Here is a 57,430-nt window from a genome sequence, read left to right as displayed (position 1 = left end):
GCTCCGGGAGGTCTTCGTCCGCGTCCGAGGCGGCCGCGCCCTCGGCCTGGTCGTCGTCCTTGTGTCGACGCCAGGGAACACGAGGTGGCCACACCCTCTTCGTCTGCTCACCCGCGGGCTGCGCCTCTGCGGGCCCGGCCGGCTTAGCCGTGGCGTCCTGGCCCTCTGCGGGCATCGGCTCGTCGGCCGGGGCCTGCTGCTCGGGGATGTCCGTGAGGTCGATGGTCTGCCCGGGCACGGGCAGCCGGCCGCCGGGCGACATCGAGATCCGACGGGTGGAACCGGCGGACGTCAGTTCCTGCTCGGGGCGGGCCGTGGCCGGCTCCTCGTCGACGGGCTGCTCGGCGTGACCGAGGGGTCGGACACCGATGCGGGACAAGAGGCGGCGCAGCTGCGTCTCGTCGTCCGGGACGCCGCTCTCCGTCTCCGCGGTCTGGGGCGGTTCGCCCTGAGAGGTGTTGGAGTGCGTCCGGTTTCTCCGGCCGCGGGTGGAAGGGGTCGTGCTCACTGCTCGCTCCCCTCTCGGGAGATGGGGCGTCGCACGAGGGCGAGGCGGGGCCGGCCGCGCTGCGGGGCGCTGGCCGACCGGGCCGGTCCGGTAGCGGTGACGGGCCGGCGGGCCGGTGCGACGAGGGCGAGGGCCTCGTTGACGTGCTGGTCGAAGGTGGTGGCGGACATGTGTGGTCCTCACGGTCGTGCTCGCGGGCAGCCCTCCTGAGCGCCCTGCGGAGCGGGGCGTCAGGGTCGGCTGCCGGCGGCGGGGACGAGGAGGCCGCTGTCGTGCTGCTCGAAGTGGTCGCCCACGGTCGGGTCGAGGTGGAAGAGCTCGTCGAGGAGCGGCTGCTGGCCAGCCAGCGCCGGGTCGGGCTGGAGGTCTTGGCGGCCGGCGGCCGATTGCGGCGGCTCGTTCGCGAGGGCGAGGGCCTGGTCGAAGTGGTCCGGTTCTTCGCCGTCGGCGCCGTGCGCCGCGGGATGGGCGGCCAGCGCCTTGGGCAGCCACTCGGCCTGCGTCTTCAGGAACTTCTCGGCCCGCGGGTTGCCAATGCCGAGGGCTTCGGCGCACTTGTTGATGCCCCAGGCGAACGTGCCGTCATCCTTGCGCGGGACGATCTCGACGAAGGCGGCCATGACCTCCTCGTCGGTCTTCCGCTCCGCAGCCGTGGTCTCATCCTGCTCGGCGTCGACGTCCGGGTGCGGCGAGGCGGTGTTCTCGTCATCGCTGGCGTCCTCGGGCCCACCGCTCTCGGTCATCCTGGCCTTGACCTGTGGCTCTTCGCCGTCGGCGGGGTGGGATGAGGGCGCAGGATGAGGTTCAGTTGCCTGGGATGGGATGGTCGGGATGGTGCCGATCAGGGTGTTGAGGATGCCCTCGAACGCCGCGGGATTGCGCAGGTTCATCCCGGCGATGTCAGCCTGGCGCACACGGAGCTGGAGCCGGGCGACGACGCGTTTCAGGATGACGGGGTCGGAGCATCCCGCTCGTTCGCTGGCATCCTGGGCGCGGGCGTCGGCGTGCATCTCGGCGAGGCGGTATGCCCAGTGGGTCATCCTGCCGCTCCTCTTGACCGCGTCCTGGGCGCGGCGCAGCCGGTACCAGCGGTAGGCGGCCCGGGAGATGCGGACCTCGGTGGTGGCTTCCTCCTGAGCCAGGTCCTGGCGGGCGGCGAGGAGCAGCGCGACGCGGAAGGCCTCGACAGGGTGGAGCAGGCGCACCAGGGCGATGCGGCGGTCCGGGCGTCCGCCCTTGTTGCGGGCGGCGCGGCGCTCCTCGAGCGAGCCGATCTCCCAGAGCACGGCGGCCAAAACTGGCCACACCGCGCGGACGGTGCCGCCGAGGACGGAGTCGGCTTCGGACGCGGAGAAGACGGCGCTGATGCCGGCCAGGGTCCAGAAGAGTGCGCCGGACAGGCCCGGTCCGTCGCCGTCGCGGGCGCGGCGGCGGGCGCGGCGGCCGCAGACCATCGCCGCGACGTCGAGCGCGACGAAGGGCAGGAGGTCGAAGGGGGCATCCAGGCCCATCTGGTGGTGGCCGACCCGGCGCAGACCGGTGGCCGACAGGGCAGCCGCGGCCGCAGCGATGACGACGGTGAGGAGGTCCTCGAACCGGCGCCCGCGGCGGTCGGCGGCCGCGGCCCGCTCGTTGTCGGTGAGCGCGGCCAGGGCCAGGCGGCGCCGGCGCAGGGCGATCGCCGGCCCGAGGGTGAGGACGAGCGTGCCGAGGACGAACTGCCAGCTGCCGAGGAGCTCGGCGAGGTCCGCGCCCTGGGGGGCGAGGTCGGGTGTCACGGGGAGTCCCTCCGGGCAAGGTTGCTGGCCGCATCGGCGGCCCAGGCGCGCAGCGGGTCGCCACTGGGCTGGATCGGGTCCTGGGTGACCCAGGCCCTGAAGGCGTCACGCTCGGCGGTGACCTGACCGAGCAGGACCAGGAGCATCACGGTGAGCGGGTTGACGGGCGGCGCGTCGGTGCCGGCCGGTACGAAGACGGGGAGTAAGAGGACGTCGTCGCGGCGGGCGAGGGCGCTGACCAGGGCGCGGTTGAGGGCGTATGCGTCGTCGGCGGGGTTCATGCGGCGACCGTCCAGCCGGCGGAACGGCGGTGGGCGGCGACGAGCTCGTCGCGGCGCCGGGCGGCCTCGCGGATGTTCTCCATGTTCTCCAGGCGCTTCTCGCGCTTGCCGGAGGTGCCGAGGTACTGACCGGCCAGCCGCTGAACCTCGCGCGCCGCGGCGATGCGGGCCTGCTGCTGCTGGGCGGCGTGCTGGTCCTCGGCGAGGGCCTGGTCGAGCCGGTCGCGCTCCATGACGAGCCGGCGCTTGAGCTTCTCGGGGGTCAGCCCGCCGCGGATGCCGACGGTGTCGCCCTCGCGGAGGGCGAGTTCGGCGCACGCGGCGCGCACCGGGCACACAGAGCAGTGGTCGCGGACGGTCTGGGCACGGCGGCGGCGCCAGTCGGCGTCAGGCTCTCCGTCCTCCTGGTAGAAGTGGCCGATGTCCGGTTCGGCGGTGAGGCAGACCGAGTACTTCATCGCCTGGCGCAGTTGCGGGGTGCGCAGTTCCTGTGCGACGTAGTGGCCGTCCTGCCGATCGAGGAAGCCGCTGGCGACGAGGCTGTCGAGCGGGTCGGTCGAGGCGACGAACTGGGCGATGCTCGCCTCGGCCGAGCCCGGGTTCGGGCGGGAAGTCGGCGGGTGGGCTGCCATCATGGTGTTCACGCGATCTCATCTCCTGTGACGCTCTGGTGGGTGGATGAGGCGCGTTCACGGCCTCCGGGGGGACCAGCCCCGGGGGCCGCTTGCGTTTTCACGCCCCATCTGACTTAACTGACTGCGTCAGTTGAGTCAGATCATGCATGGCGATGCCGATCACGTCAAGGAGAGGGCGGTCGATCACGTGACGAAGCAGCTGTGGCTGGTGCGGCAAGATGTGGGCATGACGTCCCATCACCCGCACGAACGCGCCGCGGCGGCGCTGCGCGCCGACATCACGGCGGGAACGTTCGCCGCCGGCGAGGCGCTGCCCGGGCAGCGGGAGCTCGCGGAGAAGTACGGCGTCGCCCAGAACACGATGGGACAGGCGCTGCGCCTACTGGAGGCCGAGGGGCTGGTCGAGATGGCACCCCGCCGCCGGACCCGGGTGCTGCAGTCGTTCCCGCAGGTGGAGGTGCAGGTCTCCGACGCCGGCCATCTCTGGCCGGTCGACAGCGAGAGCCTCGGCCATACCGACCTTCACGCCGGCGCCAGAGTCGCCAACCAGCAGGCCGCGGAAGCACTCCTCCTCCCCCCCGGCGCGCGGCTCTTCGAGCGCCAGGCCGTCCTGCTCCACACGGGGACCCCCTGGGCCTGGCAGACGCTGTTCACCGCGACCGAGCTGAACTCGGACAGTGGCGGCCACGCCGTCACCGTCGCCCCCTTCGTCACCGGGGGCGCGCGACAGGAGAGCGGGCACAGCAGCCGTTGGTCCGCGCGGCCGGCGACTGCCGAGGAGAACCGGCTGCTCCGGGGTCACAGCCTGACGGTCCTGGAGGTCCGCAGAGTCGGATACGTCGAGGAACGCCCCAATACATACCTGTTGACGGTCGTACGGGCAGATCGAGCGACCATCCTCACGGGAAGCTCCAGTTCGTAGCCCTCTGCCCCAACTGCCCTTTTTTGTTAGTACTTTTCGACGCCAAGCGGAGAACGCGCCGAGAGCGTGTGCGCGACGGCTGTCAGGGGATAGGGTGACTTTCGCTTGATCCAATACGCCTCACCTCGGGCCCCCGGTGCACAGCGCCGAGGATGAGCCCGGTGAACCGAGAAGGCGGTTCTCCCATGAGCAGCACCGCACAGCTTCTGAGCGGCTCCGCCGCCCCGGGCGCGATGCTGCCATGGGCGCCGTCCGGCGCGATCGGGCCCAGAGATGCGAAAGCCCCCTGGAAGGGGGAGTTGAGGATGTCGTAGACCTTCCGGGCGGGCGCCTCTAGCAAAGGCTGCTCCTCGCCCCTCTCCACCGGCTTCGGAGTTAGCGGCTCCTCTGCCGGCCGTCACCGCTCAGTCCTGGGTTAGCGGCCCAGTTTTGAGCGAGGGCCAGACCGAATGGTCCGGCAATCACTGCCTCCAGCAGCAATCCCCCCGAAGGGGTTTGTCGTTTCCCGGGGCAACCCGGGAGAACGGGGTCCATCTTGCAGTACACCCATGCCCTTTGTCAGCTCGGACGCCACCGAAGCAACCCGATCGCGATGGTTTTTCGCCCGTCCGTGACGCCAACGCCACGCTCCGTTCCCACTCTCGCGGCCAGCGCTCCCGCCGGGATCCGTCGTGGCCCAGCGCGGTCCAGTGGCCGGCCCTTGACCAGCTCCAGCCGGCACCCCTTGACCAACAAGGCCGATGCCTCGCTCCCCACAGCTGGCCGATGTCCCTTCACGGGCTTGGTCAAGGGGCAGGTCAAGGGGGCCCGCCGCCACCCCGGAGACCCCCTTGACGCGCAGGTCACAGGCTTGCCAGGGATTTTCTCGGCCCGACTGTCACACCGTCGGCTTTTTCGACACCCGTAGCAGCTGAAGGGCCCTTTCCTTCAGCTTCCGCCCGAGTGCCTCTGGCCAGACCCCAGACCGCGTCCCCGCCGGACGCCGTCGAGACCCAGCGCACACGAGTCGCCGCCCCGCGGCGCCGGTGCGCCAGGAGAAGCGTGCCCCGCACAACAGCAGTACCGAGCAGCCCGCCGCCAGCGGGCGATCAGGCGCGCCCGCAGCGCCGCCAGCGGGTCAAGGTGCCCCTGCGCCTCGTCACCAACCCGCACTACGCCGACGTCGCGGTGACCACGTACGTGAAGATCGCCGCGTTGGCCTCACGTCCCGAGGGCTGCACGGCGGCGACTGCGACCATCGCGGAGTACGTCGGCCTGTCGAAGGCCTCCGTCGAACGCGGCATGACGCAGCTGATGCGCCCCGGGCCCGACGGCGTAGTCGAGCTGTCCTCGACCCGCCGTTCCCTGCCCGGCGGATGCGGCACCTCGGCGGTGCGCCGTACCCGGCCGCTGTCCGCGACCGAGCGATTCGTGTGGATCCCGGTGGCCGCGGCCGAGGACCTCACCCCGCGCCAGCTGCGCGCGTACGCGCTCATCGCCTACGCCCAGGCCCAGAAGATCCCGCTCACCGAGTCGGAAATCGCAGGGGCGCTCCACCACCACAGCGGCCAGCGGGCCGGACAGCCGCTCACCACCGCGGCAGCCGGTGCGATCGTCGACGAGCTGGAAGCAACGCGGTGGATCACCGTGGAGCGGCGGGCCGGCGTGCGCGGCCGCCACCACTTCATCGCTCACGACATCCCGTCCGCCGCCCAGGACCTGCCCTGTGGACAACCGTCCCCCACGGGCGTCGCGCCCTCCTCCACCTCTGCTCCTGGTGAGGGATCGGGTTCCTCGGCTGGTGCGGGATCACTCGCGACTAAGGAAGAACCTAGGACTGACCGACCTGATGACGAGCGCGCACTCTTCTCACCCGCCGTAGGCGAGGTACAGGTAGGTGAAGGTGTGGAAAACCGCTGTGCTCGACTGCCACACGACTCCGGCGAAGACGGCCTCGCGCTGCGCGCGGATGACCACCAGACCCCCTTGACCAACCCCAGCGGCTCCTACGACGGGCCCGGGCTGACCGTCAGCGCCCGGGTCCACGCCGTCCTCGAGCCGGTGCACTGGCTCTTCCGGCAGACCAGCGTCTACATGCAGCGGCGCATCGCCAGGGAAGTCGGCCGCCAGTTGCGCTCCGGCATCGACGACGCCCGGCTGCGGCAGCGGCTGGAGACCCGGGTCTGTCGCACCTTCACCGACGAGATCCGCGATCCCGGCCGGTGGATCCTCGGTGTCGGCCTGCCCCGCTGGGGCTGCGGCATCTTCGACTGCGAAGCCGGCGTCCTGTGGAGCAGCGGCCGCCGGTGCTCAGTGTGCGAGGAGATCGTCCGTGACCGGCGCCGCGCCACGGCTCAGCCCGAGGCGCCCACTCCCGCCATCGTCCATCCTGTCCCTGCTCCTGTTCCCGTTCAGCCGTCCGCTCTCGCGGCTCCCCGGGGCCGGTGCCCGGAGTGCGGCTGCGCCGTCCTGGTGCTGAACCGCGCCCAGCCAGCCCCCCGGTGCAAGCCCTGCCGAGAGGAGCACGAGGGTGGACGGGCAAGTGGTCCGCCCCCGTCGGCACACCCCGAAGTGTGCGCGGGATGGGACGGCAGTGGATGCACCCGCCCGGCCCTCGGCTCCACCGGCCTCTGTGTCCGATGCCGGATCCGCCGGATGGAGCGGGCCGCATCATGAGCCGCCCACTTCACCCGTCGAGACTCACCACTCCCGGGTCGCCCCGGGCCACCTCCACCGGAACGCGTCCCACTCCGCAGGCGCCGAAGGAGCAGAGCTCGGCATCAACCGCACCGCAGCGCCGTCGGCCGTTCCGGACATCGGGGCCGCGGGCATGGTCGACGTCCCAGCACCGGACCAAGGTTTCTCGTAGCGCCACGGCCCCCTTGACCGGCCTTCCCCACCCGCCGGGCTCCTCCTTGACGCGCGGTCCGGGTCAAGGGGAAACCTGACCGTCCATCGCCGGGTGCCGCAGCACCTCGAAGTCACCATCGTGGAGTGGCGCCGAGGGTCGCGGCCGCCGGATGAGTGGACGCCACCGAGGCCGATGCGTCGGCCCCATCCATCCCGGTCCACTCGCGCAACCGCCATCCATCGCCCGCCGCCGCGCACTGAGTGGGCTCCACCGTGTGCGCGGTGGAGCCCACTCAGTGGAGTGGAGTGAGGCCCGACCCCCGCCATCGGCTGTCGCTCATCGGCCACTCCCCCCGGTGGACGACACCCGATGCACCGGCCGGCCCGGTCTCCACTCAGTGGCCTCCACTCGATGCCCCCGGATCCCCTCGCACCGGTAGCACCCGCCGATGGGACCCGGCGGACAAGGCGAGAGACGACGAATGCCCGAAGCACAGAAGGGATCGTGGAGAGCGGGAGCATCCGTCCAGGACGTCCGCCGACGGCACCCTCTGTCAGAGCCCCTCTGCTGCCGTTTCCCCTTGACCTCGGCCCAGGTCAAGGGGAAACCCGACGGCCGCTCACCGTCCAGGAACCGATGCGGCTGGGGCGCAGCACCGACGCCAGCGGCAGCCGATTCGACACGGGCCAGCCGATCAGCGGACGAACGACAGTGCGGACAGGCTTCCTCCCCGGCGAGCACCGGGGCGGGCGGAACACCGTGCAGGGATGATGGGGGTCGGGGGCTTCAGAACGACCTCGCGGTGGCGTCCATCGCAATGGACCGAAGTGTGGGTGGACGGCTCAGCGCGAGGCCTGAGTGCGGAAGGAGCCGAGCACCCCGCGATGGATCCGGCCCATCCACTCGATGTACTCCATCCAAACCAGTGGACCGGAGTGGGCAACCGGCGCCGGAGTCCACCCACAGAGTGGAGGGTGGGCTCCATCCGGGATCCCGCGTACACCTTGGTGCCCACCCGATGGAGTGCCGGCCGCGCCATCGGGTGTCGTCCACCGGCCAGCCAACCCCAGTGGGCGACACCCAGCAGATCAGCCACGGCCCACCCACGCAGTGGACTCCGCCCGGTCGCGAGAGGCCACAGCGGAAGGCGGCCCGAAGTGTCGGTGGAAGGTGAAGCGGAGCGTGCCACACACCCTGCCGTTTCCCCTTGACCTCGGCCCAGGTCAAGGGGAAACCCGACGGCCGCTCACCGTCCAGGAACCGATGCGGCTGGGGCGCAGCACCGACGCCAGCCGAGCCGTGGGCCGACCTGCTGGCACCAACCTGCGGATGAGCATCGTGGCCGCAGGGCCTCATCCCCGGCACGCACCGAGCGCCCCGGCGGTGATGGCGGCAGCCCGAGCCTTCGATGGCGTATCGCGATGGGTGGGGTGGGGGAGCACCGAGCCCACTGGGTGGCCACCACGTGGACGTACGCGAGCGCCGCGACAGAGGCGCGGTCCATCCACTCGGTGGGCTCCATCCACTGCCAGTGGCCTCCACTCCTGCCCCTGGTCGGAGTGCGGCCACACCCCCATTCACCCCACCCAGTGGACGCCCCTTGCCCACTCCGCCCGCCCTTGACCATGGCCCTCCTGCTCACCCAGACACCCGGAGCGGGCCGAGCCCTAGACTCATAAACCCTTGACATCGTTTAGGGTTTACGCCAGAGTATCTCTAGACGGTGTTTAGGGATTTGGGGTAAGTTGGATGAACAGCAAGGACGTCCGGCAGCTCATCAAGAAGCTGAAGGCTCAGGGCTTCGAGGCCACCCCGACTAAGGGCGGCCATTGGCTGGTGAAGAAGGGCAGCGTTCGAGTCACCACACTGCCGGGCACGCCGTCTGACCCACGCAGCCTGAAGAACTGCATCGCCGCCCTCAAGCGGCACGGATACACCCCGTAGACCACGGGGCCCGCCCGGCAAACCGGGCGGGCCCCCCAACCGCCCCCACCGAGAACTGGAGACGATCATGACCCAGGCATGGAGCATCTACGTCGAGCTCGGCTGCTGCGATGCTCCGGACGACCTCTACGACGACCTGCACGACCGGCTTGCCACCGCCCATCCCGCCGTCGGCACCGCTCCCAACGGCAACCTGTCCGTGCGCATCTTCGTAGAGGCATCCACCGCCCGGCAGGCCGTCGACACCGGCCTGAAGACCGTCTCCGCTGCCCTGAAGGACCTCGGCGCCACCGCCCCCGTTGTGGGCGTCGAAGCCATCACCGAAGCCGAACTGGACCGCCGCAACGCCGAGAAGGATGTCCCGGCACTCGCCGGCGTCGGCGAGATCGCCGAACTCTTCGGCGTCACCCGGGGCCGCGCTGGACAGCTCACCAAGCGCGACGACTTTCCCCCTGCGGTCGCCATCCTGAAGTCCGGACCGATCTACGTGAAGGAGCAGGTACAGGCCTTCGGACAGCGCTGGGACCGCAAGGGAGGCCGTCCGGCGAAGCCCGTCGTCCTGACCGAGGCGGAGAAGGTTCTGCTTGCGGCGCTCCGGGATGCACAGGCCGCCCACTCCCGCGCGACCGTGGGCTGGGCGGAGCAGGGGGACCAGCTCGTCGTCACGAGCGGAGAGGGCCGTGCCTTCGTGGTGGAGCTGAAGGCCTCCGCGACCGGCGAGGCGCAGATCCCCGATGAGGTCATCGAGAAGCTCTCGAAGGAGAAGTTGGTCAGCGTGACCCGCCGCAGCGACGAGCTGGATGTCGAACTGACGGCGAAGGGTGAGAAGCACGCCGCCGAGATGTGAATGGCGGACAAACCGACGGAGGCCCGCCCCGGCATCGGGGCGGGCCTCCGCACGTTCCGGGGGACCACGCCGGCAACTCGCGGTCCACTCCCACCGCGGGCACTGCGTACTGAGGGGGCTCCATCCAGTGCTCCGCGGTCTGATGGAGCCCACTCGGTGGAAAGCCACCCACCCATTGCATGTCGTCCATCGGCCCGCACCACCTGGTCGACGAAACCCGATGGACCGGGTCTTGCCCACCCACACACTGGGCTCCATCCAACCCAGTGCACCGGTGGCATCCATCGATGACGCACGGTGGACGAGGCGGGGAGCGGCATGTGCCACCACCCGGAGTGGGTCTCAGGCAGGCGGCTTCTGGTGATGCCTCCTCTGTCCTTCCCACCCCCTTGACCGGCCTCCCTTCCACCCCTTGACCACGGGCCTGCGCCTCTGCTGTTTCCCCTTGACCCCGGCCCAGGTCAAGGGGCAACAGCACGGGCGTTCCCAACCCAGAACCGCGGAGGCTGGCGCACTGCACCGGCACGGGCGGGCGGCCGGTCCAATGGGGCCGGGAGTGTCTCGCCCTTCGCGCACCGGAGCGGTACGGAACGACGTCCGGATGTGACGGCGGGCCGCGGGCCTCCACCCGAGTTGGCGATGGAGTCCATCGCGATGGCGGTAGCTATGGGTGGGAGCGCCGAGCCCACTGGGTGGCCACTGCGTGGACGTGCGCAAGTTCCGCGACGAGAGGCGCGGTCCATCCACTCAGTGGGCTCCATCCGATCCGGTGGATGGAGCCGGCGCCGAAGTTTGTCCACTCCACCCCGGCCCCGGCCGGAGTGGGGCGCGCACCTCCGTCCACCCCATGCGGTGGGCGTCCACCCCCTTGACCACTCCGCCCACCCCTTGACCACGGCCCCCTTGCCCACCTGGGCCACTCAGGTGCCGTGGCCCGTTTCCCCTTGACCTCGTCGCGCCGCGAGAGCGGTCAGACCGCGGTCAAGGGGGGTGTCGGGAGTGTGAGCGCCATCGAGACCAGATGGCGCGAAAGGACGGACACGGACGTGGCCACCACCCAGCACACCCCGGCAACCGACTCCTCCGAGTCCGTGACCCGCTACACCACGATCTCCCTGATGAACCGCGACTGGGACGTGCTCTGCCGCGACCTGAGGGCCGCCGACCGGGTGGTCGCCTGGGCGGAGGAGGACGCCGAGCTCGTCGGAGTAGCAACTCCCCAGGATGTCGTGGACAAGATCTCCGACCTCCACCGCCGCGGCGAGTTCGACCAGCACGACCGCGTGATGCACCTGCTGGTCGAGCGGGCCGCCGGGGTCGGCTTCGATGCCCACCTCGCGTGGAGGATCACGGTCCGGGTCCTGCTGCCCAAGGCGATCCTGATGGCCAAGACCCAGCGCCGTACCGGCCTGCCGTGGGACGACGTGTGCGCGGCCGTGTTCGGTGCCGCCTTCGAGGTCGTCCGCACCTACCCGCTCGACCGGCGGCCGCGGCGGATCTTCAACAACCTCGCCCTCGACACCCTGCAGCTCGCCCGCCGCACCCTGGCCGCCTGTCTCGACGACATCGAGGAGCTTCAGGAGTTCGCCGCCGGTGTCGCCCCGCTGGCCGCGGCCGAGCACCACACCCGATACACGCACGTCGTCTCCAGCGAGGACCCCGACACCCCCCACCGCACGGTCGAGCTCGCCGACCTGCTGATGCGGGCCGCTCAGATGGAGCTCGTCGACGTCGACGAGCCGGCCCTGTCGCGTCACGAGACACGGACGGAGGTCCTCGACCTGCTGCTGTGGGCGGTGGAGGTCGGAGCGCTCAAGGAGCTCGAGGCGCAGCGCATCGCCCGGTACTACCTGTCCACCTCGCAGCGCCCCGACCAGCGCCACATGACCACCCGGTCCATGGGCCACGAGGGAGACCTGCTGCGGCAGCACGCCAGCCGTGCCGTACGCACGCTGCGCGCGAAGTCGGACCTCTCGCAGTACCGCGCCGCGGCCTGAGAGCTGCCGGCGCCCGTCGGACCAGGCGCCGGCGGAAGTCGCTCGAAAAAACTTCAGCCCGACTGTCACACCGCGCCCTTCCTCAACACCTGTAGCAGGCGAGAGGGCCGCCAGATCGGTCCAGCCCCACCTGAACAGCCCACCCCCACCCTTCTCGACTCCGGGAGAACCGACGTGACCACGATGTCCCCGGCCGGCACCGGCCGACAGCTGCTCGACGCCGATGAGGCCCGTGTGGCCCGTGCTTCGCGCGAGCTGACCAAGATCGCCGCTGCTCTGGTGAGCCGGCCGATGGACCGTGACCTGCACGAGCAGATGCGCGCCTTCCTCGACAGGGAGTCGGAGGCCTCTCTGGCGTCGTGGGATGTGCTGCTGCAGCGCACGCCGGACCAGCTCAAGGAGCGCATCTCGACGGTCCTGACCGTCCAGGCGCTGCGGAGGGCTTCGTGAAGCGGCCGCGCCGGCAGCGCAAGGCGGCCAAGAAGCACCTCGTCGAGGCGGAGGCCTGGGACGAGGAGGTCGACGAGCCCCAGGAGACATCGGCGGACGAGCCGGACGAGACCGGGTGGAAGACCAGCACGGCACAGATGGCCGGCCTCTCCCGGCTGGTCCGCGCCGGGGTCTGGGTGCTCGTTGTCTCCGGCCCTGTCCTCGGCGCGCTCGCGTTCCTCTCCTCGTCCGCTCCGGCCCAGGGCGCGGCCAAGCCGGTCGCCACGGCGACGCCGGCGTCGCCGGTCGGGCCGGCCGGCTTCGCCGAGTTGTTCGTCGCCGCCTACCTGCAGGCCGGCCAAGGAACCGAGCGGGACCTGGCGCCGTACTACTCCGGCTCCGTCGCGCTCGCCGTAAAGCCCGGGACCCGCACGGCCACGCAGTCCACCGTGATCGCATCCCGCGAGGTTCAGCCGGGTTACTGGTCCATCACCGTTGCCGCCGACGTCACCGCCCACGACGACAAAGGCAAGTCCACGCGGCTGGGCGTCCAGTACTTCCGCGTCGGCATCCAGGCCACCGGCCCGGCTGGCGCCGGCGGAACCGCGCAGGGCGCTGCCCCTGCCGGCTACGTGGCGACGTCGCTGCCGGCGCAGGTGGCCGCGCCTGCCGCACTCAAGCCGGGCGGCCTGGCGTACGAGACCGACCGCGGGTCGAGCAGTGCGGACCCGTCGGTCGAGACCGCGCGCGGGTTCCTGGCCGCCTACCTGACTGGTACGACCGAGCTCGACCGCTACACCTCGCCCGGCACCCGGCTGCAGCCGATCACCCCTGCGCCGTACGCCGCGGTGAAGGTGACCGGTGTCCAGGACGACTCGTCCGGCTCGGGTCAGCAGAAGGTGCCGGCCGACGGCACGGTGCTGCACCAGCTGGTCCAGGTCGATGCCACGGACCAGGCCAGCAGTCCGGTCTCGCTGAGCTACGCGCTCACCCTCAAGTCCCGCGCCGGCCGCTGGGAGGTCGCGTCCGTCGACGACGCCCCGGCAATCCGCGCGAGCAGCCCGCCGTCGGCGGCGCCGCACACCACCACGAGCCCCGACGCAGCTACGGCATCTGACTCGCCGTCGCCGTCGCACTCCTGAAGAAAGAGGAATCGTTCATGCGCACCCTGGCAGCCGCCAACCCCGACCACGTTGTCCTCGCCGGCGACGTCCTCGACTGGGCCAACACCAAGACGGGGCAGGTCCGCGCGCTGGTTCTCACCGTGGCCGCCCTCATGGCGATCATCGCCGTGCTGATGGCCTGGTGGAAGACCCGCTCCTTCGTCGGCACCCTCGTCGCCTTCGTCCTGGCCGCCCTCGTGCTCTGGGGGATCAGCAACCTCAACGTCCTGCAGACCAAGGTCGGCTCCGAGATCAACGACGCGGCCCCTGTCGTTGTCGTCCACGTCGCTGGTGACGCCCCCGCGCTGGCGGGTGAGGGTCGGCGGGTCTCGTGAGCGCCTCGGAGGAGGAACTGATCGGGCACTCGTATACGCGAGCGCGTCGGCACCCACTCGTCATCGGCAAGCTCCCGGGAGCCGGCCGGCTCCCGGGAGGGCCCTACACGATCACCCAGGTCATGACCATGGTGGTCACCTTCGGGCTCCTCGTCATGACGAAGGATCTGTGGGCCCACTTCGGCGCCATGAACTTCATCCTCATGGCGCTGATCCCCTGGGGTCTGGCCTGGGTGCTGCGGTACGCGCGGCTCGACGGCCGCGATCCGGCACGCGCCGTGCGCAGCCTGCTCATCTACTCCTCCACTCCGGCCCAGGGGCGCCTGGCCGGCAAGCCGCAGCGGGTCGCTCGACCTCGACTGGCGACCGCCACCTGCACGGTGCGCGTCCGGTCCGCCGAGCGACCCGCCCCGGCGGCGGCCGCAGCGAGCCGGCCAGAGCCGAAGACCGGGCTGCAGGCCCTCCTCGCCTCCCTCGACGAGCAGTAACCAGCCGCCCCGTCACCACCACCAGCACAGAAAGAAGAACCCCATGCGTCTCCCCGTCCGGCACATCAGCGGCCACCTGATCTGGACCACTGCCGCCACTGTGTGGGCGGTGTGGCGCGTCGATACCGAGAACTACACCCACGCCTCCAAGTCCACGAAGCGCGAGCGGCTGGACGCCCTGGAGTCCCTCTTCAAGTCCCTGCGGGGCGAGGCCCTCCTGCTCAGCCTGTGCCCGAGCGTCGACGCCGCGTCGGTCGTCACCCGCATGACCGCCGGCGTCGACCTCGACGCCTCCCCCGAGTACGTCGACCTGGCGCTGAAGGTCCTCGAGCAGCTCCAGGACCTCGAGTTGACTGGCCGCGTCGACTTCCTCGCCGTCCCGTTGCCCCACCTCGACTTCAAGCAGAGCGCCCGGGCGGTCCTTTCCTCCCTCCAGGCTGAGGTGATGGGCACGCTCGGCTTGCCGGTCGCCCCGATATCGCTCTCCGAGGAGCGCCAGCGCCTGGAGCAGGCGACCCGCCTGGCCGCCGGCTGGCCCTCCGGCATCAAGATGCGGCCCGCCACCGAGGCCGAGATCCTGTGGATTTACGGGCACAGCGCCCGCCGAGGCCTGAGCGAGCCGCTCCTGCCAGAAGACGGCGCACCGCGCGCCCTGCGCGGCCGCGGCCACACGGTGACCGCCCACACCCAGGTGATTCTCGACGAGGGCGGCCGCGGCACCCGGGCCTCCAAGGGCCCCACCAACCCCTTCAAGCGCCGCTACCTGCGCGCCACCAGCGAACACGGCGACTCCTACCAGGCGTTCTGCGTACTTTCCGAGATGCCAGAAGCCTTCCGGTTCCCCGGCAGCGAGTACCTGGCGGCGCTGGACGAGTTCAACTTCCCCGTGGACTGGGCCGTCCGGCTGCGCGTCGAGTCCGGCTCGAAGGCCGAGCCGAAGTCCCGGCGTCAGCAGCGCGAACTCGCGCACCAGCGTGGTGAGTACGACGGCGAGACCTCCGGCGTGCCTGCCTCCCTCGACAAGGCGTCCCTCGCCCTGGACGAGTACCGCGACCGGCTCACCGCCTCCTCCACCGAGGTCGAGATCCGCGCCACCGTCGCCACCTGCGTGTGGGGGACCACCCCCGAAGAGGCCGACGAGAAGGCGACGTCGCTGGCCAACCACTTCGGCGGCAACGACTACACGCTCGTGCGGCCCACCGGCGACCAGGTGGCGCTCTTCCACGGCATGCTGCCCGGCACCAAGACGCCCGGCCCGATGCTCGACTACACCCAGTACCTCCTGGCCCGCGATTTCGCGATGTCCATGCCGTTCTGCGGCGCCGGCCTGGGCGACGACTCCGGCAGCCTCTTCGGCCTCCAGCTCAACGGCGGCGGCGTCCGCCCCGTCCTCGTGGACTTCTCCCACGGCCCCCGCGTCAACGCCTCCGCGTCCGCCGCATTCGTCGGCGAACTCGGCTCCGGCAAGTCGGTGGCGATGAAGTGCGCGATGTACAGCATCCTGACCACCGGCCACCGGGCCGGGCAGCGGAACTCCCGCGGCCGTGCCCTGGTCATCGACCGGACCCCGCAGCAGGAGTGGTCGCGGTTCGCGAACGCATGCCCCGGCACCACGCAGATCATCAATGTCGACGAGAACGCCGGCGTCTCCCTCGACCCCCTGCGCGTCTTCCGCGGCCCGCGCGCCGCCCGCTACACCGAGTCCTTCCTCACCCCTCTCCTGGACATCGGCTCGATGAGCATCGAGGGCATCACCCTCGCCGAGGCGATCGAAGCCACCCGGCTCAGCTCCCGGCCGAGCATGACCGCGCTGATGGGCACGCTCGCCGACCGGGCCCGCACGCCCGACCCGGAGGAGCCGAACGACAGCGCGGTCCGTGCCGCCGCTTCCGAGCTCGTCCGCAAGCTGCGATCGCTGGCGAAGAAGGACCTCGGCCGCGTCATCTTCGACCCCACGCTGCCGGTGGTACGGATCACCGACGCCGACAGCATCGTCTTCGCCGTCGACCGCCTGGGCCTGCCCACCAAGGAGGAGCTCTCCGAGCACCGCCTGCCCTCCCTGGAGGTCGAGAAGCGGTTCGGCTGGCGGCTGATGTACCTGATGACCGCGCTCTGCCGCGAGATCGCGTTCGCCGACCCCAACGAGTTCGCCGGCGTCTTCCTCGACGAGTGCTGGTGGCTCACCTCGTCCGCCGAGGGCTCCAACCTGCTGCTCGAGCTCATCGCCGACGGCCGCAAGCACAACGCCGGCGCCTTCGCCGGCAGCCACGACCCCTACGACATCGGCCCGAAGTCCGAGATCGGAGACAAGATCCGGGCGCTGCTATCCCACATCTTCGTCTTCCGCCACCGCGGCAAGGCGCTGGCCGCGCGCTGCCTGGAGTTCCTCGACCTCGACCCCACCGACGACGAGATGCTCAAGGTCATCACCGAGAACCTCAGCCCGCTCAACGTCAGCGAGGCCGAGCGCGCCCTGCGGGCCGGCGAGGGCCTGTACCGGGACCTCCGCAAGCGCATCGCGGGCATCAAGGTACTGATCCCGGCCGACGAGAACGCGGCCGCCGCCATCACCACGACCCCCGGACAGAGCAACGAATCAGGTGACGAAGCCGTGGAGTTGTTCGCGAAGGTGGACGGAGCCCTGGCATGAGTGGCATACAGCGAAAGGGCACCAAGTGGCACCTCGGACTGATCATCGTCCTGCTTGGCCTATTCACCATAGTGCTGACTCCCGCTGCCATGGCAGATCCGTCACAACCGCCCAGCACGTCCGCACCGGCGCAGCCGGGGGCTGACCCGGACCTGAACCAGAAACCGAAGGACGGCAGTGACGGCCTCCTTCAACCGTTCAACGTTACCGACAAGGACGGCGTCCCGATCAGCTCCTACACCGTCAAGACGGACACAGGCGGCTGGAAGGACATCGACCTCAAGATCTGGAACATCGTTGCCCAACTGCTTTTCGGCGTCTCGAAATGGGTCATCGGCTTTACCTGCTGGCTGATCGAGTGGGCGCTGAACTTCGGACTAGCCAAGGTCATGGTCGGACCCGTCGACGACATCGCCAGCACCATCAAAACCCAAGTCATCGACCGCCTGGGTCTTCCAGGCCTGTTCCTGACATTCGCCGCCTTCTATTGCGGCTGGTTGATCCTTTTCAAGGAGCGCTCACGGGGCTTCGCCGAGATCGGGGTCTCCCTGGTCGTCGCCGCGCTGACCACCACAGTGCTCGTCTCGCCAGCGCAGGTGTTGCTTGGCCAGCACGACCAGCCGCAGCCGCAGGGCTCCACCATGCTGCTTTCCGAGGAAGGCCTGCTGGGGAAGTCGAAGGACTTCACCCTGGAGGTCGCCACCATCGTGATGGCCGACGATCCCGCGAGCGCCCAGAGCAGTGCCGACCCCAGCAACGTAGCAAAGCCGATCACCGACGCCTTGGTAGAGGCGTTCATCGTCAAGCCCAACCAGCTCATGGTCTACGGACAGACCTTCGACGGCGCCTGCGACAAGGCATTCCGTCAGTTCAAGCTCGCCGAGTTCAACCTCAACCAGCTGGGGACGAACTACTGGGACGCCGCAGTGATGGATTCGATGTATGACACGAACTTCATCGAGCAACTCAACGAAAGCTCACAGAAGTTCGAGGCTGCGTGCGGGGACGTAAAGCCCGAGGCCAAGCGGGCCTCCGCCGACCTCGCCTTCTCCGCGCTCTTCGTCGCCATCGCCGCCGTCATCGTGGCCATCCTCATGATCTTGGTCACTGGCGCCTTCCTCACCGCCCAGGGCTGGCTTGCCTTCGAGGCCATCCGCGGCCACTGGGCCCTGACCGCGGGCATCCTGCCGGGCGGTGGCCGCGCCGCCCTGTGGCGCTGGTGCTCCGCAATTACCAAGGCCGTTCTCGGCATCACCATCGCCATTCTCTTCTTGGCGATCTTCATCCTGATCGTCCTCGCCCTGATCGACGCGGACACCGGCGACGTCCTGGCCGTGAAGTTCATCGTCATCGACGTCACCGCCGTGGCCGGTCTCGCCGGTCACAGGCGCATCAAGCAGACCGCACAGACCGTCGCGGCCAACCTCAACCGCAAGCTCGCCAACGCCCGCACCGGCGGCGCCGGCCGCCGCTCCGTGTTCAGCAGCCCGGGCCGGTACGCCGAGACCGCCCCCGGCCTGAAGCAGATGTGGGGCGAGGCCCGCGGCGAGGCCAGGCGCGTGAGCAGGCCCGTCGGTCAGGGACTGAAGACCGCCAAGAACGCCTGGGTCGGATCGCCGCAGGCCAACCGCAAGGCCAGCCGGCTACGGACCGCGGCCCGACTCGCTACCAACGCCGCCGCGGCTGTGGGCACCGGCGGCGCCAGCGCGGCCGCGAAGGTCGCGGCGCAGCAGGCGGCCAAGCAGACCCTGAAGAACCGGCTGGCCACGGCGGCCGCAAACAAGATGTCCCAGACCCGGGGCGGCAGGGCCACTATGGCCACCAGCAAGGCGGCCGTCGGCACCGCCAAGTACGGCGCCAAGGCGACGAAGTTCGCCTTCATGGCCACGGTGGGTGCGCCGGTGGGCATTCCCCGGGGAGTCGCCGCGACGAAGCGAGGCGCTGCCGCGGCCACGGCCCGTGCCGGGCAGGTGCGCGACCAGCTCAAGGCCGTCAAGGCACGGACCGTCGACAAGAAGGTCCAGGAGGCCAAGGACTTCGGAGCCGAGTACAAGCGCAACGTCGTCACGGCCGGCAAGTTCGTCGCAAAGCAGGGAACGACGGCCCAGGTCAACCTTGGCCTGGCCCAGATTCAGCCGGATCCGAAGGCAGGGAATCCTCCTGGGCCCCGGGCCGGTGCCGTCGCACCGAAGACCCCCGGGGCTGCGCCGACGACAACCGGAACGAAGACACCCGGCAAGCCTGCGGCCAAGGCGGCCGGCACCCAGACACCGAGCTCGGTGAAGCCTACGGCCGCCGGGCCGGCCGCGGTGCCAAAGATGCCCACACCGCCCACCCCTGCGCCAGCGACGCCCCCGGCCACGAAGAAGTCGAAGCCGGCTCCGCCTCGGACCATCCGGCGTGCCACTCGGCCGCCCGGCCCGCCCAAGCCCCGGCCGTAGCCGGACAGCGGCCGGGACTCCACAGGTCCCGGCCGCCCAGATCACCGCACCAGAACCACCTGACGGGGGACCCCCATGCCTCAAACCGATGCCGCGCGTGCCCGCGCCCAGCGCGCGACGATCGCGCTGTTCGTGACTGCGGCCGTCCTGGCAACTGTCGGTGTCACCCTCCTGTTCGGCCTCCCTGAGGCCGACCGTCCTGCCACCGACTCGACTCCCGTCACGGCCGCTTCTTCCGCCCCTGCGGTCGGCAGCGGCTCTGGCGGCACGCGCCCGGCCGAGGCCTCACCCGCGGCGGACCCGTCGGCGCCTCCTGAGCACGTGGGCCCGAGGCAGGTGCCGACACCGGTCGAGGAGGCGGCCCGAGCTTTCGTGACCGCGTGGGCCAGCCACGACGCCCGACCGGGCCGGGACAACTCGTACGACGACGCATCCCGGCGGGCCGCGATCTACGCTGCCGGAGATCTCGCCGAGGACCTGCGCACCCACACCAGCGGCAGCGCTGCCACGCAGCAGTGGCTGAGCTGGAAGGACCACCAGGTCCAGGTGGCGGTGGCGGTCCTGCGGGTGTCACTGCCGGACGGAGCGCCCGCACCGAGCGAGAACTCCGCTTTCGCGCGTGTGATCTACAAGTTGACCGAAGCGCCAGCCAAGGGCCCTGCCAGCGAGTCGGAAGAGCACGTGGCGCTCAAGCTCCGCCGCGGCGCCGACGGAAGCTGGCGCGTCGTCGGACTGCCCAATGTCTGAGCAGGGCAAGTCCAAGGCCCTGCGGAACGTGCTGATCGCGGCGACCCTCTCCTGCCTGCTCGGATTCGGCCTCATCCTGAGTGCCGTACTGGCCCTGTCGTCGGCAATCGGCGAGGACAACACCAGCAGCGCACTGGAGAACGCGGGCTTCGGCGGCGGTCTGTCGGACACCAAGGAGATCCCTGACTGGCTGCGTCCCATCATCCTCGACGCTGTCGCGAGGTACGGCTGTGCGGAGGTCACCCCATCGCTGATCGCCGCCCAGCTCTACCAGGAGTCCACCTTCCGCAAGAACCCGCCCGACGGTGGAGCTGGCGCGATGGGCATCGCCCAGTTCATCCCCTCCACCTGGGCGACCGAAGGCATCGACGCCAACAACAAGGGCGGCGCGGACCCGCTGGACCCTGAGGACGCAGTTCCGTCGATGGTGGCCTACGACTGCAAGCTCGCCGACGAGATCCGCAGCGTGCCGGGCGACGTCGTCGACAACATGCTCGCCGCCTACAACGCCGGCGGGAACAAGGTGAAGAAATACGGCGGCATCCCGCCGTACGAGGAGACGCGCAAGTACGTCCGCGAAATCCGGGACCGGGCGGAGAAGTGGTCCGCGCCGATGGACGGCAAGGTCTCCGGCGGACTGTCCAAGGTCGTGGCCGCAGCCAAGGAGGCGCTCAACACCCCATACGTCCTGGGCGGCAGCTGCAAGCCTCCGTTCCGGGGAGCCAAGGGCTGCGACTGCTCCAGCCTGGTCAAGTACGCCTGGAGCAAGGTCGGCGTGAACCTTCCACGAGTCACCTACGACCAGGTCGACATCGGCACCAAAGTGAAGTCGGCGAACGACCTGCGCCCCGGTGACCTGATCTTCTCGGGCGGCAGCGCGTCCAGCCCGGAGCACGTATCCATGTACATAGGGGGCGGCGAGGTCATCGACGCGCCGCACACCGGCGCCCGTGTCCGGATCAAGCCCCTGTCCTTTTGGAAGGGCCGGATCCTGATCATGAAGCGGCCGAACTACACCGAGCCGGGGTCGGGTGGCACCTCAGGCACGTGGGTGGCCCCGGTCGCCGACGATCACGTCGGCACCGGATACCGGGTTTCCGGATCGATGTGGTCGAGCGGCTACCACACCGGCGTGGACTTCCCCGTGCGCACCGGAACTGCGACCCGCGCGGTGGGCCCGGGCACCGTGGTGACGGCCGGCTGGAACAGCGCGTATGGCTACCAGGTGGTGATCAAGCACGGCGACGGCATGTACTCGCAGTACGCCCACCACTCCTCGCTGGCGGTGGTCGTCGGCCAGAAGGTGAAGGGCGGCGACCGGATCGGGTACTCCGGCGCAACGGGCAACGTCAGCGGTGCGCACCTCCACTTCGAGATACGTACCGGCCCGGAGTACGGATCGGACATCGACCCACTGGCCTACCTCCGTAGTCACGGCGTCAAGATCTGACCTGCCGGCCGGCGGCACGCTCTCCCGCAGGGGCATGACGCCGGCCGACGCCATACCGCGAAGAAATTCGGAGCGGAGTGTCACACCGAGCCGGATCCCGACACCTGTAGCAGGTGAAAGGCCCGTTTGCTCTGGAGGTGCCGCCGTGCTCCCGACTTCCCCCGTGCCCGCTCCGGCCGCCGCGGTGCCGCCGTGCGCCTCGTCCTCGGACGGTGGGTGATGACCACGACCGACCTCATCGATGGCGCAATCGGCTTCGTCGGGGACCTCCCGGGCCACGTCGAGCACCTGGCGGACTCGGTGATGGCCAACGCCTGGTGGGTTGCGCTGGTCGCCCTGGCAGCCAGCGGGGTAGCCGCCGCGGTCCGCTGGGCCCTGTCCCGTGGCCCGATGTCCAAGCGAACGGCTCTGGAGGTGCTGCCGACCACAGGCTTCGACCCGAAGCCGGAAGAGGTCGTCCGCTTCGGGCACCAGATGGCCCGCGCGCACAAGAGCGTGTCGCGCTGGCTCGTGTCTTCGGCCCGCACCAATGCTCTGCGCATCCGGTTCACCTGCTCCAACGGGTCGCTGTCCATGAGGGTCGAGGGCCCGGATCGAGCGATGTCGGTGCTGCGCCACCAGGGCTACGCCCAGGTCGAGATGCGGCCTATCGAGGCCGACGGGCGTGCCGCGCGCGAACGTCCGCAGATCCGGCTCGGCTCCTGACGCACCGACGGACACCACAGACAGGTAGATCATGACCACCGCACCACACCCGACCGCCGCCCCGCCGGTCGATCTCGCCAAGCCGGAAGCTGATGACCACGGCAAGCCGGCCACCCAGGAAATGCACTACGCCCGCGCCGAGCTCGCCCTGGCCCTTCCTGACCACCTCGCCCTGCGCGAAGTGCCGCTCACCCCGGATCCGCTCGAGGCCCTGGCCAACGCGGTAGCCGACGTCCGCGAGGACCTCGGCGAGAGCGCCGACGTCGTCCTGGACCTCGTTCCCGTCGCCCCGAACCGTGTCAGCAGCCGCCGCCGGCGCCTGCTGGCCCAGGCCCGCCGCAACCCCGCCGACGGGCCGGCCATACCCGGCATGCCGCAGCAGCGCGGCAACCGGTTCGGCTTCGACCTCGGCCGGGTGATGTCCGAGATTGCCACCGAGATGAAGGGCAACCAGGGCGGTGGTGCCCGGCAACGGCAGCACCAGCAGCGCGCTCATCGCGTCACGGACATGAAGGCCGCCATGGGCAAGCTCGCCCCCGGCGCCGAGCCCGTCTTCTCCATGCAGTTGCTCGTCCGCACCCGCGCGCGCGACGAGTACCGTGCCCGGATGCTGCTGGACCAGGTCCTCGCCGCCCTGGAGCCGTGGTCCGGCGACAACCACCTGCGCCCCGTCGGGCTCCACCTCGGCGTCACCCGCCTCCGGGCGGACCACTGGCTCCACCGGGGCAAGTTCGACCGCCGTTTCGAGACCGGGCTCTTCATGCCCCGTCGGCACTCCTGGGTGACCGCCCAGGAGATCTCCGGGCTGCTCAAGCCGCCCACCAAGCACAACATGGCCCCGAACATCGCCCGCTCGGGCGGAGTCGTCCCGCCGCCGCCCGCAGCGCTCCCGACGTGGACGGGACAGCGAGGCCTGCTGCCCCTGGGGTGGGTGGCCAAGTCCGGCGGCGGGGAGCGCCTCGCCGGCGTCCCGCTGAAGTACCTGCTCTTCGCCCTGTTCCTCGGCAAGTCCGGCTTCGGCAAGACCGAGATGTCGCTCGTGCAGGCGATCGCGATCGCCCACGGCGGGTACGGCGTGCTCTTTCTCGACCCTCATGGTGACGGCTGGGTGCGCGCTCGCCCCTACCTGGCCCACAAGGAACTGGCCGACCGGATCTGGGAGATCGATCTCACGAGCCCCGAGCTCGACAAGATGGTCGGCTCCTGGAACCCGCTGTCCATGGAAGGCCGGCGCGAGTCCGAGATCCCCGACATCGTCCAGTACATCGTCACCGGCTTCGCCGCGGCCCTGAACTGGTCCGACTCCGCCGGGCGTGCGAAGACCATCCTCACGCGCGCGGTCGAGTCCCTGGTGTACCTCTCCTGGCACGTCTGTCGCGCCGGCCGGCCCGACCTGGCCCCCACCGTCTTCCAGATCCGCACGATCCTCACCGATGCCGTCTGGCGCACCAGCGTCTTGCCGTACCTGCCCAAGGACATCCGGGACTTCTGGGAGAACGTCTTCCCGGGCTACAGCAAGGAAGCCATCCCGGTCGTCACCAACATCATCGAACGGCTCTCGTCTAGCAACGCGATCAAGGCGTTCCTCGGGTCAAGCCGGTCGACGTACGACATCCGGCACGCCATGGACACCGGGAAGATCGTTTTCGTCTGCCCCGCCGGCACCGGCGACGTCGACCGCATCATCAGCTCCCTGCTGATCTACGACCTCTTCCGGGCCGGCCTGTCACGGCGGGACACCGCGCCCGACCAGCGCCGTGACTTCTATACCTTCATCGATGAGCTGACCAGCGTGGACGGCGCCTCCAAGGGCACGCTCGCCCAGATCACCGAGCAGCTGCGCAAGTACAACGTGAAGCTGCTCGCCATGACGCAGATGGCGCAGCGGCTGAGCGCCACCACCCGGCAGGGACTGCTGCAGAACCTGTCCATTCTGTCGACGACCGCGTCCGACGTCGACGAGGCGACGCTGGTCACCCGCCGCTGGGGCAAGAAGGTTGCCCCCGACACAATCGTCCAGCTCAACCGGTACAGCTACGTGATGTCTGTGACCCTCGAAGGCGGCACGACCGACCCGTTCCGCGTCCGCGGCGCCTCGGTGGAGGACCTTTACGGCGACTACTACCGGCCGCAGAACGAGAAACTCCTGACGCAGGCCATCGACGAGAACCTCCAGCGCCGCTCAGTCCGCGACATCCTCACCGACCTGCGTCGACTGGACCTGCGGCTGCGCCGGTTCCTCGTCACCCTCCCCGTCCCGCCGGACGACGACGAGCTCGCCGCCGATCTGCCGGCCGACGAGCCCGAATCTGACGAGACCGCACCGCGCGACCCCGAAGGCCCGGACGGACCGGCCGGCGGCACCGCGTCCGGTGACGTGCAGGCCAAGCCACGCGTCCACGACAGCGAAGGCACCGTCATCAGCGGTGCGGCGCCGGACCTGGCCGATGAAACCCACGACAACGTCCACCCGATCAACCCCCACCAGAACCAGTCGAGGATCGGATGAACCTGCCCCCTGTCGAAGCGACCGCCGCAGCAGCGCTCACGCGCAGTTTCCACGCGATCAGCGGCGAGGTTCTGGAGCTGCTGTACCAGCACCGGGTGCTCTCCACTCAGCAACTGCACGTGCTACTCACCCCGCCCGAGAAGCGACCGGCCCGCCCCGTGTACCTGCGTCGGCAGCTCGGCGAGCTCCACAAGGCAGGGCTGGTCGAGCGGATCCGGGCGAAGGGGCCCGGTGGCCGCGGGCGGCTACAGAGCCAGCCGTTCCTGTGGTTCCTGACCGAAGCCGGTGCCGAGTCCGTGGAGGAGGCCGGTGAGCTGCCCCCGCGGCCATACCGGGTGACGCCCGAGGCCGTCGCCGGTGCTCGCCAGGCGCACACGCTGGGGGTGAACGAAGTCGGCATCGCTTTCGTCGAGTGGGCTCGCCGACTGGGTCACGAGTGCGGGCCGCTGGACTGGACCCCTGAGGTCGCCAACCGGATCCGCGACGGTCAGCGTCGATTCGAGGACGACCACGTCATCAGCGACGCCGTCCTCAACTACGTACACGTAGAGCGTGGCGGCCGCCGGACGATGCTCAGCTTCTTCGTCGAGTTCGACCGTGCCACGATGACCTCCGCGCGGCTCGCCGCGAAGCTCGAAGCGTACGGCCGGCTGTACGAGTACGTTCCACAGAGCGCGGACCGCGCGCGCCGGACCTCGAACGCGACCCGGCCAGCGTGGATGTACAACTATCCGGTCTTTCCCCGCGTCCTGGTGGTCCTCGACGCGGCGCCCCCGAAGGCCGGGGAGCCAGACCGGCGGGCCCAGCGCCTGGCCGCCCGTACCGAAGACCTGTACGTCCGCGCCGGCGCGGACGTCCGTCTCAGCCGGCTGAAGGGCGACATCAACATCGGCGTCACCACCCTGCAGCAGCTCCAGGCGCACGGGCCGCTCGCCCCGATCTTCACCCCGTTGCTGCGTGGCACGCCGTCCGCCCGCCCCGCCCCCACCGACCTCTACCTCGCCTCGAAGTGACCGGCCGCTCCCCGCGGTCTTGAAGGAAGCAGCGCCATGACCAGTACCTCGCTCGAGGTCCCGCCCGACGGCGGGAGCATGATCCGGCTCACCGAGATCCTGCACCGCAGCGCCAAGCTGCGGCAGCGGCGATTCGAGATGCTGCCGCTGCGCGGCCAGGGCGCGCCCTTCACCGAGCCCCACGCCCGCAACCCCTCCGACTCCCTGCCGCCGTCCGAACTCGCCGACCTGATCTCCTCCATGTCAGTCATCGGCCTCTTGGAGCCGGTCTTGGCCGAGGAGATCGTCGTCGACGGCAAGGCACCGACGATCCGTCTGGTCACCGGGGAACGCCGCCTGCGCGCCATGCGCTGGGGCGCCGTTAACAGACCGGACAACCCGCACTTCCAGGCCCTGCCGGCTGTGGTCTGCCCGGGCCCGTTGTCCGAGGAGGAACGCCACATGTGGCGCTTCGTCGAGAACTTCGCCCGCGAGCCCCTCCGCCCCGGGGAGCAGGCCGCCGCGCTGCTGTACCAGCGGTGCGCCATTCTCGTCGGCAAGCTCCTCAAGGCCGGCAAACCCGTGCCACAGGAGGTTTACGCGATCCCCGACCCGGCCGAGCGGTTCCTTGCTCTGGAGAAGATTCGCGGTACCGACAGTTCCTGCGCCGCCCCCTGGAGCGAGGTGCTGAACCGCCTCGGGCTGCAGCTCAACGAACGCAAGGCCAGCGAGCTCGTACGTGCCTTCCGCGCGCTGCCCCGGGACCTCACCGAGGAGATGGACGAAGCCGCGATCCGTCTGAACACCCGGATCCGGTTCGCCGAGCTCCGCAACGGCCGGGCACAGGCTGCAGAGGGCATCTGGGCCGCCTTGAAGTCCTCCAAGCGGCTCCACCTGCTGCCGACCGCCGTGAACGTCGGCCTGGAGGACCCCGATCTCGGACCAGAAGAGGTCATCGCTGAAGCCGAAGAGCGGCAGGACACGGCGAACGCCGGCCGCCGGGCCAAGCTCACCCGGGTGCCCACGCAGACGGAGGACCAGGAGGAATCCGAAGACGGCGAGGACGTTGGAAACCCCTCGGCACTCGACCCGAACACGGTGCCAGGTGTCACACAGCCCGGCGACCCGTTGCAGCCCGTGGCGTCAGCAGCGGCCGCAGAAGCGATGCCCGCCGACGCTCCCCCGCGTCGACCGGCTGTGGAGTCGAACACAATCCGCACCGCGCTGGACGGGATCCGCGGGCTGCTGGCCGAGGTCCGAGCAGGCAAGGAAATCGCGCGGTACGACCGTGGCTCCCTGCTCCTCGCCCTGCGCGAACTCAGTACCCACCTCGACGACGCCTCCATCGACGGTGCGACAGACCACGATACAATCAGCGAAGGAAGTGAAGCAGCATGACTAGTGTCGCCCTGCCCATCCCGACCGTCGGCGTGCCCCTTCCGGGCCGCGGCTGCGACTGCAACAGCTGCGCTTTCTACGCTGGTCCCGACGGCCGGGGAGGCCCGGCGACCGTCGAGCCCTTGTGCACCGGCCAGAACTCGGACTGCCGGTTCTGCGGGTGCTCGGCGGCCGAGGCGGACGCGCCGGCGAACGCGTGCGTGACCCGTAAGTGTCCGATCCGGTGCGGAAGCCGTACCGACATAGCCGGGTGGATGGCGGACGTGGGCGGCACCCTGACCTTCGACGACATCAGCGTCGACAGCATGCTGCCCGACGGCCTGCCTTCCTTCATCCCCATGACCGACGGCTCCGCGGTCACCAAGCTCGACGCCAGTCTGAACTGGCCGGCCTACGGCGTCGGTCTCCGGCGCGTTTTCTCACCCGACACCCACACGCTCTACAAGCGGTTCACCGAGCAGACCGCCCGTCAAGCCCTCGCGCTCGGGGACCACCAGAAGGCCGTGCTGGTCGGCTACGGCGAGGACCCGCTCGTCGAGGCGTTTTGGACTCGCCGTGGGCGCGACAGGCTTGTTGAGCGGATCGCGGAGCAGGAGTGGGACCTGGTGCTCTCCTGTAACTACTCGATCTATGGCGACTGGCCGCGCACCGAGCACCTGCTCAACATGCGGCGATCACTACTTCTCGCGCAGGAGTTCGCCGAGGCTGGCGTGAACGTCGTGCCGAACGTGTACTGGTTCCGGCTCGAAGACCTCCAGCGCTACCTCTCGTGGATCGACGACACTCAGCCGGCCGCCATTGCCATCAACGTGCAGACCGTCCGTGACAACGCCGACTGGGACAGCTGGGAGCGGCCCGGCCTGCACTGGCTCGCTGCGCACCTCCCCAAGGACATGCCGGTTATCCTCACCGGACTGTCTCGGGCTAACCGGATCGCCGAGATGGTCCAGATCTTTGGCTCCCGGCTGACGCTGATCTCCCAGAACCCGCACCAGTACGCCCTGCACGGCGCGATCATGGGCCCCAACGGCCGCGAGGACGTCCACGCCAGGACTGAGGATGCCTTCGCCTCGACGGTCCAGTACATGGCCTCGCTTCTGCCGAGTCGCTGAAACTTTCTCGTCCGCACTGTCACACCGGCGGCTCCTCCCACACCTGTAGCAGGTGAAACGACCTCTGGGAGGAGTCTCCGTGACAACCGAATCCGACCCCACCATCGCCGAGACCGCGGAGCTGTCGACGGCCGCTCACGCCTGGCGGCTGTGGATCCTGCTCGTTTGGCATCCCACCCTCGGCCTCCCCGTCGATCCCGTCGCCGTGCTCGGCCTCGACGAGAGCCGACAGCCCGCCGGGCGGGTCGTGCGCTGGGTGCCCCTCGTCTACGAGCAGGCCGACCCTTGGCGCGAGCGCCTGGGCGAGACCACCACCAGCGAGGACATCGAGCGCTGGATCGCTCACTCCGGCGGTGCGTGCTCGCTCGAGCCGACCGACGTCCCAGAAGGAGCGCTCGACCACACGCACGCAGCCGACCTCGTTCTGAACGAACTACTCGCCGAGGTTATCCCTGCGCTCCCGCCGCGGGGTGACGGCTGATGGGCACGGGCAGCAAGTCCTCGCACGCCTCCTACGCGGTGGGCCCCTCCACGGCGTCCGAAGCGGACGACGTAGTGGCCGAAGCGCCAGCGCAGGCGATGTCCGAGGAAGAAGTCCAAGCCAAGGCCGACCTCCTGATGGCAATGAACCTCATGGAGGAGATCGCCGACCCTCCATTCGCCATCGACTTCGAGGACGCAGTCCCGACCGACCCGGTGGAGCGGTACGACCTCTTCGTCGCCCAGGTCGAGCAGGCTCAGGAGGCCATCGAGAAACTGAAGGAGGCAGGCGCCTCCGAGGAGGAGATCGAGGCCCACACCAAAGCGCTCAAGGCGCAGACGCTCGCGTACCTGAACTCGCTCGACGAGGATGACCTGCGCGAGATCGCCGAGGCCAAGGGCTTCGAGCACCCCGCGCTGGTGGGCCTGTCCGGCAAGGGCCAGCACCCCCTAGTCCACTGGCTCGACCCCGCGTACCCAGGCGACATCGCGTCCAAGAAGAAGATCCAGGCCGCCGCGCTCAACCGGTACAACGAGCTGCTCGCAGGCAAGACGGTCGGCGGAATGACGCTCGCCGACCTGCACGAGATCGAAGGCACCGAGCCGCCCATCAGCGACAGCACGTGGAAGGCGACGCCCCAGGAAACGAAGGTGGCCATGGCTGCCCTCGTCGGCGCGATTGTCGACTACAACGACGCTGCAAAAGACGGCAGCAGTAACGAGGTCGCTCAGGCTCTGCAGGTCATGCTGGCAGCGGAGCAGAAGTTGGCGACAGCGGATTGTCCTGAGCTCGGCGAGGAGTTCGAGAAGTCGAAGGCGCATGCCAAGCTCACCGTCGACGAGGCACTCAACAACTCCCACCTAACGCCGTGGATGGTTAAGCCGCTGGTGCCCGATGCCCTCGCTTCAGGACAGCTCACCGAGACCGAGGCGGCACATCTTTCCGGGCGTGAACTCGTGACGCTGTTGCGGCCTGCGACTCCCGAGAGCGAGGCCAACTCTCTGAAAGAGATCGCGGCCAAGCGCCAAGAGCAGCTGGCAGCCCTGGACGGCGCCTTCGAGGCTCACGTGGCCATGGCACCGGGTGGTGAGAAACCTTTGAACCTGCCGCCCGCTGGAGATCCGGGTGCGGCGCAGGTGATCGCCGCGTGGGCTCAAAACGCCGGCGCGCTTCATGGCATGCAACAGCAGGTACACGACTGGTACGCCCACAGCCAGCAGTGCCAGGGTGAAGCCCCGTACGCTGAGCACCCGGGAGCGGCTCCATGGACACAAGTTAAGCCTGACGACCTCACCAGCAACTTCAACGCCTGGGCAAAGACACAGAAGCTCGCCGGCCTGCGCACTGTCGCTGGCGAGATGGGGATGGACAACAACGCCACGGCCACACGGGCCCAGGTCCAGAACTACATCGCCGCGAGCTTCAACCCGAAGTACGACCAGCAGGCCATCAAGGACAAGGTCACCGCAAACATCGCGAAGAAGGAGGCGGCCAAGGCCACCAAGGCAGCGGGCGGGGCGCCTGCGGCGAAGCCCGATGCCGGTTTGGCCTCCGATGAGGCGGCCCAGCCCCTGGGGAAGAAGCTGCCATCCAACAGCACCGGCGCCAAGGCGAAGCCGACGAAGACTCCAAAGCCGGGGTCGTTCAACGCCAACGTCCAAGCCATGATGGCGGCCGTACAGCACGCCAAGGCGACCAGTCAGGACCTGCCGGCCCGTGTCGACGCCAAGGAGGTCGCGAGCTGGTACTTCGGTTCTGGCACCAAGGCGGCGAACCTGGGCGGCACGTACGCCAAGACCGTCCATGTTGGCCCTGACGGCTCGCCGTGGATGTTCAAGGCCGACCACAACCACGGCGGTGCTCTGGGGCACACCGAAGCCGCCGCGTCCCACGTCCTGTCGCTGGGCGACGTACCGGCAGTGCCGGTGTACCACCACAAGAAGGCCGACGGCACGGCTGGCTCCATCCAGCCGCTACTCAAGGACGCCAAGCCGTTCACGTCCAGCCCGAGCCAGTGGACTCAGTTCCAGGTCGACGCGATCGTCAGGTCGCACGTCGGGTCGTGGCTCGTCGGCGAGCACGACGGTCACCAGGACAACTGGCTGGCCACGCCCTCCGGCGGGCTCGTGCAGATCGACCGCGGCCAGGCCTTCAAGCACTTCGGTGCGGACAAGCTGTCGGTCGACTACGCCCCCAGCGGCGGAGGCGGGTTCACCCCTGTCCACCAGAAGCTCTACCAGGCTGCCCTGGGCGGTGGTCTCGCTAGCGGGGTCAAGATCAACCCCGCTGCCGCACACCCAGTGATCAAGAAGTTCGAGTCCATGCCGGACGCACAGCTGCGCTCCATCCTTCACTCCACCGCGCACGAGGGCGCCAAGGCCGGCGTGGCGTGGGTGCCGCACATGCGCAGCCGAGCGGCCAAGGCCCTGAAGATCCCGCAGTCCCAGGTCACGCACGACCAGATCGCCACGGCGTTCCTCGATCACGCCGTAGAGAGGAAGAACAACTTGCGCCAGAACTTCTCCGACTTCTTTGTCAAACAGCTGGGCCTGCCCTCCGGTGCCTCCCTCAAGCACGGCGGTGGTAGCTGATGGGAACCGGATCGAAGTCGAGCCACCAGAGTTACGCGGTCAGCCCCACCGCGCTCGCCGAGGCCCCTGCCGCCCCGTTGGACGTCACCGGCGCGCCGGTGGCCGGTGAGGGGGCCGACCTGGCGGGCGTGTCCGCGGGGGCTTCGGGGGAGGCGGCGTTCGAGGTGTCCGAGCTGCCTGAGCCTGTCGTCGAGCCGGCTCCCCCTGCGGAACCTCCTGTCGACGAGGACCCGCTGGCAGGGCTCGATGGGCTCCTGGGCACCGAATCCGAGCTCGAGGCTGTTGCGGCCGCTGCGCCGTCTGAGGAAGAGGCCCAGGAGGCGTCCGCCGAGGGGGAGCTGCAGAGCAGTGGTGAGGAGCCGTCGTCGGAGGAAGACGTGCTGCTCCAGGCCGAGGACATCGAGAAGGTCGAGGAGGAAGAGGAGGAGGCGGACCCCCCGCTGACGCCGGTGCCGGCGGCGCCTCCGGTGGGCGAGCCCACCGGGACGCCGATTCTGGTGGGTGGGGACGACTTCATCAACTCCGAAGCAACCCTGGTCGCCTACGACTCGCCGGACGGGCCGCGGGAGGTGCTGCTTACGCACATATCCGAGGAGGCTGAGGAGAAGCTGCTTGACGCGCTGAGTATCCCCGGCACGCACATGGAGGAGGTTCAGGTCGAGGAGGAGGTCAAGGAGCGCCTGGACCTGGATAAGGAGAAGAAGCTGGCCGAGCTGACCAAGACCGCGGTCAGCTCGGTGCAGCACAAGCTGAAGACCGGTTCCGAGATGTCGGAGGCGTCGATCGCCAAGCACCAGGCGGCCGTCGACGCGGTTTCGGCTGTCCTCAACGATCCATCGATCAGTGACGACGAGAAGGCCATGGCCCAGCACTACATGGACCAGCTGGACATCGTGAAGGACAAGATCGATAACGGCGGCGCGCCCATGCCGTGGATGGACGCCTACGAGGTGACGGCGACCAAGATGGTCACCAAGCAGGTACCGGTGCCCGATGGGGATCCGGAGCCCGGCACGCTTGCCGCGACGGTCCGCAAGGCCAGCAGGATCCAGGCGAACCTCGATCCGGCCACCGGGCAGACGTCCTGGGACGGTGTCAGCCGCTCTTCCGCCAAGGGCACGGAGTACGAGATCGACATGGGTGACGGCTGGAAGGCCGTCTACCGCCCATACAAGGACAACGATCCGGCGAACACGGAGTTCTCGCTTCGGGGGCAGCTGGAAGTCCATGCCCCTGCGGGCGCCGGCCACGGCAAGGACCTTGTGGAGCGGCTGGAGCAGCTGCACCTGATGAACAAGCCGATGACGGCGGCCGAGGGCGAGTGGACGTATCTGGCGAACAACATCCAGGCCCAGGGGCTGGAGGGCGCCGTCGGCATGAAGGCCGCCATGGAGACGGCTCAGGGGCTCCAGGATCTCCAGGTCCAGGAGATCGTGCACCAGCGCATGGAGTCCCTCATGGGGCTCGACAGCGACGCGCTGCAGACGGCTATGAAGAGGATCCACCTGGAGGCATCTCACAAGGTGCTGCCGATGAAGGTCGAGGTCGTCCGAGACGCCGTCGCGAAGGCTTCCGGGTTTTCCAGCGGCGCCGAACTGGCGGCCAGCCCGGGCTACGAGCCGACGCCGTCGACCGGAGGGAAGTGGCTGACCTGGTCCCGCTTCGATGTGACCGGCAAGAAGGCGGAGATCCAGAGCGCGTTCAAGGGCCGGTCGTTGAGCCACAACCTCAACGGCGGCGATCTCGCCAGTCTCCTCGGCGTCGGGGTCCTGGCTTCCACGGAGAAGCGGGCCGTGATGGGCATCGGCGGGGGACTGGGCTTGAGCGAGCAGGCCGACAAGATGACCGGCGGCGCCAACAGCGTGTTCCTGCGGGTCAAGAAGACGCCCAGCTCCCCGGGTGGGGGTCGGCTGATCTGGGACGACCCGAGCGTACTCATGCAGCGCAGCGACTACTACGCCTACAACGGCGACCATTACGGCGCCATCAACCCCGCGCACCACAACTACAACGCGGGGGCGATCACACGGGACCCGATGAAGATCGCCAAGTTCTCGGGCAGCAGCAACGAAATCATGTTCCGGAACGGGATCGACCTGCTGGGGGCCGAGGCTCCCAGCAGGATCGTGTGCCACACCGCCGCGGAGCGCAGCAGCATCCTTGCCTCCCTCACCGCGCGGGGCATCACCCAGCTCGGTGGGAAACCCGTCGAGGATGTCCTGTGCACGGAATCCGACTACTAGGGCTGACCAGGAGCGATTCGATGACAGCAACACAGCAGCAGTGGCGCCAGCGGTTCGCGGACCTCGTCGCAGGCAACCACAGTGCGACCGGGGACCCGGTGGATGCCGGCGCGCGACTGGTCGTGTCGGGCCCTGACGGGACGGAGGTTTTCCGCGCCGCTCTCGCCCGCCACCACCGCTTCGAGGAAGACGGCGACCATGTCATATGGATCAGGCCTCTGGTCGGTGGCCAGGACGCCGAGGGCGGCGGCTACCTGTTCAACCTCAACCTGACTCGGCGGCGATCTCTTTCGGTAGCCAGTGCCGACCTCGTGGACGACGGCGTGGAGATGGAGCTGACCACGGGGCAGAAGGCACGGATCGAGCCGGCCGACGGCCCCGAACTCGAGCAGCTGAACCGCTGGGACGACTTCACCAACCGCCTCACCCCAGAGGAGGACGCCGCACTGGAGCGGCTGGACGCGGACTCCTGGCACGGACGCTATGCCTGAGCAGCGCCGTCGCCGGTGCCGAAGGGCGGCCGCGGGACGTGTTGGCATGATGTCCCCGCGGCCCGACCGCCGCGAGACGACCATTGGCCGGCCCGGAGATGGGGACGGCCTGCCGGACGCCCTGGCGGAAGAGCAGGACCCCACTCGAGAGGAGGAAGCACATGGCAGATCGAGCACATCCGGTGACCGAACAGCGGCACGCTGATCTGCGCAGCCCGCTGCCGGAGCACGAGCGCGACCTCCCCGTCGACGTGAGCTGGCTGCGCCGGCGCGCCAAGCTGTTCGCGACGGTGTCCGAGCGCGACTTTCACCTCGTCACCGATCTTGCGGCATACGCCTCGATCAGCGGCATGCCCTACCTCTCGCACTATGCCGCCCAGGTGTACCTGGGCCCGAAGACCGCACGGCTGAAGGTGCCGTTGATGGCCATCAACCTCGGGCTGGTGACCACGCGCGAGGAAGCCGATCGCGCCCTGGCACACGAGACCATGCACCTGGTCGTCCCCTCGTACGGTCACAAGGCGGCCGCCTTCGCCCGGGCCCAACTCCTGCTTGACCAGGTCGGTCAGCTCACCACCGCGCCGGCATAGGCCGGCCACGTCCGCAGCACACAGGCCGGCCGTGCCGCTGCCCCCACTCGTACGTCTTCCCTGGGAGCAGCGGCTGGCCGGCCGTCCCTTCAACCATAATGTTGCGTATTTCCATTTCAATAGGTACTGTGATTGACGCCGGGCGGGAGATTCCGCCGGCCGGAGCCGCTGTCCGCGGCCTTCGATTCCAGCCCCGGTGTCCATGAGGCGCGCAAGCGTGCCGATCACGGACCCGACCCTTCTTCTCGGAGATCCGATGCCGAGCACCACGAGGACGCCTTCCAACCCCATTGAGGACGCAGCCATCCAGGCCGCGGTGAAGCGCGCACAAACCGGACAGGCCAGCCGGATCGGTCCGGACCCGGCCCTCCACAGCCACGACACCGAGCTGCGCTGGGTGGAGGCGGTACTGCGCCACCGTCTCTCGCTCAACTCCCTTGGCCGCCCGGTCAGCATCCGCACCAAGGACGACGACACCCATCCCCTCGTCGCGGACGGCCAGCACTTCCCCGCGGTGGCGCTGTCCATCCCCTTCGCGGACAGAACACTGAACTTCCTCGCGACCTACGACGATCGCCGCCGCCTCACCTTCGACCTCATCGGCCCGTGCGACCGGTGCGGCAAGCCGGTGCCCGTCGAAGAGATCAACTCCCTGGAAGATCTGGGCGATCACTTCCTCCAGACCCGCGACGGCCTCGGGGGATCCCCCCGCCTCCGTACCTCCCCCGCACACGCCGACGGCTGCCTCGCCCGCGGCAACTGATCGCACTCCCCTCCCTGACGGGCGGCCCCGGCTGATTCAGCCGGGGCCGCCCTGCATGAAGCGACACCTCACCACGCCGGCTTCCGCTCGGCCGGGTCGCCGTAACGCCGGGGAGACAGTGCGACGTCCGCGTCGTCGACGTCGCCGAGCGTCGCCGAGTTACAGGGCCTCCTGGAGCCCGAGACCAAGCGCACCTCGCCACGGCCCACCGGCTTGATCGCCAGTCACGGTGACGACGCCCAGTTCGGCGGCCACCACCAGCGCAGCGTGCACCGCCAGCGCCATCGCCAGGACCGGCCGTGTTCACGAGAGCCGGCTGCGGCGTGATCGCGCTCGGATCCACGCACGCATGCGCCCGCACGCGGGATGCCCGGCGCCTCACCCGCCCGCCCTCCCCTTCGGAACACAAGGAACGAGATGTCTGAGAGCACCAACGCGACCGGCCGCACCGCCACCAAGCGGCTCCTCACCCAGAACTCGGATCTGAGGAGGATCGGCGTATTCAACTGGACACTGCCAGCTTTCGTGATCGAAATGCCTGATGGAAGCCATTTCAACGTCTGCCCTCAGGCCGGCGCGTGCGCACAATTGTGCTACGCCCGGGTCGGCACGTACCGGTTCAAGAACGTCCGCGCAGCACACATTCGGAATCTCCTCCTCTGCCGGGACAACCCGGAGGAATTCGAGAGGCAGATGACGGAGGAACTCACACACAAGAGGTACGTCGGCAAGTGGATTCGCGTGCACGATTCAGGCGAGTTCTTCTCCGACGAATACCTTCTCACCTGGCTGCGCATCATGCGCAGCTCCCCGGGCGTTCGCTTCTACTGCTACACCAAGGAGATCAGCCGTTTTAGGCGGCTTGTCGCCAATGATCCGCCCGGAAACTTCCTCTGGTGCTACAGCCTCGGAGGAAAAGAGGACCACCTCATCGACCTGAGCACTGAAAGGCATGCGGACGTCTTCCCCAACGTCGAAGCGCTGATCGCCGCCGACTACACCGACCAGACGGAATCGGATCTTCTGTCGGTGCTCAGCGAGTCCACTCTCGTCGGAATCCCGGCGAACCGGATTCCGCACCTTCTCAAGAAGCAGGGGCAGGAGACATTTGGCAGCCTTCAGCGAGCGCGCGACGAGAAGCTGCGCGCGAAGAAAGCGCGCGCGGGCCAGAAGTTCGCGCTGGCGCACTGAGTACTCACGGGGGTGTCTTCGGGGCCGGGCGGACATGCGCCCGACCCCGAAGACACCCCCCTCCAGCGTACGGAGGCACCACCTCGAGCGCGCGTTGCGTATTGTTTTACCGTGATGTACTTTAGCGCCTGCCCCTGCGCGATCGGGGCCGGCGCAGCCGTGGAGCCGGCGGTGCCGGCTCCACCTCGAGCTTGACCGACCAGGCCCCCACCCGCGGGACCTCGACCACGGCCTGCGGGTTCACTGCCGGTCCGACAAGGAGTAACGGTGATTCCCGCCGACGCTGATGAACTCGTGACCTCACAGGACATCGCGGAGAAGTACGAGGCCAACGAAGGCAACGTGGCCTACTGGACCACGCTCCCGGGATTCCCGGAGGGTTGGCCGTCCGGTCCCGGACGGACCTTGGTCCGCGACGCCGCGTTGGTGGACGCGTGGCTGAAGGAGAACCTTCCGGTTCACTGGGCGAAAGGCCAGGACTCGGACAACCCGTTCGGCCTGCCCGCCGGCAGGCCGAAGGACTTGGTAACGCTGTCGGACATCTGCGCCTGGGAGGGCCAGGCCCTCGGGCGGACGGAGCCGGTGCCGGAAGCCACCCTGCGCGGGTACCTCTCCAGGAAGGTCCTGCCCGCCCCCGACCGCACGCCAGGTGACGGGAAGAAGCCGGAGGTCACGGAGCGGAAGTGGTACCGCGAGACGGCCTACAAGTTCGTGAACCGTAAGCGGCGCATGCGCCGGCAGACGACGGCCGAGGAGCCAGCGGTCAGCGAGCAGCACCCTGCAGCCGGCAGCGAGCTTCCGGACCGTTCGACCATCGCGCGCACCGGGCACCTGGACGCCCAGGGCATCGCGACCACGTACAGCGTCAGCGGACAGACGGCCCGGGGATGGATTCGCGCTGAGGGGTTCCCTGCGGGCGGCGAACACGGTTACAGCGCGGCCGAGGTCGACGAGTGGGTGCGCGAGAATCGCCGGAGTACCTGGGCCAAAGCTCAACGACGCGCTCAGCTGTCCAGCCATGCGTGGGCCGACTCGTCGGCAACCGACGAGGACGCCGGCGCCCAGAAGGAACTCGCCGACCGGGCGCCGGCGGCGGAGCCGGCCGCCGAGGCGCAGGGCGAACAGGCGGAGCTCACTGCGGAGATGATTGGTCCGCGGTACGGCGTCTCCGAGTACACCGGTCTCCAGTGGACCAAGGTCAAGGAGAAGCGCGAGGGCGACAAGGTCGTTCGTCGGGCTTTCCCTGCGCCGCGGAGCACGCAGCCGCGTACGTATGACCAGCACGAGGTCGACGCGTGGGTGGAGAAGCACCGTCCGCATGTCTGGGCGGCCTTCAAGGGAACCGGGCCGGCCCTGGTCCACGATCTACCCGAAGGAGATCCGCGGGACCTGCTGGACATCTACGACTTCGCCGAGGTGCTGGGCATGACTACCCGTGGCGAGGCCCTCGCGCGCGAGACAATCCGTGCCTACCACGCCCGAGGACAGGTCCCGTTCGCCGACCGGACTGCCGATGACGGCAAGAAGCCTCGGGTCTTCCAGGATCACTGGTATCGCGAGACGGTCTACGAGTTCGTCCTCAGCCGCAGGGGATCCGGCCGTTTCGGTCCCAGGCGCTAGGAGGCCTTGGTGGCCTTGCCCTGTCGACCGGCTCCCGGCTTTTGACCGACCAGATGGGCCAGCCCACGGAACGGTTGGGCGGACGGTCGCTGGAAACGAGAGAGCCCGCCGGTCAGGCGACCGGCGGGCTCTCGGCTTTCCTGCTGGGGTCTCGCACGTCGTGGTGAGATCTGTCGGGTGTTCCCAGGTGCGTTGTCCGCCGTGGCGACGAGGGCGTCAAGTTCTTCCGAAAGCGCGGCCTCCGGATGGAGGCCGCGCTTCTGGCTTCAGCGGTGTGGGCGTCGCCCGGGTCAGCTGCGCTTGCGGAAGAAGCGGCGGCGAGGGCGGGACTGCGGCCGGTACGGCTGCTGCCCGGCCAGTTCGTACACGGCGTCGTGGAGCTGCGGGTGCGCCAGGAGGGTCCAGTGCTTGCCCAGGGTCGCCCAGACCTCCGTCAGGGCGGTGCGGGGGTCCGTTCCCAGGAGCGTGCTGTACGTCGCTGCCACGGCGGGGGTGCGCGAGCGGCCCGCGACGCAGTGGAGGAAGACCCGTTTGCCTTCCTTGCGGAGCCGGAGCACCTGGCGGGCCGCCTGGTCGAGGGCGTAGTGGAGGTTTGAGTTCTCGCCTTCCCTGTCGACCAGCCAGACGCGGACGTGTTCGATGTCGGTCGAGGAGAAGATCGGCCCCTGCCCGACGCGGCACAGGGAGACGACCGCATCGACCGGCGGTGTGCCAGCGAACTCGGTCATGGGGAGGTTGCCGAGCAGGACTCCGGCGTCGGCGGGGTGCTGTGCGACGTAGCCCTTTCCGGCGGAGCCGGGGATCTTGACGCGCGGGGCCGACGGCCAGCCGTCACCGTCGTCCATGCCCTTGCGGGCGGTCAGGACGGCCAAGCGGACGAGATCGGGGCCGGACATCGTGGGCCAGCCGTTCACCGCCTGCTGCCAGGCGAGCGGGATGGCGGACACGCCCCAGCGCGCTCCCAGGAGGGCGCCCGCGATAGCGGCCACAGTGTCCGTGTCATCCCCCGCGCGGACCGCCGCTTCGGTGGCGAGCTGGAAGTGCTGGGCGGGGAACGATCCACGCTCCGGGGCCAGCTCGGGAACGGGCGTATCGGTGATGGCGGACCACGCGGCCTGGAGGGCCGTGACGACGAACCCATTGCGGGTCCAGTGGTGGGGCGGGTTCGCCTCGGCCTCGTCCAGCCTCGCGTGCCAGATCTCCTGTCGGTCCTCGGGGAGCAGCGCGATGCCATCACGGACTCCGTCGAAGTGGCCTTCCAGCACGGCGATTCGGATACCCGCGCACCACAGGATGCACGCTTCGACGCACTCGGGGTCGCTGTGGGTGAGGGAGCTGATCATGGTGGCGGCCTGGACCATTCCGTCAGCGTCGTCCAGGTAGGCGAGGGCGACGATGCCGGTCCGCATCAGCGAGCCGTTGCCCGCGCTGAACCGGGTGCGGGCGGTGTAGGCGTCGGCTTCCGCCGTCATGGCCTGGGCGGGCGTGCCCGTCTTGTGGTTCTTCGCGGCGCGGAGCACGCCGCTGGTCTGGTTCCCGATGTCGCTGGCGCCTCCGTCGCGCCAGCGGTGGAAGTTGCGGGCGATCTGGTCGAGTGCGGTCGGGCTGGTGAGGTCGGCGCCGGTGGACGCGACGGCGGCGATGCAAACGTGCATCTGGGTGTCGTCGGAGTACTCGCCGGGCTTGTAGGGGCCCAGGCCGCCGCCGATCATGGCGGGCTGCTCGTCGGGGCCCAGTCGGCGGGCGAACTCGTAGGGGACGCCGAGGGCGTCGCCGCACGCGGCGCCGAGGAGGACGCCGGCTGCGCGGTCGATGGCGTGGGCATTGAGCGGGTGGGCCGCCGGGGTCAGGGTGGGGATCGTGGGGTCAACGAGCTTGGCATTCACGGGTGTTCTCCCGAAGTCATGTGCTGCGTGCGTGGTCTGAGGAGGGCGGGGCGGGGAGCGCGGCGTCAACTCGCCGTGCGCTCAAACCCGCTGTCGCTACGTCAGAGTGACACGACCGAACTACTTTCGTCAACATGACGATTAGCGTTGCGTGTTTCTTTTTCACTGTGTACTTTAGTTGCCGTCGGAGGCGCTCGACCGTCCTGGATGGCGCGCCCCGCTTCCCTTCGTCGGCACCGCGCCCCTGGACATCAGCGGCCGCGCGTCCGGCATCGAAGTGCACGCTCACCTACAGGAGTTCTGCCATGAACAAGGCCCAGCTCGTCGACGCGATCGCGGACAAGATGGGCGGTCGCCAGCAGGCCGCCGACGCTGTCGACCACGTGCTCGACGCCATCGTTCGCGCTGTCGTCGCCGGAGACCGCGTCTCCGTCACCGGATTCGGCTCGTTCGAGAAGGTCGACCGACCGGCCCGCTACGCCCGCAACCCCCAGACCGGCGAGCGGGTGCGGGTCAAGAAGACCTCCACCCCCCGCTTCCGGGCCGGACAGGGCTTCAAGGACCTCGTCAGCGGTGACAAGAAGCTGCCCAAGGGCGGCGAGGTCTCCGTCAGGAAGGCCCCCAAGGGAAGCCTCACCGGCGCCTCCGCCGTGGTGAAGAAGGCGGCGGCCAAGAAGGCCGCCACGAAGAAGTCGGGAGCGGGGGCCAAGAAGACAGGCCCGGCGAAGAAGGCCGTCAAGGCCACCCCCAAGAAGTCGCTCGCCTGATCCGCCGTTGCCGGGCCTCCATCCCGGCGTTCCCAGCTCGACGGCCGGGCGCTGGCGCGCCCGGCCGGACCGGAGAGACTTCTGATGAACTACCTCGTGATCGACGGCACCCGCGTTGTCTCTGCCCATCGGACTCTGGCCTCTGCCAATTCAGCGGAGGCGCAGGGGATCGGGCGCAGCACCGAGCCCGGTCCGCTGCTAGGCGGTGAACCGGCTTGGTGGACACGGCAGAACGGCGGTGTGGCGGAGCTCGGCATCCTTCGGACGGACGCGGCCGAGCTCGGCTTCCGCTTCGAACTGCGCGCCTGCCAGGCGCCGGCCGGCTCCTGCCACCACAGGCCATGCGGCACCTACGCCACGTGGGCGGTGAGCCGCTGGTACGGGCTCCTCAGCGAGCTCGCCGCGTTCGTACCCCTGTCGTGGATCTGGGTCGGCAAGCGCAGCGACGACCCCCGCGGCGACGCCCCGCAGTTCCTCGCCGAGGGGCGCGTCCTCGTCGACCGCCTGACCTCAGAGATGCGGGAACCCCTGCGGGTCGTCGAGCTGCCGCCGGCGGACACGCGAACCCTGGACGAGCGGGCCCAGGCAGCTCACGCCCTTGTCGTGCGGTTCCTGGCAGAACATTTCGGCCCCGCCTCCGAACCGGAGCCCGTCGCGGTCCGTCCGGTCCTCCACGGCCACGAACTGCATCTACGGCTGGACCCGTCCGTCCCGGCGGACCTGCCCATCTGCGGCACCGCCTTGCCGGGCCGCGGCACTGACGCCACCGGCGCCGAGCCGGACGTACACGCCTGTAACCAGTGCTTCGGGCGCGCCCCCATCGTCCCGCCGCCGATTCTCACCACCGCCGAGCACGAGGCGTGGACCACATACATCGGCCAGCCCGGCTCGCGACCGGCGAATTGAGGAGGAGTCACCTCGTGTCCCAGGCATCAGCCGTCGTCCCTGCCGGCTCGTCCAAGCAGACGGCGCTTCGCATGCTCCGGCGCAGGTCCTTCAGCGCCGGGTACCTGCCGCAGGTGATCGACCTTGCCGTACGTGAGGTGCTCGCCAACCAGTTCGACGAGCCCGACGAGCGCGAAGCGGCCCTGGTCCATCAGCGGCTGACCCGCTATGCCGCGAACGGGCGGCCCGGCTCCGCCGAGCTCGCCCGCGCCATGCTGGACGTCAAGCACGCCCTGGACTTGGTGCGGAACGGGCACTACCGGGCCTCCGCCGTTCCCGAGAGCGGACTCGACACGGTCGTCTCCGCGGAGCAACTGCTCGAGCTGGTCGCCGAAGTCGGCCGGGATCGTGTGCTCGCGGCGCAGGGGGGAGCCCTTGTCATCCTCGCGGAGGACGAGGGAGCCAGCACCGTCTACCGTCCGGTGTCCGCCGCACAGGCGAAGGCTCTGCGGCAGGCGGCACGCAGCGCGAAGGAGGAGGCGATCCGCCTTCATGAGGGTGCAGTTGAGGTGCTGAGCCCGCACGTGCGCATGGCTGACTGGAGCAAGGACGACGGGTACGGAGTCGCGGTCGACGTGGTGCGCGACGGAGTGTCGGTGCAGTGGTGGCCGGCCGCAGTGCCCGAGTCCCTGGCGCTGTGGGAGCAGGGAGGAATCCGGCAGCTCTGTGCGGCGCTGCTGTCGGCCCGGTTCACCGTGGCCGAAGGGGATGAGCGGACACCCCACGCCGTGATGTTGCGTATTTAGATTCCCATGCGTACTGTACTCATGTCTGGTTGATCAGCCGCTCTCTCCTCCCCCACAACCCCAACGCCGCCCCTCGTCGGCGCCGTGAGGGCGGCCGCCAGGCCACTGCACCGCTGCGTGGCGAACCCCGCAGCCCTCCATCTCACCGCCCCGGGCCGCCGAAGCCCGCCTCGAACTGGGAGACCGTCATGGGCCCGAGCACCCCCCAACCGCGCCGGACACCGCCCCTCGACTCGCTCAGGGAACTGGCGCCCGGCGCCGAGCTCGTCAAGATCCGCGCCAACCCGCACAACTGGAGCCAGGCCGTGCTCCTCGCCGCGTACACGTGGCCGCAGTACGAGGGCGACCGCCTGGTCCCCCTCGACCACGGCAGCTACCCGGACGACTCGCACAACACCGCTCTGATCATCGGCGAGTTCCTCAGCCGGTACCGGCAGCTCCCCGTCGTCCGCCAGCTCCAGGCCAGTGACGCCGCCTACACCTTCCTGGTCGAGCTCGCCCGCCCCTCCTGGGAGCTCTCCGGCGGTGATTCCCAGTGAGCGTCCCGGCGATCCCCGCGGCGTGCGCGCACCGTCCCACGCACGGCGGCCTGGTCGTCCCGTACGTCTCGTTCGAGCACAACGGTCTGCCGGTCTTCGGCGGGCTCGACCCGGGCAAACGCACCCGAGCCTTCGAGAACGGCCTGTGCCAGATCTGCGAATGGCCGCTGGAGCGGTGGTTCTACGTGCTGGTCCGCCCCCAGGACGTGGTCATCGGGTATGCGCCGGAACCGGGACTCCACCCGCCCTGCCTGATGTATTCGGAGAAGGCGTGCCCGATGCTCAACGGCACCAGAGCCACCTACCGTTCGGGCGGCGTCATCTCCCGGCATCCGGCGGGCCGTCCGTGCGACGACCCGGCCTGTTCCTGCCCCGCGACGGCACCCACCGCGGAATCCCTGGTGCGCGCCGGGCGCAAGGCTGACGACTGGGACGCCTGGATGCTCTCAGCAGACCAGTACGAGCTGCACCGTGACGGACACGGCGCGGCCGTGGGCATCCGGCTCCCTTCCGACCCGAAGCGCATCCGCCGCGTGCGGGTCTCCCCCGAGCGCAAGCGCGCCCTCGCCCTGGTCGCGGCGCTCCTTGATCTGGGCGCCTAGCCCTTCCCCCCTTCCACGCCTGGCGGGCCACCTTGCCCGCCACGTTCTGCCACCGATGAGGATGACCGTGCTCGCTGAACGCTTCCGCCCTTCCGACATCGAGAGTCTGGTGCGCATCGCAGGCGCCCTGGCCCCCTCACTGGCCGCCGCCGAACTGCCCCCGCAGTACCGTGAACTCGCCCAGCGCGCTCACGCCGAGATCGTCGCCGAGGCAGCCGGCGGCCGGTCCCCGGCCGTCTCCGCCATCCTGGGGCCTCGCCCGGGCCAGCAGGTCTGGATGCTGCGCATCTGGACCCGCCACGAGGACACCACGGCGCCCTACGCCACGGAACGCGCTGCCCTCGCGGAGCTCGCCACGCACGTGCGCGGCAGCTGGGCCAACGTGGGCGGCCAGGGCGACGTGCCCGACGAGCCCCCGGCCGACGACGCCGAAGCGGTCGATCTCTACTACGGTCCCGACGGCGACGCGGTGCCCGATCAGGGCTTCGAGCTGTACTGCGAGGAGATCGGGCGGGCGCAGCGCTCCCGCATTGCTCCCCTGAACTTCGTCTTCCCCGACGCCGTGACGGCCGAGGGCCTCAACCGCGCCGCGGTCTTCTACCCCGCCGATGACCAGGGACCGTCGTGCATCGAGGTGGCCGGCGTGCTCGTCTTCGGCTACCTGGACGCCGAGGACGGCGTCGTGCGGGTCTCGGTCCACCTCGACAGCGCCGACCCCGAGCACGTCGTCCGGCCGGACGGGACCGTGCCGCTGCGCGTCGTCGTCGAGGACACCGTCATCCTCGACGACAGCAACCACTACGCCCCGCATCCCCCCGTACTGGAGCAGCTCCTGGACGCTGCCGACCCGGAGCAGCGGGCCGTGATCTCCTCAGTGGCGGTCTCGGCGGGGCTGATGTGGAGCTGCCCGAGCTGCCAGTGGCACAACCCCCGGGCGACGGAGCAGTGCGAGCGCCCCGGCTGCGGGCGCAAGGTCAAGGCAGCGATCAACCCGCGGGCCGCAGCGCTCGACCCGGCACCGGTCCTCGCACTGGAGGGCCCGCGATGACCAGCAACGCCTACCCGCCGGCGCCCAAGCATCTCCGCGCCGCGTGCGCACATCCCTCGGGGCACCTCGCATCGCACGGCAGCCGTACGACGCTCCAGGTCTACCTGGACGACGGCCTGGTCTACCGCAACGACGGCGACGGCTACCGGCTGCCGCCGGAGAAAGCGCAGGCGCAGGGCGTCGGACCATACGTCATCACCGGCGCCGGACGGCGGTCGATCCTGAACGACTCCCAGCTGGCCGCCCTCGACTCCGCCGACGAGGACGGCGCGCTGAGGAACGTCACCTGGCCCACCGCCGCCTCCCTCGCCCGCCTCGCCCTCGTCGAGTACCGCGCCGCCGACGGCGTCCCCCAGCCCACCGACGGCGACGACGGCCGCACCGGCCCGAAGCACCGGCCCTACCTCACTCCCGCAGGCCTCGACGCCGCACGCGCCGCGAAGCCGCAGCCCTGACCCTCCTGTCCTCCGGCGGGTGCGACCCTTCCCAGCCGCACCCGCCCCTTCCCCACAGGTACGCCCATGACTTCCCTCACGCTGTTCGAACCCGACCTCGATGCCGACCCCGCAACGCCGTCGTCCGGCGGACCGGCTCCGGCCGAGGTCGCCTCCGCGGAGGCTCTGGCATCCTTCCGCGCGACGAAGCACAAGTCGCTCAACTTCGGCCTCGGCGTCGACTCGACGGCGCTGACCCTGGCGATCATCAACGATCCGACCGCCTTCGGGATCGCCGAAGACTTCTCCGACTTCTCGATCGTGACGGCGATGACCGGGTTCGAGTTTCCCGACACGATCGCCGACGTCGAGAACCACGTCCTGCCGTTGCTGCGGGAGAAGGGCATTCGATACACGCAGGTCGCGCGGGCCGGGCGCCCCGACTCGGCAGGTGTCGAAGTCCTCTCCGACACCAAGAACCCCGGCAAGGTGTTCAGCCAAGGTCCATGGACGCTCATGGACGAACTGGAGGAGAACGGCACGGTTCCCCAGTACGCCGGCGGTCACGTATGCAGCCAGAAGCACAAGGCTTGGACGATCGACCGCCTCCAGCTCGAGCGAGCGAGCGGGCAGACCGTCGGCAAGCTCTTCGGCTACAACGCGGACGAGTACAAGCGCGCGGTCAAGGCGAACAAGTTCCAGGCCAAGCGCAACAAGAAGGCCGGCTACGAGACCTTCGCCCTGGACTACCCCTTGCTCAGGCTCGACTGGGGCCGCGAGGACGTGCAGGGCTACGTCAAGGACCGCCTCGGCATCGACATGTCCAAGTCATATTGCCCGGTATGCCCGTTTGCTGGGGTGTGCTCGCCCCAGCCGGATCACCTGAAGCGGCTGCGGAAGTACCCCGACCTCGCCGCTCGCGTGCTGCGTCTTGAGTACCTGTCGATGGCCCTGAACGACAACAGCTCCCTCTACAAGGACGACACCCTGTTCAGGCGGGTCACCGACGACCAGAACGCTGAGGCGCTCGGCCAGTTCAACGCCCGGCTGGACGAGGAGCCGTGGGCGGTCTACCGGTTGCAGCGCGCCTACACCGCCGGCCGCCGGCCCGAGTGCCACACCGCGCACGGCGACCGCTGCTCCAAGCCCGAGTGCCGCGACACCAGCTTCAAGGGTACGGTCTACCGGTCCGTGAAGACCGTCCGCACCGGCAGCCGTTCCGAAGTCGGCACCTTCCTGCACAACGCCGCCACGGCCCTGGACCGCCCCGTCGAGCACTCCACGAAAGCCCACGGCGCTGGCATCGACCGCGTGCGCACCCGCGTCCGGCCGGACGCCAAGACCTACGGCACGGTCGAGGACTTCTACGTGACCGCCCCGGCCGGCGTGCAGGACAAGGCCCGCTCCGGCTTCGCCGGTGTCTGGGCCGCGATGACCGCCGGCCAGTAGTCCCCGATCCCCCTGCGAGGAAAGATGACCACACGCACCCTGCCCCCCGCCACCTACGACAGACTCACCGCCGCGGTCGCGCGCGACACCGGCGATCGGCGCACGGCCGCCCTGTGGAGCCACGCCGCGGCCCTCGTCCGGCATGCCCACGTACATGGCCTGGCTCCGGCCGACGAACGCCCGCCGGGTCCGGACGGCCTGCTGAAGTCCCTGGAGAGTCTCGCCGGCTGCCACCCCGCCCTGGCCCCTCTCGCCGATCCGGCCGTGCTGCCGCTGTGGGAGCAGCCGCTCGGCTCCGCCGCCTGGAACGCCATCGAGGAGTTCTGGGACCGGCGCCCCGCCCTCGAAGACGGGCGCCGCGTGGACGGCTACGCACTGGGCGACGCCTACCAGCTGCTGTCCGACGAAGCCCGCAAGGGGCGCGCCCTGTGCCAGACCCCGCCCTGGGTCGCCCGCCTCCTGCTGCGCCTGTCGCTGGAGCCGGCCATCGAGGAGTGGGGGCCGGCCGACGTCCGGATGATCGACCCCGCCTGCGGGACCGGGCACATCGCCGTCGCCGCGTTCCACATGGCCCGCGTCCCGCCGATCCGCGGCCGCCGCTCCGCTCCGGTCGGGCACGGACCGCGGGCCGTCGAGCGGGCTCTGGCAGCGGTGTCGGGCGTGGACCTTGACGCGTACGCCGCCGCGCTGACCGCCTACCGGCTCCTGGCGTGCTCGGCGTCCGTCCTCGGCGTGAGCCTGGACCAGGTCCCGGCGTCGTGGCCCGTCAACGTGGCCGCCGCCGACTCCCTGCTGGACCGGACCGAGCCTCTACTCGCCGCCGGCGCCTACCACGCGTGCGTGGCCAACCCGCCGTACATCACCCCGAAGGACCCTGCCGTCCGCGACCAGGTCCGCGCCGCGTACCCGCAGGTGGCGGCCGGCAAGTACTCGCTGGCCCTGCCCTTCACCGCGCTGATGCTCGAGCACCTGGCCGTCCCAGGCGGCTTCGTGGCGCAGCTGACCGCGAACTCGTTCATGAAGCGGGAGTTCGGCAAGCGGTACATCACCGACTTCCTCCCCCGCTTCGACGCACGCTGGATCATCGACACCTCCGGGGCCTACATCCCCGGCCACGGAACACCCACCTGCATCCTCGTCCACCGGGCCCGCCCACCGGTCGGCGACACGGTCACGGTGATCCGGGGCAACCGCGGCGAGCCCCACGTTCCGGAGGACCCCGCGAGAGGGCTGGTCTGGAGAGCGATCGAGGACGCGGTCGACAACCGGCTTGCCTGGGACCGGTTTCAAGCAGGTGCGGACCTCGCACGGCGCAGCGGGGACACCACCACCTGAGATGTTGCGTATTCACGATTCACTATGTATTGTCATTCCCTGTTCGGGGCCAACGCCCCGCCACACCAACCCACTTGACGAGCGCCGCTCCGGGCGTCGCGCCCGTCTCAGCACATCCGGGGGACTGATACAGATGAAGCGGAACAAGCCGCTCATAAAGCGCCGCAAGGCCGGGACGCAGTACCGGCGGCGGAGGCTGCATCCGTGGGGAAAGCACGCCTCCTCGTACTGGGCGCTGGCCGTACCCCAGGCGTTCACCGGGACCGGCCAGAGCGTCCTCGACATGACCGGAGCGGTGCCCGCGGGCGCGGACGAGTCCAGGCCCGACAACCCGCGCTACGGCTCCGTGCTGCGCTGGCGGCTCGACCGCGGCGGCCAGACGCAGTTCGTCTACGGCATCCAGGTATGGGGGCGGTACCGGAGCGAGAGCCCGTCGGCTTACGGCAAGCGCATCTCGGGCGCGTTCCGCCGGTCCCTCCCCACTTCGACTGACGTCTACCACGTTTTCGTCGCGGAGCGGCCGGGTTGCGCACGAGGAACGCGGTGCCCGCTCACCCAGCACTGGTACACGGCCATCGAGGCCGACCTGTCGACGCACCAGCCGGATCGGTGCCCGATGGGCGTCCTGAACGACGGCCCGCCCTGGCGCCTGATCGGCCGGACAGTCCCTGACGGCCGCCACATCTACTGACGTCCCTCGCACAGCGCTCCGGGCCGCCCGGGCAGCTCTCAGCTCCGGTCGGCCCGGCCTCAGAGCCCGAACCGCCGTTGAGGCCCCTCCGGCAGCCCTCCCTTCCGCCAACCCCAGAGGCGACGCACCGCGCCTCATACCGCCCCAGGAGTCCCTATGCGTAGCACCCGCACACGCCTGCCCGGCAGCACCCTCCGCGACGCGGCGCCCACCGACGCGGACGCCGTCATGCGGCTCCTCGCCGACGTGAACCCCGACGATCCCGACGCGTTCGAGGACGTACGGCCGAACCTGTCCCTGCCGCAGGAAGAGCCGCTCTCCCACTTCCGGGCCCTGATGATCGTGGCCGAAAACGATGAAGGCGAGACGCTCGGCGTCCTCATCGGAGGCGTTCCGCTGTGGCTCTTCGACCATCCCGGCATCGACGTGCCGCTGGCGCACCTTCTGGCGGAACGGATCGCGATCGTCACCGCGGTTGCGGTGGATCCCGGGCAGCGCGGGCGAGGCATCGGGGCCGAACTCATTCGGCATTCCGTACGCCGCTTCACGCGCGCCGGTTATGGACTGCTGACCCTCAACTGCTTCCCGGAGCTGGAGAGTTACTACGAAGGTCTCGGCTTCTCCATCATGGACGGCCTGAACGTGGCCCTCGGCCCCCTGAACGCGGTCGGGCACCGATGGGGCGATACCCGGGTGGCCGCCCGGCTTCTGGACCGATACACGACCTTCGTCGACGTCCCGGGCCTTACCTCCCCGGTCGTTTCGGGCATCCTTCCCAACACCCGGATGCAGCGTGGCGCGTACTTCGACGGGGAGCAATTCCGCGCCTGAGCCGATCACAGCCCGGGGGTCTGGCCTCCCGGGCGACAGAACTCACCCACGGATGCAGGTATCAGCCGGCATCCAGAACCAAGGAGGAACTGATGCCGGTTGTCGACGGCAAGAGCCCGAGCCCGTGGGTCCGATGGGCGCTGCGATGGGGCGCGCCGAGCGCAGTCGTCGCCCTGGTCAGCGTGTGGGTACTGGAGCCCGCCAGTCTTGTCGGCGCGGTCATTGCGGCCGGGGTGGCACTGACGGCGCTCCTGGTCTTCGTCGGCACGATGCCCCGCCGGCAGCTGCCGGCCCAGCAGCGGGCGCGCAGGGGCGCCGGCAAGTAGAAGGCTCCAGCGAGGCGGCCGGTGCGCCGTTACCCGAGAGCTCGGATGGCGGGCCCGGATACATGATCGCCCGGCTCGCCCCGAGGGGGAGCCGGAAAGCGTTCACAACCACCTGCGATGTTGCGTATTCGGATTTCAGTATGTATATTGATTGCATCGCTGGCGGACCTCCAAGTCCACGCCGCACGAAGCCCCTTTACTGCTCTGGAGTCCTCCCATGCTTGCTGTCGCCCACAAGGCAGAGGTAGACGCCGCCCTTCTCGGCTACCGGAGGGGATGGGCCGACGTCTGGCTGACCCTGGTGGACGTCACCACCGACTTGATGCACCTGGCCAGTCACATGCGCGCCGACATCGAACGCTGCCTCGACGGCGACGCGAAGGCGCGACTGGACGAACGGCCCCTGGCCGCCATGCCGAACCTCGACCCGTCCGTCGCGCCGATCCACAACACGGACGATTCGGCCGCCGCAGACCACCTCTTCGACGTGTACGTGCACGCCAGCGACGCCGCTGCCGCCCTCCGCGTGCACATGGCAGAGGACCCCTACCCCACCTTCTCGAAGGCGCTGCACGTGCTGCTCAACGAACTGCGCGCCTACGCCCAGAACCTCGGCTTCGACTTCGACGAGGTCATGCGCGCGGCATCGCAGGCCCACCGGGTCGACCAGCGCAAGGCCAAGTAGCCGAACCCTGCCCCGGTGCCGCCGCCCCCACGAACGATCCCACCTGGAAGGACCTTGACCATGACCACGCCCCTGATCCCCGCCCCGGCTCGATCGGGCCGCGGCTCGATACGCATGCACCTCGACCGCGGGGAACACCCCGCGACTCGGGTGCCGCTCCTCGGCGCCGATCTCGACAACCCGCCCGCCGTCTGCGGAGGCTGCGCCAACACCGTGTTGAAGCGGCTCGGTGACGGTCGAGAGCGTCTCAAGTGCGGGCTTCTGCCTCGCGGAAGCCGCGGACTGCGCGGCCCGGATCTGCGCGAGTCCATGCCCGCGTGCGTGAAGTACGCCGCGGCCTCCGCCGCACCGCGGAACACCTGATCTTTCCGACCACGCGCCCGGGGCCCTTCCGCCGGAACCCACGCGGTCCCGTACGCCAAGAGGCGGCGGGCCCCGGGCTCGTGGTCAGGATCCCTCTCCACCACCAGCACCCGCCTCACCACGGAGACGTGATCATGCTGCCCGGCCTCGCCCAGCACATCGACTTCCAGGCCGCCCACAACGACTACACCCGCGGGTTCCTCGTGGTGAGCAAGGCCGACCGCACCACCGCGTACGGGTACGTGTGGGAACACGCCCTCCCGGACGGCACCACCACGTGGGTCGCCCAGCCGGACACGGCCAACAACGCTTCGCGCATCCCCGGGTTCCAGTCCCGGGAGTGGGCCGGGGAGTTCCTGTACGAGCGCGAGTGGCCCAAGTTCGTCCGTCGCGGGGACGACAAGGGCGACGCCCTCCCGCAGCCGGGATGCGCCGAGCGCGCGCCGTGCGGGACGTGCTCCCTGTGCGAGCCCGAGCTGGCCCGCAGCGGAGTCCTCTGAACGAGCCGGCTGACGCCCCTACGCCATCCATCACCACAACGTGCAGGTCCGGGGCTGCGGACGACGCCTTCCCGCTCGCGGCCCCGGCACCGGCTTCCTGTTCCTGACCAAAACACACCACCCACCCATGCGCTGGAACCCTCATGCCCGCTGCTGATTCCACCGCCGCCCTCGTGACCGAGGCCGTTGACCAGGTGCTCACCCACAGGGCTCGGAACTGCACCGACCCGAGCTGCGCCCGGCACGCCGGTACGACCGACTGTCCTGCGATCACCGTCAGCCGTAGCGCTGGCTCCGTCCTCGGCGAAGCGGTCGCCGAAGCCTGGCACGCCGCCGGCGGCAGCCGCCTCGACATCCCCGCAGGGGTCGTCGCGGCCCTCGCCCTGTGGCCCCAGAAGTCCCCCGGTGCGGCGGCCGCCGACACGATCGCCGCGTACATCGCCGCGCAGCCCCCGCGCGTCCTGGTCCGCGGCCTGGCCGATAGCGCCAACTACTACTACGGCCTCCGCCCCGACCTTTGGGCCACCGCCCGCCCGCTGTTCGACTGGACCAGGGAGGACCTGCACGACACCCACCTCGCGGGCGTGCGTGCTGTGGCCCTTGCCGCGCTGCGCCATGGAGTCCTCCGGCACACGGGAGACACCGACCCCGCCGAGCGGTCCCGGATCGACCTGATGTCCTGGGTCATCACAGCCCTACGCCACCATCACTCCCGGCGCAGCCTCGGCGAGTACCACACTCCGCCCGACATCAGCGATCTGATCGCCGCGATGCTGGCCGACGAAGGCGGCACAGGTAAGCGATCCCACCACCGCGGTGAGTGGGCGCTCGAGCCGGCCGCCGGAACCGGAGGGCTCTTCCGCTCCGCGGCGCAGGACCTGCGCCGCGACGGCGAGGACCCGGCAGAGCGCGGCTGGGTCATGCTCGAACTCGACCCCCTGGCCGCCGCTGGAGCCGCCGTCAACACCCTCGTCTGGGAGCTGGGCCCCCGCGCGGTCGTCGGATGCGGAGACGTCCTCGCACAGCCCGACCTGGCCGAGGAAACCCTTGCCCGGCAGCGTGACATGGCGCGCCACCGCGACGACGTCATGAAACTGATCGGCTTCGCCATCGCCACTCGCACCACCGAGCAGCTGCTGGACGCCCTCACGACCAGCAGGTAGCTGCCCCGCCCCGGCCCACGCCTCGTGGGCCGGGCCCGAAGGAGGAACCGTGGCACAAGCCCACGACCACAGCGACAGCCAGGCCGTAGCCCGGGCGCTGCGCGCCGTCATGCCCGCACCCAGCCGTACCAGCGTGTATGTGCTGACCTGCGGATGTCCCGACGCGGAGGGACTGTTGTCCTGGTACATCGACACCGAGACCCGGTCCTACGAACTCGACCTCTCCCGCGCCGCGGCCGGTCCGAGCCAGGTTCGGCTGACCAGCCGGCCGCTTATCGGCGACGGCACCGTCTGGAGCGAGGACCTCCTCGTTCCAGACACCCCGGCCGACTGGGCGCACTCCCTCGCACGTCTCGTCGCCCGGCTCACCCTTTCCGACCGCAGCCCCCTCTCACTCGACTGAGCAAAGGACCATTGTGTCGAACCGCACTCCCCTGACCGGCTGCCTGCCCGGCTTCGGCCGGCATCGTGGCTACCCACCGCGCTACGGGTGGCTCCGCAAGGTCTACGACGCCCTGCGCCAGGACCCGACCGCCCTGCGCCGCCCCGACGCGACCGTCGTGCTGGGCGTCGGCAAGAGCATGGTCCCGTCCATGGCCTTTTGGTCCCAGGCCTTCGGCTTGGCCGCCCGCAACGGCCAGGACCTGGTGCCCACGGACCGCGCCCACTGGCTCCTGGACGAGGACACCGGGGCCGACCCCTACCTCGAACTCGACGCCAGTCTCTGGCTGTTGCACTGGTGGTTGGTGAGCTCCGAGCCGTGTCACGTGCCCACCTGGCGGTATCTCTTCGGGTACTCCCCGTTCAGCCGGTCCAGCCGCGCGGAGCTGCAGGGGCGCTTGGCGGCCGCCGCCGGCGCGGCCGGCCACAGGGCCCCGGCCGCGTCGGTACTCGCGTCGGACATCGCCTGCCTGGTGAGCATGTACGCGCCCGGCGCCCCCACCGCCGCGAACATCGAGGACGAGCTCTCCAACCCGTTCCGCACCCTCCACCTGCTCGACCCCGAGCCGCCCGCCGACCGCACAGCCGACCGCAGCCACCTCGTCGCCCTGCGCCGCATGGCCGGCCGCCACTGCCCCGCGCCCGTCCAGGCGTACGCGAGCCTGGACTTCGCGGCCTGGACCGCCAGCCCCGCGGCCGGCTCTATCAGCCTGGCGTGGCTTGCCTCCGACCCCCTGGGGCCCGGCCGACTCCTTCTCACCGGTACCGCCGACCTCCGCCGTGCCCTGCACCAAGTCGCGGACAGGCGTGCGGATCTGGCTGTCGTGCAGTCCGGCGACGGCGAGGAGTCTCTCGTCTACTCGCGCCCGCCCGTCCTCCTCGCCGAGGACGTCCTGGCCGGCGCCTATCCCGCCCTGCGGCCGGCCACCAGCGGTGCTGCGGAGAAGGGGAGTTCTTGGTCCCTGTCCTGACGGACTCCGGGTTCCCGCGGGCGCGGATCGCTCAGACGAACAAAAGCGGTGTTGCTTATTATCACTTCCATGTGTACTGTGGTTCTCGTTGGTGGTGCTCGCCTCCCGGCTTGAGCGCCCCGCGCCCTCCCCTTCCGACGAGACAGGCCTAGGAGACACGCATGCGCATCAAGACCGGTGGACAGCACCAGGGTTGGACCGTGGTCCACCAGGCGCGGCGGGCGTGGCGCGGCTCCTTCGAGGGCGTGTGGCTCGGCGTGGAGGAGTCCACGGGGCGCTGGATGGTCGGCCGCCAGCGCGACGGGCAGTCGATGGACGACGGCTTCGACGCGGACGGCAACTGGGCCACGTCCCGGCACTTCCGGGAGGGCAACGAGTACCTCAACATGCGCCGGGCTCTGGCCGCGTACGACGAGGAGGCACAGAACGCGAGCGACGTCTGGAACGGGATGTGGGACCAGCGCGCCCACGAGGCCGTCGCCCGGCACCTCGCGCACCGCGTTCCCTTCCCCGCGCCGGTCCGGCTCTCGGCCGGATGGATCGGGCGCGGCCTGACCGATTACCACCCCCCGCGCGGGTCGACGTTCCCGCTCGACGGGCCGGAGGCCAAGTACGAGCTGATCCGCTACCTCCAGGGCCAGACCCGGTTCGACGAGATCGTGACGGAGCCGGGCTCGGTCTCCGAGGAGGAGGCGTACCAGCTGGCCATCAACGCGACGGGGCCGATCCGCTTCGTGTGCCGTGGCGTGACCTTCTACCTGAGCGAATGAGCCCGGCGGCACGGGCGCGGGGCCACAGCGCGCACCGCGCCCGTGCCGCCGGAGCCCAAGTCGTCCAGCCAACCACCGAAGTACCCACCGAAGGCGAGGACGCCGCCCCTGGGGGCGGTTGAGACGAGATGGACCACAAGAACCTCATCGGCCACGACGGCGCCGTTCACGAGGGCCTGCTCAACAGCCACACCGGCTTCATGATTGACGTGGCCTGCGACGCGGGCCGGTACGCGGTCGTCCACCACTACGAGAAGCTCGACCCGGCGCGCGTCACCGACGCTCCCCTGACCTGTCCTGAGTGCGTCGCCGCGAACTCCCCCGCCACCGCACAGCTGCACCGCGGACGCATCGCCCATCGGTACGCCGAAGAGGTCCTCGCCCTCGCCGATACCCGCGCATGCCCGCCTGCCCAAGACGACGAAGGGCTCCGACTGGCCTTCGTGGCACTCGCGACAGAGAACCCGCCGCCCCGGGCCCTGTACGCGCTGATCAGGGAGCACGTGACCGACATGCTGACCGATCGCGCCCTGGCGGTGCCGGAAGGGGTCCCGCAGGTCCTCGTGCCCTACAAGCGGTACACCGGCGGCACAGTCCAGGCCCCCGTCGGCCCTGGGGACCGCCTCATGCACTACAGCGCCGCCGGCGGGTACTTCCAGTACGTCTGGGTCGATGGGCTCGATGAGTCTCCGGACGGAATCGTCGTCACGGTCCACGAGAAGGACCGGCGTCCGGTCACGTACTCGGCGCGCGAGGTCAGCCAGCGGTACTCGAAGCTCGACCGGGCGGCACCGCTGCCGTCGAGCGGTGGGTGATCGAAGCTGACGGCTACGGCCTGACCTCAAACAGTCCTGGGCAGGCCGGGCACGTACCGTCGCGGCTGATCCCGCCCCCATCCGCAGGTGTGCGCCGGGATAGCGCTCGTCTCTCGCGGCCAGTTCCCCACCGCGATGGCGTCGGCCAGTTCAGGTCTTCTCACCCGCGGCCCGTGCCGGGATCCCCTCGCCCCAGCACCGCGGCGGATGCGCCCCATCACCGTCCTGCCGCCCAACTGCCCCTCTCTTTTCAGGATGCTGCGCCGCGCCGTCGCCGCGCCGCCGCCTCACCCGACTCCGGAGGCGCCCACACCATGACCACCGACAGTCCGCACGTCGCCTACCTGGCCCCTTCCGATCCGGCCCGCCCCCAGCCCGGCCGAGACAACGACGAGGAGGCCGACCGCTCCGAGAACGCGGTCCTGACCGCCTACCTCTTCCACCTGACGGCCAAGGGACACCGTGTCCTGCGGCACCGCGTCGTCACGGATCCCATCCTGGCGTCCACCGACCTCTTCGACGCGACTGCCGGAGAGGTGGTGATGGCCTGTCACCGATCGCACTACCCCGCGCTCATCGCCGCGTACGGAGTGATCAGCGACTGCGCGCGATTCTTCTCCCCGGCCCGCCGCGCACTGCTGTTCACTGCCGAGCCGGGCTCGGTCGCCAAGGAGTTCCTGTCCCACCACAAGATCATCGCGATCTGGCCCGAGGGCGAGTCCTTCGTCCGCGCGGACCCGGCAGCCGAGACAGGCGGAGCGTGAACCGCCAGAGCTTCGGGCCGCCGTCGACGAGAGCCGAGGAACGCGCCTGGCGCGCGGCCGGTCTCCTCGTCGACGTGGCCGGGCGCGTACTGCCGGCCACGGCCCCGCCCTGCGGCTTCTGCGACGGCGAGGACATCGGCGACACCTGCCCGGCATCCCTGACCTGCCCCACGTGCAAGGCCACGCCCCGACAAAGGTGCCGCCGGCCGAGCGGCCACACCGTCGAGCAGTGGCACCGCAGCCGCGTCCGCGCCGCCGACCTGGAAGACCAGCGCCGCGAGGAAGACGGCGACACCACCCTGCCCGCCCGCTGGGCCGACACCCCGCCGGCTCCGACCCCATCACGAGGAACACGATGACCATCGACCACCCCCGCAACAGCGCCACGGCCACGTCAGGCGCCACGGACCGGCCGCGTACGGCCGGATCCTTCACACCCCGCATCACCCCCGCCCAGCGCCGCGCCCTCCTCGCCGGGGCCAGGGACCCGATCGGGCTGCTGCCCAAGTCCGTCAACCTGCGGACCCTGGCGTCCCTCGCCGACATCGGCTACGTCGGCCTGGACCAAAGCCGCGACGTCCTTCGTGGACAGGAGGCGACGCGGGACGCGCTGGACGTCTGGGGCGGTGCTCTGACCGAGGACGGCTGGCAGCGGGCCCGCGCCGAGGGCGCGGGCCGGTTCCGGATCGTCGTCGTTAGTGGAGTACGCGCGGGTTCCCCGAGGCTACTCGGCGGCCGGGTATCTGCATTTCAGCAGGTAGATCGCGCTGTGCCGGCCCGTCACTCGATGGTGTGAGATCTCCGCAGTAACTCGCAGATTCTGCGAGTGACCCCCGTAATCTGCGGTTTCGTGTCAGATTCCGAAACTCGCGTGCTGACGCTCGTGCGCCCCGGTACGGAGCCGACTGTGCCGGTGGACCCCGCTGCGGTCTCCGTCGAGAGCGGGCTCGCGGACGTCGTCACGCTCCAGCGGCGCCGGCAGGCGCGCATCTCGGCGCAGGACGAGGAGAGCTTCTTCCTCGACACGCTGTCGGAGTACCAGTGGGCGAGGGATGCCGCTGGCCTGGCACCGACGACGCTGGACGGGCTCATCAAGCCGGTGGTGGAGGTCTGTGAGTTCTACGGCACGGTGCCGTGGCAGCTCACGTCCCGCGAGGTCGACCGGTACTTCGCCGGCCCCGGTAGTGGTGTCCGGTCATGTGGCACCAGGCGGGCAGGTCGAGCGGTG

General features: G+C 69.8%; 55 protein-coding genes and 2 pseudogenes (2 of these 57 running past the window's edge). 50 read left to right on the top strand and 7 right to left on the bottom strand.

The features are described 5' to 3' along the window. The 5 genes in view from IG90_RS0106420 to IG90_RS40670 are tightly spaced (at most 60 nt apart) and all read right to left on the bottom strand, a layout consistent with a single transcriptional unit that may run on beyond the window. Positions 1-508 carry the beginning of an MFS transporter gene (locus tag IG90_RS0106420; protein WP_033893755.1) on the bottom strand. It extends 536 nt beyond the left edge of the window, so 508 of the gene's 1,044 nt are visible here — the first part of the coding sequence; its start codon is at positions 506-508; its stop codon lies beyond the left edge, outside the window. Then, complete coding sequence (locus IG90_RS44685) at positions 505-678, bottom strand: hypothetical protein (protein WP_167344985.1); 174 nt, start codon at positions 676-678, stop codon at positions 505-507. The genes IG90_RS0106420 and IG90_RS44685 overlap by 4 nt, the downstream gene beginning before the upstream one ends. A gap of 60 nt (positions 679-738) precedes the next feature. Then, on the bottom strand, positions 739-2,286 hold the full coding sequence (locus tag IG90_RS0106415) for a DUF2637 domain-containing protein (RefSeq protein WP_030578836.1): 1,548 nt from the start codon (positions 2,284-2,286) through the stop codon (positions 739-741). After that, positions 2,283-2,567, bottom strand: a complete 285-nt coding sequence (locus IG90_RS0106410) for a hypothetical protein (RefSeq protein WP_030578833.1) — start codon at positions 2,565-2,567, stop codon at positions 2,283-2,285. Before IG90_RS0106410 ends, IG90_RS0106415 begins: the two co-directional genes overlap by 4 nt. After that, entirely contained in the window at positions 2,564-3,202 is a 639-nt protein-coding gene (locus tag IG90_RS40670; RefSeq protein ID WP_233435940.1) for a WhiB family transcriptional regulator, read from the bottom strand. Before IG90_RS40670 ends, IG90_RS0106410 begins: the two co-directional genes overlap by 4 nt. Positions 3,203-3,428: 226 nt before the next feature. Here IG90_RS40670 and IG90_RS40665 point away from each other — a divergent pair, with 226 nt between their 5' ends. The 26 genes from IG90_RS40665 to IG90_RS0106260 all read left to right on the top strand — a co-directional run bounded on the left by IG90_RS40665 (position 3,429) and on the right by IG90_RS0106260 (position 38,131). Next, positions 3,429-4,124: a GntR family transcriptional regulator gene (locus IG90_RS40665; protein WP_233435937.1), complete on the top strand. Its 696-nt coding sequence runs from the start codon at positions 3,429-3,431 to the stop codon at positions 4,122-4,124. Positions 4,125-5,165: 1,041 nt separating this feature from the next. Beyond that, positions 5,166-6,779, top strand: a complete 1,614-nt coding sequence (locus IG90_RS0106390) for an SMC-Scp complex subunit ScpB (protein ID WP_233435936.1) — start codon at positions 5,166-5,168, stop codon at positions 6,777-6,779. 1,924 nt (positions 6,780-8,703) lie between these two features. After that, positions 8,704-8,898, top strand: a complete 195-nt coding sequence (locus IG90_RS0106380; RefSeq protein ID WP_030381387.1) for a type II toxin-antitoxin system HicA family toxin — start codon at positions 8,704-8,706, stop codon at positions 8,896-8,898. A 67-nt stretch (positions 8,899-8,965) separates the two neighbouring features. Then, positions 8,966-9,745, top strand: a complete 780-nt coding sequence (locus IG90_RS40660; protein WP_051860027.1) for a hypothetical protein — start codon at positions 8,966-8,968, stop codon at positions 9,743-9,745. Between the two features lie 1,046 nt (positions 9,746-10,791). Beyond that, the gene (locus IG90_RS40655; protein WP_030381389.1) at positions 10,792-11,742 is read left to right on the top strand and encodes a hypothetical protein; all 951 of its coding nucleotides are present in this window, start codon (positions 10,792-10,794) and stop codon (positions 11,740-11,742) included. 183 nt (positions 11,743-11,925) lie between these two features. Next, a complete protein-coding gene (locus IG90_RS0106365) occupies positions 11,926-12,192 on the top strand; it encodes a hypothetical protein (RefSeq protein WP_030578818.1) in 267 nt (88 codons plus the stop codon). After that, positions 12,189-13,313 (top strand): conjugal transfer protein, encoded by a 1,125-nt coding sequence (locus IG90_RS0106360; protein ID WP_051860026.1) that lies wholly within the window; start codon positions 12,189-12,191, stop codon positions 13,311-13,313. The genes IG90_RS0106365 and IG90_RS0106360 overlap by 4 nt, the downstream gene beginning before the upstream one ends. 17 nt (positions 13,314-13,330) lie before the next feature. Further along, the gene (locus IG90_RS0106355; protein WP_030578813.1) at positions 13,331-13,669 is read left to right on the top strand and encodes a hypothetical protein; all 339 of its coding nucleotides are present in this window, start codon (positions 13,331-13,333) and stop codon (positions 13,667-13,669) included. Then, positions 13,666-14,157 (top strand): hypothetical protein, encoded by a 492-nt coding sequence (locus IG90_RS0106350; RefSeq protein WP_051860025.1) that lies wholly within the window; start codon positions 13,666-13,668, stop codon positions 14,155-14,157. Before IG90_RS0106355 ends, IG90_RS0106350 begins: the two co-directional genes overlap by 4 nt. Before the next feature lie 43 nt (positions 14,158-14,200). Then, on the top strand, positions 14,201-16,807 hold the full coding sequence (locus IG90_RS0106345; RefSeq protein WP_030578810.1) for an ATP-binding protein: 2,607 nt from the start codon (positions 14,201-14,203) through the stop codon (positions 16,805-16,807). Next, positions 16,804-19,248, top strand: a complete 2,445-nt coding sequence (locus IG90_RS0106340; RefSeq protein ID WP_233435935.1) for a hypothetical protein — start codon at positions 16,804-16,806, stop codon at positions 19,246-19,248. Before IG90_RS0106345 ends, IG90_RS0106340 begins: the two co-directional genes overlap by 4 nt. A gap of 75 nt (positions 19,249-19,323) precedes the next feature. Continuing rightward, on the top strand, positions 19,324-19,995 hold the full coding sequence (locus tag IG90_RS45605) for a hypothetical protein (RefSeq protein ID WP_233435934.1): 672 nt from the start codon (positions 19,324-19,326) through the stop codon (positions 19,993-19,995). Then, positions 19,988-21,445 (top strand): peptidoglycan DD-metalloendopeptidase family protein, encoded by a 1,458-nt coding sequence (locus IG90_RS0106330; protein WP_233435933.1) that lies wholly within the window; start codon positions 19,988-19,990, stop codon positions 21,443-21,445. The genes IG90_RS45605 and IG90_RS0106330 overlap by 8 nt, the downstream gene beginning before the upstream one ends. Positions 21,446-21,664: 219 nt before the next feature. Beyond that, on the top strand, positions 21,665-22,150 hold the full coding sequence (locus IG90_RS40650; RefSeq protein WP_078585221.1) for a hypothetical protein: 486 nt from the start codon (positions 21,665-21,667) through the stop codon (positions 22,148-22,150). 31 nt (positions 22,151-22,181) lie between these two features. Further along, positions 22,182-24,659 carry a type IV secretory system conjugative DNA transfer family protein gene (locus IG90_RS0106320; RefSeq protein ID WP_030578801.1) on the top strand — a complete coding sequence of 826 codons (2,478 nt, stop codon included), beginning with the start codon at positions 22,182-22,184 and terminating at the stop codon, positions 24,657-24,659. Then, the gene (locus tag IG90_RS0106315; protein ID WP_051860022.1) at positions 24,656-25,672 is read left to right on the top strand and encodes a replication-relaxation family protein; all 1,017 of its coding nucleotides are present in this window, start codon (positions 24,656-24,658) and stop codon (positions 25,670-25,672) included. Before IG90_RS0106320 ends, IG90_RS0106315 begins: the two co-directional genes overlap by 4 nt. Positions 25,673-25,708: 36 nt before the next feature. Next, positions 25,709-27,049, top strand: a complete 1,341-nt coding sequence (locus tag IG90_RS0106310; RefSeq protein WP_030578795.1) for a ParB N-terminal domain-containing protein — start codon at positions 25,709-25,711, stop codon at positions 27,047-27,049. A 263-nt stretch (positions 27,050-27,312) separates the two neighbouring features. After that, positions 27,313-28,161, top strand: a complete 849-nt coding sequence (locus tag IG90_RS0106305) for a DUF4417 domain-containing protein (protein ID WP_233435932.1) — start codon at positions 27,313-27,315, stop codon at positions 28,159-28,161. A 79-nt stretch (positions 28,162-28,240) separates the two neighbouring features. Further along, entirely contained in the window at positions 28,241-28,642 is a 402-nt protein-coding gene (locus tag IG90_RS0106300; protein WP_233435931.1) for a hypothetical protein, read from the top strand. After that, positions 28,642-31,233 carry a hypothetical protein gene (locus tag IG90_RS0106295; protein WP_030578787.1) on the top strand — a complete coding sequence of 864 codons (2,592 nt, stop codon included), beginning with the start codon at positions 28,642-28,644 and terminating at the stop codon, positions 31,231-31,233. The genes IG90_RS0106300 and IG90_RS0106295 overlap by 1 nt, the downstream gene beginning before the upstream one ends. After that, positions 31,233-33,476, top strand: a complete 2,244-nt coding sequence (locus IG90_RS0106290) for a hypothetical protein (RefSeq protein WP_030578785.1) — start codon at positions 31,233-31,235, stop codon at positions 33,474-33,476. Before IG90_RS0106295 ends, IG90_RS0106290 begins: the two co-directional genes overlap by 1 nt. 20 nt (positions 33,477-33,496) lie before the next feature. After that, complete coding sequence (locus IG90_RS0106285; RefSeq protein ID WP_030578782.1) at positions 33,497-33,967, top strand: hypothetical protein; 471 nt, start codon at positions 33,497-33,499, stop codon at positions 33,965-33,967. 161 nt (positions 33,968-34,128) lie between these two features. After that, the gene (locus IG90_RS0106280) at positions 34,129-34,557 is read left to right on the top strand and encodes a hypothetical protein (protein ID WP_030578779.1); all 429 of its coding nucleotides are present in this window, start codon (positions 34,129-34,131) and stop codon (positions 34,555-34,557) included. A gap of 316 nt (positions 34,558-34,873) precedes the next feature. Continuing rightward, entirely contained in the window at positions 34,874-35,320 is a 447-nt protein-coding gene (locus tag IG90_RS0106275) for a hypothetical protein (RefSeq protein ID WP_233435930.1), read from the top strand. Between the two features lie 417 nt (positions 35,321-35,737). Next, the gene (locus IG90_RS0106265) at positions 35,738-36,511 is read left to right on the top strand and encodes a GP88 family protein (protein WP_033893751.1); all 774 of its coding nucleotides are present in this window, start codon (positions 35,738-35,740) and stop codon (positions 36,509-36,511) included. A 267-nt stretch (positions 36,512-36,778) separates the two neighbouring features. After that, positions 36,779-38,131 (top strand): hypothetical protein, encoded by a 1,353-nt coding sequence (locus IG90_RS0106260; RefSeq protein WP_030578759.1) that lies wholly within the window; start codon positions 36,779-36,781, stop codon positions 38,129-38,131. Between the two features lie 290 nt (positions 38,132-38,421). Here IG90_RS0106260 and IG90_RS39225 read toward each other — a convergent pair whose 3' ends face one another. Continuing rightward, on the bottom strand, positions 38,422-40,017 hold the full coding sequence (locus IG90_RS39225; RefSeq protein ID WP_233435929.1) for an ADP-ribosylglycohydrolase family protein: 1,596 nt from the start codon (positions 40,015-40,017) through the stop codon (positions 38,422-38,424). A 305-nt stretch (positions 40,018-40,322) separates the two neighbouring features. On the opposite strand from IG90_RS39225, the pseudogene IG90_RS39220 reads away from it, so the two are divergent. From IG90_RS39220 to IG90_RS46855, 24 genes and pseudogenes are all read left to right on the top strand, one after another. Next, a pseudogene (locus IG90_RS39220) lies at positions 40,323-40,781 on the top strand (HU family DNA-binding protein); the annotation flags it as partial. 243 nt (positions 40,782-41,024) lie between these two features. Then, positions 41,025-41,690 (top strand): hypothetical protein, encoded by a 666-nt coding sequence (locus tag IG90_RS40645; protein WP_051860021.1) that lies wholly within the window; start codon positions 41,025-41,027, stop codon positions 41,688-41,690. A gap of 14 nt (positions 41,691-41,704) precedes the next feature. After that, a complete protein-coding gene (locus IG90_RS0106245; protein ID WP_030578752.1) occupies positions 41,705-42,475 on the top strand; it encodes a hypothetical protein in 771 nt (256 codons plus the stop codon). Positions 42,476-42,663: 188 nt separating this feature from the next. Next, complete coding sequence (locus IG90_RS0106240; RefSeq protein ID WP_030578749.1) at positions 42,664-43,014, top strand: hypothetical protein; 351 nt, start codon at positions 42,664-42,666, stop codon at positions 43,012-43,014. Next, entirely contained in the window at positions 43,011-43,616 is a 606-nt protein-coding gene (locus IG90_RS0106235) for a hypothetical protein (RefSeq protein ID WP_030578746.1), read from the top strand. The genes IG90_RS0106240 and IG90_RS0106235 overlap by 4 nt, the downstream gene beginning before the upstream one ends. Positions 43,617-43,677: 61 nt before the next feature. Further along, positions 43,678-44,664 (top strand): hypothetical protein, encoded by a 987-nt coding sequence (locus tag IG90_RS40640; RefSeq protein WP_051860020.1) that lies wholly within the window; start codon positions 43,678-43,680, stop codon positions 44,662-44,664. Further along, positions 44,661-45,119, top strand: coding sequence for a hypothetical protein (locus IG90_RS39215; protein ID WP_033893750.1), 459 nt, complete (start codon positions 44,661-44,663; stop codon positions 45,117-45,119). Before IG90_RS40640 ends, IG90_RS39215 begins: the two co-directional genes overlap by 4 nt. 66 nt (positions 45,120-45,185) lie before the next feature. Further along, positions 45,186-46,547 (top strand): hypothetical protein, encoded by a 1,362-nt coding sequence (locus IG90_RS0106220; RefSeq protein WP_233435928.1) that lies wholly within the window; start codon positions 45,186-45,188, stop codon positions 46,545-46,547. 24 nt (positions 46,548-46,571) lie between these two features. Further along, complete coding sequence (locus tag IG90_RS0106215; RefSeq protein WP_030578735.1) at positions 46,572-47,882, top strand: Eco57I restriction-modification methylase domain-containing protein; 1,311 nt, start codon at positions 46,572-46,574, stop codon at positions 47,880-47,882. A 133-nt stretch (positions 47,883-48,015) separates the two neighbouring features. Then, the gene (locus IG90_RS0106210; RefSeq protein ID WP_030578732.1) at positions 48,016-48,573 is read left to right on the top strand and encodes a hypothetical protein; all 558 of its coding nucleotides are present in this window, start codon (positions 48,016-48,018) and stop codon (positions 48,571-48,573) included. Positions 48,574-48,729: 156 nt separating this feature from the next. Beyond that, the gene (locus tag IG90_RS0106205) at positions 48,730-49,404 is read left to right on the top strand and encodes a GNAT family N-acetyltransferase (protein WP_030578729.1); all 675 of its coding nucleotides are present in this window, start codon (positions 48,730-48,732) and stop codon (positions 49,402-49,404) included. 92 nt (positions 49,405-49,496) lie between these two features. Next, positions 49,497-49,730: a hypothetical protein gene (locus tag IG90_RS0106200; RefSeq protein ID WP_030578726.1), complete on the top strand. Its 234-nt coding sequence runs from the start codon at positions 49,497-49,499 to the stop codon at positions 49,728-49,730. Positions 49,731-49,947: 217 nt separating this feature from the next. Beyond that, positions 49,948-50,415, top strand: a complete 468-nt coding sequence (locus IG90_RS0106195; RefSeq protein WP_030578722.1) for a hypothetical protein — start codon at positions 49,948-49,950, stop codon at positions 50,413-50,415. Between the two features lie 60 nt (positions 50,416-50,475). Continuing rightward, on the top strand, positions 50,476-50,778 hold the full coding sequence (locus IG90_RS0106190) for a hypothetical protein (protein ID WP_051860019.1): 303 nt from the start codon (positions 50,476-50,478) through the stop codon (positions 50,776-50,778). 134 nt (positions 50,779-50,912) lie between these two features. Beyond that, positions 50,913-51,278, top strand: coding sequence for a hypothetical protein (locus IG90_RS0106185; RefSeq protein WP_030578716.1), 366 nt, complete (start codon positions 50,913-50,915; stop codon positions 51,276-51,278). Positions 51,279-51,421: 143 nt separating this feature from the next. Beyond that, positions 51,422-52,441 carry an N-6 DNA methylase gene (locus IG90_RS45600; RefSeq protein ID WP_051860018.1) on the top strand — a complete coding sequence of 340 codons (1,020 nt, stop codon included), beginning with the start codon at positions 51,422-51,424 and terminating at the stop codon, positions 52,439-52,441. 49 nt (positions 52,442-52,490) lie between these two features. Then, positions 52,491-52,844, top strand: a complete 354-nt coding sequence (locus tag IG90_RS0106175) for a hypothetical protein (RefSeq protein ID WP_030578709.1) — start codon at positions 52,491-52,493, stop codon at positions 52,842-52,844. Between the two features lie 13 nt (positions 52,845-52,857). After that, positions 52,858-53,853 carry a DUF4007 family protein gene (locus IG90_RS0106170; RefSeq protein WP_051860017.1) on the top strand — a complete coding sequence of 332 codons (996 nt, stop codon included), beginning with the start codon at positions 52,858-52,860 and terminating at the stop codon, positions 53,851-53,853. Positions 53,854-54,014: 161 nt separating this feature from the next. Beyond that, a complete protein-coding gene (locus tag IG90_RS0106165; protein ID WP_030578703.1) occupies positions 54,015-54,623 on the top strand; it encodes a hypothetical protein in 609 nt (202 codons plus the stop codon). A gap of 128 nt (positions 54,624-54,751) precedes the next feature. Beyond that, a complete protein-coding gene (locus tag IG90_RS0106160) occupies positions 54,752-55,438 on the top strand; it encodes a hypothetical protein (RefSeq protein WP_030578700.1) in 687 nt (228 codons plus the stop codon). 314 nt (positions 55,439-55,752) lie between these two features. After that, positions 55,753-56,202, top strand: a complete 450-nt coding sequence (locus IG90_RS0106155; protein WP_030578697.1) for a hypothetical protein — start codon at positions 55,753-55,755, stop codon at positions 56,200-56,202. Beyond that, complete coding sequence (locus tag IG90_RS0106150) at positions 56,199-56,561, top strand: zinc finger domain-containing protein (RefSeq protein WP_030578693.1); 363 nt, start codon at positions 56,199-56,201, stop codon at positions 56,559-56,561. The genes IG90_RS0106155 and IG90_RS0106150 overlap by 4 nt, the downstream gene beginning before the upstream one ends. After that, entirely contained in the window at positions 56,558-56,998 is a 441-nt protein-coding gene (locus tag IG90_RS43330) for a hypothetical protein (RefSeq protein WP_033893748.1), read from the top strand. The genes IG90_RS0106150 and IG90_RS43330 overlap by 4 nt, the downstream gene beginning before the upstream one ends. A 117-nt stretch (positions 56,999-57,115) precedes the next feature. Then, positions 57,116-57,400 (top strand): annotated as a pseudogene (locus IG90_RS46855) (site-specific integrase); the annotation flags it as partial. Here the strand turns inward: IG90_RS46855 and IG90_RS41595 are convergent. Next, positions 57,345-57,430, bottom strand: partial view of a sulfurtransferase TusA family protein gene (locus IG90_RS41595; protein ID WP_078585211.1) — the 3' portion only. 151 nt of this gene lie beyond the right edge of the window; 86 of the gene's 237 nt are visible here — the last part of the coding sequence; the start codon falls outside the window, past its right edge — the gene reads right to left on this strand; its stop codon occupies positions 57,345-57,347. The pseudogene IG90_RS46855 and the gene IG90_RS41595 sit on opposite strands and share 56 nt — an antisense overlap.

Source organism: Streptomyces anulatus (assembly GCF_000721175.1).
Classification (GTDB): Bacteria; Actinomycetota; Actinomycetes; order Streptomycetales; family Streptomycetaceae; genus Streptomyces; species Streptomyces anulatus_C.
This window is presented reverse-complemented; position numbering and strand designations above follow the sequence as displayed.

Excerpts from the sequence above, each read along its gene's own strand:
- IG90_RS0106320 (WP_030578801.1), top strand. The coding sequence starts at position 22,182 with ATGACCACCGCACCACACCCGACCGCCGCCCCGCCGGTCGATCTCGCC.
- IG90_RS0106290 (WP_030578785.1), top strand. The coding sequence starts at position 31,233 with ATGGGAACCGGATCGAAGTCGAGCCACCAGAGTTACGCGGTCAGCCCC.
- IG90_RS0106240 (WP_030578749.1), top strand. The coding sequence starts at position 42,664 with ATGGGCCCGAGCACCCCCCAACCGCGCCGGACACCGCCCCTCGACTCG.
- IG90_RS0106195 (WP_030578722.1), top strand. The coding sequence starts at position 49,948 with ATGCTTGCTGTCGCCCACAAGGCAGAGGTAGACGCCGCCCTTCTCGGC.
- IG90_RS40650 (WP_078585221.1), top strand. The coding sequence starts at position 21,665 with ATGACCACGACCGACCTCATCGATGGCGCAATCGGCTTCGTCGGGGAC.
- IG90_RS0106160 (WP_030578700.1), top strand. The coding sequence starts at position 54,752 with ATGGACCACAAGAACCTCATCGGCCACGACGGCGCCGTTCACGAGGGC.
- IG90_RS0106205 (WP_030578729.1), top strand. The coding sequence starts at position 48,730 with ATGCGTAGCACCCGCACACGCCTGCCCGGCAGCACCCTCCGCGACGCG.
- IG90_RS45605 (WP_233435934.1), top strand. The coding sequence starts at position 19,324 with ATGCCTCAAACCGATGCCGCGCGTGCCCGCGCCCAGCGCGCGACGATC.
- IG90_RS0106215 (WP_030578735.1), top strand. The coding sequence starts at position 46,572 with ATGACCACACGCACCCTGCCCCCCGCCACCTACGACAGACTCACCGCC.
- IG90_RS0106200 (WP_030578726.1), top strand. The coding sequence starts at position 49,497 with ATGCCGGTTGTCGACGGCAAGAGCCCGAGCCCGTGGGTCCGATGGGCG.
- IG90_RS0106295 (WP_030578787.1), top strand. The coding sequence starts at position 28,642 with ATGGGCACGGGCAGCAAGTCCTCGCACGCCTCCTACGCGGTGGGCCCC.
- IG90_RS40665 (WP_233435937.1), top strand. The coding sequence starts at position 3,429 with ATGACGTCCCATCACCCGCACGAACGCGCCGCGGCGGCGCTGCGCGCC.
- IG90_RS0106185 (WP_030578716.1), top strand. The coding sequence starts at position 50,913 with ATGCTGCCCGGCCTCGCCCAGCACATCGACTTCCAGGCCGCCCACAAC.
- IG90_RS0106330 (WP_233435933.1), top strand. The coding sequence starts at position 19,988 with ATGTCTGAGCAGGGCAAGTCCAAGGCCCTGCGGAACGTGCTGATCGCG.
- IG90_RS0106310 (WP_030578795.1), top strand. The coding sequence starts at position 25,709 with ATGACCAGTACCTCGCTCGAGGTCCCGCCCGACGGCGGGAGCATGATC.
- IG90_RS0106315 (WP_051860022.1), top strand. The coding sequence starts at position 24,656 with ATGAACCTGCCCCCTGTCGAAGCGACCGCCGCAGCAGCGCTCACGCGC.
- IG90_RS0106265 (WP_033893751.1), top strand. The coding sequence starts at position 35,738 with ATGTCTGAGAGCACCAACGCGACCGGCCGCACCGCCACCAAGCGGCTC.
- IG90_RS0106155 (WP_030578697.1), top strand. The coding sequence starts at position 55,753 with ATGACCACCGACAGTCCGCACGTCGCCTACCTGGCCCCTTCCGATCCG.
- IG90_RS0106280 (WP_030578779.1), top strand. The coding sequence starts at position 34,129 with ATGGCAGATCGAGCACATCCGGTGACCGAACAGCGGCACGCTGATCTG.
- IG90_RS0106365 (WP_030578818.1), top strand. The coding sequence starts at position 11,926 with ATGTCCCCGGCCGGCACCGGCCGACAGCTGCTCGACGCCGATGAGGCC.
- IG90_RS0106355 (WP_030578813.1), top strand. The coding sequence starts at position 13,331 with ATGCGCACCCTGGCAGCCGCCAACCCCGACCACGTTGTCCTCGCCGGC.
- IG90_RS40640 (WP_051860020.1), top strand. The coding sequence starts at position 43,678 with ATGACCGTGCTCGCTGAACGCTTCCGCCCTTCCGACATCGAGAGTCTG.
- IG90_RS45600 (WP_051860018.1), top strand. The coding sequence starts at position 51,422 with ATGCCCGCTGCTGATTCCACCGCCGCCCTCGTGACCGAGGCCGTTGAC.
- IG90_RS39215 (WP_033893750.1), top strand. The coding sequence starts at position 44,661 with ATGACCAGCAACGCCTACCCGCCGGCGCCCAAGCATCTCCGCGCCGCG.
- IG90_RS0106165 (WP_030578703.1), top strand. The coding sequence starts at position 54,015 with ATGCGCATCAAGACCGGTGGACAGCACCAGGGTTGGACCGTGGTCCAC.
- IG90_RS0106340 (WP_233435935.1), top strand. The coding sequence starts at position 16,804 with ATGAGTGGCATACAGCGAAAGGGCACCAAGTGGCACCTCGGACTGATC.
- IG90_RS0106210 (WP_030578732.1), top strand. The coding sequence starts at position 48,016 with ATGAAGCGGAACAAGCCGCTCATAAAGCGCCGCAAGGCCGGGACGCAG.
- IG90_RS40660 (WP_051860027.1), top strand. The coding sequence starts at position 8,966 with ATGACCCAGGCATGGAGCATCTACGTCGAGCTCGGCTGCTGCGATGCT.
- IG90_RS0106220 (WP_233435928.1), top strand. The coding sequence starts at position 45,186 with ATGACTTCCCTCACGCTGTTCGAACCCGACCTCGATGCCGACCCCGCA.
- IG90_RS0106345 (WP_030578810.1), top strand. The coding sequence starts at position 14,201 with ATGCGTCTCCCCGTCCGGCACATCAGCGGCCACCTGATCTGGACCACT.
- IG90_RS44685 (WP_167344985.1), bottom strand. The coding sequence starts at position 678 with ATGTCCGCCACCACCTTCGACCAGCACGTCAACGAGGCCCTCGCCCTC.
- IG90_RS0106410 (WP_030578833.1), bottom strand. The coding sequence starts at position 2,567 with ATGAACCCCGCCGACGACGCATACGCCCTCAACCGCGCCCTGGTCAGC.
- IG90_RS40670 (WP_233435940.1), bottom strand. The coding sequence starts at position 3,202 with ATGATGGCAGCCCACCCGCCGACTTCCCGCCCGAACCCGGGCTCGGCC.
- IG90_RS0106380 (WP_030381387.1), top strand. The coding sequence starts at position 8,704 with ATGAACAGCAAGGACGTCCGGCAGCTCATCAAGAAGCTGAAGGCTCAG.
- IG90_RS0106190 (WP_051860019.1), top strand. The coding sequence starts at position 50,476 with ATGACCACGCCCCTGATCCCCGCCCCGGCTCGATCGGGCCGCGGCTCG.
- IG90_RS0106285 (WP_030578782.1), top strand. The coding sequence starts at position 33,497 with ATGACAGCAACACAGCAGCAGTGGCGCCAGCGGTTCGCGGACCTCGTC.
- IG90_RS43330 (WP_033893748.1), top strand. The coding sequence starts at position 56,558 with ATGACCATCGACCACCCCCGCAACAGCGCCACGGCCACGTCAGGCGCC.